Source organism: Micromonospora sp. B11E3, assembly GCF_039871625.1.
Classification (GTDB): Bacteria; Actinomycetota; Actinomycetes; order Mycobacteriales; family Micromonosporaceae; genus Micromonospora.
Genome location: NZ_JBDPMC010000060.1, coordinates 1 through 42,532, shown reverse-complemented (window position 1 = coordinate 42,532; position 42,532 = coordinate 1). Strand labels below are relative to the sequence as shown.

Genomic DNA, 42,532 nt, shown 5'->3' with positions numbered 1-42,532 from the left:
CTCAAACTCCAAGTACCAAGCCCGCGGACCCAACGTAGACCGGCATAGCTACAAAGCCACCATCGCGATCGACATCATCACAAACCATTGCGAAACACCCGCCGGACCTTAACCGAGCGGCGTTGCGGCTAGACGCCCGGCTGACGTTCGTCCCGTTAACCGCTCGCACTGCTGCTGTTCGTGGTGGTGCTTCGGCGACTGCCCGCAGCGGGTGGGGAGGGCGGCGGCGCTCGGAGGCCCGGGTCTTGGTGGACAAAGTGGTGAGCCGGCCCGCGCTGGTGCTGGTGGAGGCGGAGGTGGCGGGAGGGCGGGCGCACTTGTTGGCGAGGGACACCGTGTGCGATCAGGGCGGATCGGGGCTGCGCGACTAGGCTGGGTGGCAGCAGGATGCTCCGCTGAGGGGGTGAGCCAGGATGGCCCAGGCCGCTTTCGCGCCCGAGCCGGCGCCGCAGCCCACCGAGCCGTCGTTCGACGCGCTCCGGTGGCACGACGAGCCGTGGACCGCGCGGCTTGCCCTCGACCTCTTGCCGGAGACCAACGGCCCGAAGGTCGAGGTCCTGAGCGGAAGCGTGATCGTGACACCACATGCCGGAATCGACCACCAGTCGGTCGAGCGGGAGCTGCCCTACCTGTTGCACCGTGCCGCCCGCCGAGCGGGGCTCTGGGTCTATCCGGAGATCAATCTGATCTCTGGGAAAGACCTCTTCATTCCAGATATCGCCGTGTTGCGGGCCTCCGGTGGCGGCCGGTCGGCGGTGGATGTCAGCCAGGTCGTACTGCTCGGGGAGATCGTGTCGCCAGGTAACCGGCGCAAGGACGTGATCGACCGGCCGCGCGAGTACGCCGCCGCCGGCGTGCCCTTCTTCCTCCGCGTCGACCTCCGCAACCGGGTGCCGACGCTGGCGCTGTTCGAGCTGGTCGAGGGGGAGTACCGGCCGCTCGCCGCCGCCGCGGCCGGCACCACCTTCGTCATGACGCGCCCGTTCGAGTTCTCCGTCGACCCGGCCGACCTCCTCGACGAGGAGGCAGACGAGGAGGCCCAGGTCGGGGAACCGGACAGCACGACCTGAGGCTCCCAGCCGGCTCTCAGACACCCTGGGGAAGAATGACCGGGTGAGTTCTCCCCGCAATCTCGTCCTGCTCGGGTCGACCGGCTCGATCGGCACGCAGGCCATCGACATCGTCCGGCGTAATCCCGACCGGTTCCGGGTGGTGGCGCTCGGCGCGGGCGGCGGCAACGTCGAGCTGCTCGCCGCCCAGGCGCTCGAACTCGGCGTCGAGGCGGTCGGCGTGGCGAAGGCGTCGGCCGCGCAGGACCTCCAGCTCGCCTTCTACGCCGAGGCGAGCCGGCGCGGCTGGGCCACCGGCGACTTCCGGCTGCCGAAGATCGTGGCCGGGCCGGACGCGATGACCGAGCTGGCGCAGTGGCCGTGCGACGTGGTGCTCAACGGCGTGGTCGGCTCGCTCGGGCTCGCGCCGACCCTGGCGGCGCTGCGCGCCGGGCGTACCCTCGCGCTGGCCAACAAGGAGTCGCTGGTGGCCGGCGGCCCCCTCGTGAAGGCCGCGGTGACGCGGCCGGGGCAGATCGTTCCTGTCGACTCCGAGCATTCGGCGCTGGCGCAGTGCCTGCGCGGCGGCACCCGGGGGGAGGTGCGCCGGCTGGTCGTCACGGCCAGCGGGGGACCGTTCCGGGGCAGGCGGCGCGACGAGCTGACCGAGGTCACGCCGGAGCAGGCCCTGGCCCACCCGACGTGGAACATGGGCCCGGTCGTCACGATCAACTCCGCGACGATGGTCAACAAGGCGCTGGAGGTGATCGAGGCGCACGAGCTGTTCGACGTGCCGTACGCGGACATCACCGTGATGGTGCACCCGCAGTCGGTGATCCACTCGATGGTCGAGTTCGCCGACGGGTCGACGCTCGCCCAGGCCAGCCCGCCCGACATGCGGCTGCCCATCGCCCTCGGCCTCGGCTGGCCCGACCGGGTGCCCGACGCCGCCGCCGCCGTCGACTGGACGAAGGCCCACACCTGGGAGTTCGCCCCGCTGGACGACGAGGCGTTTCCGGCGGTGGCGCTGGCCAAGGCGGCCGGCGAGGCGGGGCGGTGCCGTCCCGCGATCTACAACGCGGCCAATGAGGAGTGCGTGGCGGCGTTCGTCGCCGGCCGGTTGCCGTTCCTCGGCATCGTGGACACCCTGCGGACAGTGCTGGACGCCGCTCCCGATTTCGACGAACCAGGTACCGTCGAGGACGTGCTTGCCGCCGAGTCGTGGGCGCGGGCGCACGCGCAGGAGATCATCTCGGCGTCGGTGGAAGGAGCTTGATGGCGTACCTGCTCGGGGTGGTGCTGTTCGCCCTGGCCATCCTCGTCTCGGTGAGCCTGCACGAGGCGGGGCACATGCTCACCGCCAAGGCGTTCGGGATGAAGGTCACCCGCTACTTCGTGGGCTTCGGGCCCACCCTCTGGTCGTTCAGGCGGGGCGAGACCGAGTACGGGATCAAGGGCATCCCGCTCGGCGGCTTCTGCAAGATCGTCGGCATGACGCCGCAGGACGACGACGTCGACCCGGCCGACGAGCACCGGGCGATGTGGCGGTACCCGGTCTGGAAGCGGACGATCGTGATGTCCGCGGGCTCCATCACCCACTTCGCGCTCGCGCTGGTCGCCACCTGGTTCATCGCGGTCTCCGCCGGCCTGCCCAACCCCGACTTCCCGAACACGGACGCCGAGGCCCGCCAGGAGCCGGCGGTGATCGGGGTGCACGACTGCATCCTGCCGGGGAGCACCCTGCGGGCGTGCCAGGCCGGCGACCCGGCCAGCCCGGCCGCCCAGGCCAACCTGCGCGACGGCGACCGGATCACCTCGCTCAACGGCACCCCGATCAACAACTACGGCGACCTGCTGGTCGCGCTGCGGGCGACCAAGCCCGGCGACACCGCCACCATCGGGTACGTCCGCGACGGCCAGCCCGCCACCACGCAGGCCGTGCTCGCCGAGACCCAGCGCCCGCCGCTGGACGACCCGAAGGGCCCGGTCGGCCCGGTCTCCGCGCTCGGCATCGGCCTCCGGTTCACGACCCCCACCGTGGTCAGCTACGGACCGCTGGAGGCGTTCGGCGCCACCGGCCGCTTCACCGGCGACATGGCCGTCGGCACGTACGAGGCGATCAAGCGGATCCCGCAGAAGGTCCCCGCCCTCTGGACGGCGATCACCGGCGGCGAGCGGGACGTGGACACCCCGATCAGCGTGGTCGGCGCCAGCCGGCTCGGCGGCGAGTTCGTGGAGAACGACGCCTGGCTGGGGTTCTTCATGCTGTTCGTCTCGCTGAACTTCTTCATCGGCGTGTTCAACCTGCTGCCGCTGCTGCCGCTCGACGGCGGGCACATCGCCATCGCCTGGTTCGAGCGCGCCCGGTCCTGGGTCTACGCGCGCCTGCGCCGCCCCGACCCGGGCCGCGTCGACTACCTCAAGCTCATGCCCATCACGTACGCGGTGATCCTGATCGGCGGCGTGTTCACGCTGCTGACCGTCACCGCGGACGTCGTCAACCCGATCACGCTCTTCTCAAGGTGAGTGCCTGAAGTGACCGCTGTCAGTCTCGGTATGCCCGTCGTGCCGCCCCCCGCGCTCGCCCCGCGTCGGGCCAGCCGCCAGATCATGGTCGGCCCGGTGCCGGTCGGCGGGGGTGCGCCGGTGTCGGTGCAGTCGATGACCACCACCCTCACCGCCGACGTCAACGCCACCCTCCAACAGATCGCCGAGCTGACCGCGTCCGGCTGCCAGATCGTCCGGGTGGCCGTGCCGTCGCAGGACGACGTGGAGGCGCTGCCGGCGATCGCGAAGAAGTCGCAGATCCCGGTCATCGCCGACATCCACTTCCAGCCGAAGTACGTCTTCGCCGCGATCGACGCCGGGTGTGCGGCGGTGCGGGTGAACCCGGGCAACATCCGGCAGTTCGACGACAAGGTCAAGGAGATCGCCAGGGCGGCCGGGGACGCGGGGGTGCCGATCCGCATCGGCGTCAACGCCGGCTCGCTGGACAAGCGGCTGCTCACCAAGTACGGCAAGGCCACCGCCGAGGCGCTGGTCGAGTCGGCGCTGTGGGAGTGCTCGCTGTTCGAGGAGCACGGCTTCCGGGACATCAAGATCTCGGTCAAGCACAACGACCCGGTGGTGATGATCCGGGCGTACCGGCAGTTGGCCGAGCAGTGCGACTACCCGCTGCACCTCGGCGTGACCGAGGCGGGCCCGGCGTTCCAGGGCACGATCAAGTCGGCGGTCGCGTTCGGCGCGCTGCTGGCCGAGGGGATCGGCGACACGATCCGCGTCTCGCTGTCGGCCCCGCCCGTGGAGGAGATCAAGGTCGGCGCCGCGATCCTGGAGTCCCTGGGGCTGCGCGAGCGGGGCCTGGAGATCGTCTCCTGCCCGTCCTGTGGGCGCGCCCAGGTGGACGTCTACAAGCTGGCCGAGGAGGTCACCGCCGGCCTGGAGGGGCTGCCGGTGCCGCTGCGGGTGGCCGTCATGGGCTGCGTCGTCAACGGCCCGGGCGAGGCCCGGGAGGCCGACCTGGGCGTCGCCTCCGGCAACGGCAAGGGGCAGATCTTCGTGAAGGGGCAGGTCGTGAAGACCGTCCCCGAGTCGCAGATCGTGGAGACCCTGATCGAGGAGGCGCTGCGGATCGCCGACGAGATGGGCGCGGAGATCCCCGAGGACCTGCGGGACCTGGTGCCGGGGGCCACCGTCACCGTCCACTGAGCGACCGACGGACCGAAGGGTGGCTGTTCCGCGCCGAACAGCCACCCTTCGGCGTGTGCGGGCCCCGGATCACTCCGACTCGGCGAGGATCGCGTAGAGCTTGCGCCGGGTCTCGTCGAGCACCTGGGCGGCCCGCTCCCGCTGGTCGTCGGTGCCGGTCATCATGACCTGCCGCAGCGCGTGCATCGCCTGCGCGCCGGCGTCGCGGATGTCGTGCCAACTGGCGACCGTGCCCTGGGCCAGCTCGGCCCACGGCGGGGCCTGGGCCGCCTCGCCGGCCTCGGCGCGGCCCTGCTCGGTGAGGGTGAACCGCTTCCGACCGCCGCCCGACTCGTCGGTGGCCGCGATGACGCCCTCGTCCTCGAGCAGTTGGAGCGTCGGGTAGATCGACCCGGGGCTGGGCCGCCCGGCGGTCCGGAGCCGGCGGGCCGCCGGCCCGGCCGGCTGGTCGACCCGCGCGGGGGCCGCTTGATCTGGCAGGCTGGTATCCGTGCTGACGGTGCCGGTACGGCAACTGGGGGAGTCGGAACGCCGCGCGGTGGAGCGGCTGCTCGACCTGGACCCGTTCGCGGGCGCGCAGGTCGCGGAGCGGGTCGCGGCCCGCGGGCTGGCCTGGTGGCGGGCCGAGGGGCGGATCCTCGGGTACGGCACGCGCCGCAACCTGGAGTCGATCTGCTGGCTCGGCGGCAACCTGACCCCGGTGCTCGCCTCGGAGCCCGCAGTCGCCGCCTTCGCCGACCTGCTCGCCGCCGAGGAGCGGCTCTGCTCGTCCATCGTGGGGCGGGCCGACGCGGTGCTCGGGCTCTGGGACCGGCTCGCCGCGCACTGGGGCCCGGCCCGCGACGTCCGTCCCAACCAGCCGCTGCTGGTCACCGACGCGCTGCCCGCCGTGGCCGCCGACGACCAGGTGCGCCGGGTGCGCGGCGGCGAGGTCGACCAGCTGTTCCCGGCGGCCGTGGCCATGTACACCGAGGAGGTCGGCGTGTCGCCGCTGGCCGAGGACGGCGGTCGCGGCTACCGGCGGCGGGTCGCCGACCTGGTCCGGGCCGGCCGGGCGTACGCCCGGTTCGTCGACGGCCAGGTGGTGTTCAAGGCCGAGCTGGCGGTGGTGACCCGGCGCACCGCGCAGGTCCAGGGGGTCTGGGTGGCCCCGCCGTGGCGCGGCCGGGGCATCGCCACGGCGGCGATGGCGGCGGTGGTGCGCGACGCGCTGCTGCGGGTGGCCCCGACCGTCAGCCTGTACGTCAACGACTTCAACCTGCCGGCCCGCCGGGTGTACGAGCGCTGCGGCTTCCGCCCGGTCGGCACCCTGGCCACCGTCCTGTTCTGAAAGGAAGGGTCCCCTGTTAACGCCTCTGGCACAGCAGGGGGCTTCTGTTAACGGCGCGACCCCGGATCGGCCGGCGCGCCCCTTTCGGTAAATGCGTTGTGCGCCCCCGCCCGGATCGCGCAGGGTGGAGGCACCGCCACCCCACGTCCGGAGGGACCGAGCATGCGCCTTTTCCGCGACCTGTGGGCGACCTCGCCGCGCCGCATGACGCTCGTGGCCGTGCTGGTGGTGCTCGGCGCCGCGGGCCAGGCGTCCGCCGCGGCGCTCGCCGGCCCGGTGCTGCTGCACCGCTCGGGCGGGCTGTTCACGCTCCTCGCGGTGGCGCTCTGCGCCGCCGTCTTCACCGACCTCGCGATCAACCTGCTGATGGCCGGGCTGACCGCCGACTGGTCCGCGGCCGTCCGGCGGCGGCTGTGCCGGGTGGCGTTCGGGCAGGACCTGCCCACGCTGGAGGCCACCCCGGTCGGCGAGCTGCTGGACCGGATCGACGGCGACGTCTACCAGGTCGCCTCCGAGCTGCGCGGCCACGGCACGCGGATCGCGCAGATGGCCGCCACGGGCCTGCTCTCGGTGATCGTCGCCCTCGTCGTGTGGTGGCCCGCCGGGCTGAGCATGCTCGCGTTGGCCGCGCTGCTCGCGGCCGTCCTGCGCCGGCCGACCCGGCGGATCGCCCCGGCCCGGATGGCCGAGGAGGAGGCGTGGACGGACCTCGCCGCCGTGATGGAGGAGGCCGTCCACGGCCAGGACGACGTGCGGACCAGCCTCGCCCGGCCGTACGTGCTGCGGCTCTACGCCCGGCGGGCGAGGGAGGTGCTGGTCCGGGGCCAGCGGGTGTGGCGGATGTCGGCCGTCGTCAACGCGGGCGGCACGGCGGTCATCCGCGCCGGGATCGTCGGGGTGGTGCTCGGCGGGGCGTGGGCGCTGGCCACCGACCGCATCGACCCGGCCCGGCTGACCGCCGTCTGGCTGCTCGTGGTCGGCTTCGGCGCGACCGTCGAACACATCAGCCGGATGGTCCCCGAGTTGCAGTACGCGCTCGGCGCGTGGGGCCGGGTGCAGCTGCTGCAGGCGGCGCCGCAGGAGCCGGCCGGCGGGCGGGAACCCGCCGAGGGTGACCTGGTCGTCCGCGGCCTCACCTTCCGCTACCCGACGTCGGGCGCCGACGGCGAGCGCGCCCCCGCGCTGCGCGACGTCTCGCTGACCTTCGCCCGCGGCCGGTCGTACGCCCTGGTCGGGCGGACCGGGTCCGGCAAGTCAACCCTGGCCAAGGTGCTGACGCGGGCGGTCGGGCTGCCCCGCGGCACGGTGTTCCTCGGCGGGACGGACCTGCTCGACCTCGACGTGGAGCGGCTGCGCCGGTGGATCGCCGTGGTGCCGCAGCGCACCGAGATCCTGGCCGGCACCCTCGCCGAGAACGTCGCGCTGTTCGACCCGGACCTGCTCGACGACGCCGCCCGGGCGCTGGACGAGCTGGGGCTGTCCGGCTGGATCGCCGGGCTGCCCGACGGCCTGCGCACCCGGCTCGGCGACGGCGGGCACGTGCTGTCGGCTGGGCAGGAGCAGCTGGTCGCGTTCGCCCGCATCCTGGTCCGCGACCCGCGCGTGGTGATCCTCGACGAGGCCACCGCCCGGCTGGATCCGGTCACCGAGTCGCTGGTGCAGCGGGCCACCGAGCGCCTGCTGGCCGACCGGATCGGCATCGTCATCGCGCACCGGCTCTCCTCGGTCCGCCGCTGCGACGAGGTGGTGATGATGGCCGACGGCCGGGTCGTCGAGGCCGGCCCGCTGCGCGAGTCGGAACGGTTCGCCGAGCTGCTGGCCGTCAGCCACGCGTCCGCGTACGCCGAGGCGGGGGTCGGCGGGCGGGGCGCCGCCGTGCTGACCGGCCCGCCGCCGGAGCGGCCGGCCGCCGCGCTCCCCGTGCCCGCCGTGGCGCCCGCCGCGGCCCTGCCCCGGGTCGCGCCGCCGCAGGTGCCGCCGGCGCCGCCCGCCCGGACGCTGCGGGAGATCCTCCGGCTGACCACCAACGACCCCCGGTACGGCCTGGCCGCGGTCTCGCTGTTCACCGTGGGCGGGCTGCTCGGCCTGGACGGCACGGTGCTGCCCTGGCTCTGGGCCGACCTGGTCGGCGGCACCGGCGGGCCCTGGTGGCCGGCCCTCGGGATCGTCGCCGCGCTGCTGCTGACCGTGCCGATGCCCTACCTCACCAGCATCTGGTTCCCGAACTGGTGGGTGCGGCAGAACCTGCGGATCAGCCTGCGCCTGGTGCACGGGCAGACCGGCCCACGCCGGATCAGCGGCCACACGCCGGCCGAGGTCGTCGCCCAGGGCGGCGACACCGAGCGGGTGGTGATCCTCGCCGACAACGCGCTCGACCAGGTCGTCGCCGCGGTCGCCGTGGTCGCCATGACGGTGGTGACCGGCAGCATCGTGCCGGGGGCGTTCTTCGCCGGCACGATGGTGGTCTCCGGGCTGGCGGCGACGGCGTTCGGGCCCCGGCTGGAGCGCTCGGCGCGGGCCACGGTCGCGGCGCGGGCCGCGTTCGCCACCGCGCTCGTGTCGTCCCTGTCAGCCGCCCGTACGGTGAAACTGGCCGGCTCCACCGGGCCGGTGCTGGCCCACCTGGCCCGCCTCGACCGTACCCGCAGCGAGCGGCAGCGCCAGGAGATCGCGGTGCAGGTGTGGGCGCGGTCGACGCCGTCGGTCATGAGCGGCCTGCTGCCGATCGGCGCGTGGGCGCTCTACCTGGCGGGTGGGCTCTCCGCCGGGGCGACGCTGGTCGCGGTCTCCACCCTCGCGGCGGCCCGCTGGTTCGCCTGGACCACGGCGTCCCTCGTCTCCCAGATGCCGTCGGCGCGGGTGTGGACGCGGCGGACGGTGGCGATGGCCGGGATCGGGGCGTACTCGGCGCCCGTGCCCGGGGTGGACATGGTCGCCGGGACGGCGCCCGCGCCGGAGCCGCCGGCCCGGCGTCCGCTGCGCCGGCTGGAGCTGGACGGCTTCGGCGCGCTGCACTCCGACGGGACGCTCGCCGTCCGCGACGTCGACCTGACCGTCGAGCGCGGGCAACTGGTGCTCGTCGTCGGGCCCGTCGGCTCGGGCAAGTCGTCGCTGCTGCGCGCCCTGGCCGGGATCGTGCACCACACCGGCACGCTGCGCTGGAACACCGAGCCGGTGACCGAGCCCGAGCTGTTCCTGCGCCCCCAGCAGGTCGGGTACGTCGGGCAGCTGCCCCGGGTGCTCTCCGGCACGGTGGCCGACAACATCGCCCTCGGGCACGACGTGGACGCCGCCGCGGCGGTGTCGACGGCCCAGCTGGAGCACGACCTGGCCGCCGCCGGGGCGGGGACGGGGCTGCTCATCGGGCACAAGGGGACCCGGCTGTCGGGCGGGCAGTTGCAGCGGCTGGCGCTGGCCCGGGCGCTGGCCCCGCGTACGGAGCTGCTGGTGGCCGACGACGTGTCGTCGGCGCTGGACGTCACCACCGAGCTCGCGCTGTGGTCGGCGCTGCGCGAGCACGGCGTGACGGTCATCGGCTCGACCTCGAAGCGGGCCGCGCTGGTGCGCGCCGACCAGGTGGTGGTGCTGGTCGACGGCGCGATGGCGGCGTGCGGCCCGTGGCGCGACCTGGAGCCCACCTGGGGCCACCTGGCCGGCTGACCCCAGGCCGGCCGGTCAGAACGCGCGGGCGTACTGCGGCGGCCAGGACGGGGCCGCGCCGAGCCTGGTCGCCGCCCGGCGGGGCCAGTACGGGTCGCGCAGCAGCTCCCGGCCGAGAAGGACCAGGTCCGCCTCGCCGTCGGCCACGATCTGCTCGGCCTGCTCCGGCTCGACGATCAACCCCACCGCGCCGGTGGCCACCCCCGCCTCCCGGCGGATGCGCGCCGCCAGCGGCACCTGGTATCCGGGGCCGACCGGGATCGTCGCGGTCGCCGACGCGCCGCCCGAGGAGGCGTCCACCAGGTCGACGCCGGCCGCCGCCAGCTCCCCGGCGAGCACCACGCTGTCGTCGACCGTCCAGCCGCCCTCGGTCCAGTCGGTGGCGGAGATCCGGGTCAGCACCGGCACCCGCTCGCCGACCGCCGCGCGGACGGCCCGGGCGACCTCCAGGGTCAGCCGCATCCGGTCGGCCCGGTCGCCGCCCCACCCGTCGCCGCGCTGGTTGGTCAGCGGGGAGAGGAACTCGTGCAGCAGGTAGCCGTGCGCGGCGTGGATCTCCACGGCGGCGAAGCCGGCGTCCAGCGCGCGTGCGGCGGCGCCGGCGAACGCCTCGACCACGGCCGCGATCCCGGCCTCGTCCAGCGCGGCCGGCACCCGGTAGTCGGGGACGAACGGCTCCGCGCCGGGGCCGACCGGGGTCCAGCCGCCCTCGGCGTCCGGCACCCCGCCGCGCCGCCCGGCCCACGGCCGGTACGTCGACGCCTTGAACCCGGCGTGCGCGAGCTGGACGGCCGGCACCGCGCCCTGCGCGGCGACGAACGACGTGACGGGCCGCCAGGCGTCGACGTGGGCGCCCGACCAGAGGCCGGTGTCCTGCGGGCTGATCCGTCCCTCCGGCACCACGGCGGTCGCCTCCGTCAGCACCAGGCCGGCGCCGCCGACGGCGCGGGCGCCGAGGTGCACCCGGTGCCAGTCGGTCGGCAGGCCGTCGGGGCCGGCGCTGTACTGGCACATCGGCGCCAGGGCGATCCGGTTGGGCAGGGTCACCGCGCGCAGGGCGAGCGGGGTGAACAGGGCACTCATGTCGTGGTCCTTTCCGAGAGGCCCATGTCGTGATCGTTCTGAGAGGCCGAGGAGGGCCTCCTCGGGAAGAGGCCCTCCTCGGCGTACGGGGGTCAGGCGGGGACGGGATCCAGCCGGCCGGACGCGGGCCGGTCCGCCTCCAGCGGGCCGACCGGGTCGCGGCGGCCGGCCGCGTCGTACGCGGCCCGGTCCAGGGTGCCCTCGCGGGCGGCGACGACGGTCGGGACGAGCGCCTGCCCGGCCACGTTGGTGGCGGTGCGGATCATGTCGAGGATCGGGTCGATCGCCAGCAGCAGGCCGGCGCCGGCCAGCGGCAGGCCCAGCGTGCTCAGGGTCAGCGTGAGCATCACGATCGCGCCGGTCAGGCCGGCGGTGGCGGCCGAGCCGACCACCGAGACGAACGCGATCAGCAGGTAGTCCGTGACGCTCAGGTGCACCCCGAAGACCTGCGCGACGAAGATCGCCGCGAGGGCCGGGTAGATCGCCGCGCAGCCGTCCATCTTCGTGGTGGCGCCGAACGGCACCGCGAACGAGGCGTACTCGCGGGGGACGCCGAGGCGCTCGACGGCGCGCTGGGTCACCGGCATCGTGCCGACCGACGAGCGGGACACGAAGGCCAGCTCGATGGCCGGCCAGGCGCCGGCGAAGAAGCGCAGCGGGTTGAGCCGGCCGGCGGCCAGCAGCACCACCGGGTACACGACGAACAGCACGATCGCGCAGCCGACGTACACGGCGGTGGTGAACTTCGCGAGCGGGGCCAGCAGGTCCCAGCCGTACGAGGCGACGGCGTTGCCGATCAGGCCGAGGGTGCCGATCGGGGCGAGCCGGATGACCCACCAGAGCGCCTTCTGGACGATCTCCAGCAGGGCGCGGTTGAGCGCGACGAACGGCTCGGCCTTCTCGCCGACCAGCAGCGCGGCGGCGCCCACCACCAGGGCCAGGAAGACGATCTGGAGCACGTTGCCCTCGACGAACGCGCCGACCGGGTTGGTCGGGACGATGCCGGTGAGGAAGTCGGTCCAGGAGCCGGTCCGCTTCGGCGCGGCGGCGCCGGACAGGTCGAGCGTGACCCCCTTGCCGGGGTCGGTGAGCAGGCCGAGGCCGATGCCGACGCCCACCGCGATCAGGGCGGTGACGCCGAACCAGAGCAGCGTCTTCAGCGCCAGCCGGGCGGCGTTGGCCACGCCGCGCAGGCTGACCACGCTGACCACGATGGCGGTGAAGACCAGCGGCGGCACGGCCAGCTTGAGCAGCTGGACGAAGAGGCCGCCGACGGTGTGGAGGGTGCTGGTCAGCCAGCTCACGTCGTTGGCGCGGGCGACGAAGCCGAGCGCCACGCCGAGCACGAGGCCGAGCAGGATCTGCAGGGAGAAGGGAAACTTGCGCAGGGCGGAAGCCATGAGGACGAGTCCAAGGGGTCTGGGGTCGGTCGGGGCAGCGTCAGGAAACGGGCTGCGCCGGACAGACGCCGCTGGCCTGCAGTCGGAGGTCGACATACAGGCGCACGGTCAGGTGCCAGACGTTGGTCATCGCCGCACGACGATACGCCCGGCGTCCGGGAGGCTGGAAGGGGCGCCCGGCGTGAGGCTCCTTACATGCGGCGCAGGGCGAGGGCGGCGGCGGTGGCGAGGCCCCAGGCGCCGCACACCGCGAGCAGCACCCGCTCCAGCACCCCGACGAGCGCGCCGCGGCCGACGCCGAGCATCGCCAGGCCCACCGCGCCGGAGGCGAGCAGGCCGGGCCGCGGCCCGCAGCGCCGCGGGCAGCGCCGCCGCGAGCAGCAGCAGCGCCGCGGCCAGGGCGGCCACCCCGATCCGGTACGCCGTCGCGTACGCGCTGTCGACGACGCCCGCCTCGCTGACGTACCCGGTCAGGCCGGGACCCGGCCCGGCGACCACGGCGAGGGTCACCGCGGCGGCGCCCGCCAGGACGCAGCCGGCCGCCGTCCCGGCGGCGACCCGGGCGGGCCAGCCGGTCCGGCCCGGCTCAGCCACGTCCACCGCCCGCGGAGGTCTCTGCGCTGAACTGGGCCCGGGCCATGCCGCCAACCTAGTCGCTCGGCGCGCCGATATCCTGGCCCCGCGTCGCCGTGACCCGGCGGACCCCCGTGTCGGCCTTCCCCACCCCCGAAGGGCAACGTCGATGACCGTCGCATACCTCGTGGCCGGTGTCCGCACCCCGATCGGCCGGTACGCCGGCGCCCTGTCCGGGGTACGCCCCGACGACCTCGCCGCGCACGTCGTCCGCGAGCTGGTCGCCCGGCACCCGGCGGTGGACTGGTCCCGCGTCGACGACGTGATCCTGGGCTGCGCCAACCAGGCCGGCGAGGACAACCGCAACGTGGCCCGGATGGCCGCGCTGCTGGCCGGCCTGCCCGGCGAGGTGCCCGGCAGCACCGTCAACCGGCTCTGCGGCTCCGGCCTGGACGCCCTGGCCACCGCCGCCCGGCAGATCGTCGCCGGGGAGGCGGAGCTGGTGGTCGCCGGCGGGGTGGAGAGCATGAGCCGGGCCCCGTTCGTGATGCCGAAGGCCACCTCGGCGTTCTCCCGCTCCGCCGAGGTGTACGACACCACCATCGGCTGGCGCCTGGTCAACCCGCTGATGGAGAAGGGGTGGGGCATCGACTCGATGCCCGAGACGGCGGAGAACGTGGCCGCCGAGTACGGCGTCGACCGCGCCGCGCAGGACGCCTTCGCGTACCGGTCGCAGCAGCGGGCCGCCAAGGCGCAGGCCGACGGCCGGTTCGCCGAGGAGATCGTGCCGGTGACCGTGCCGGCCGGGCGGCGCGAGACGAAGCTGGTCGAGGTCGACGAGCATCCCCGGGAGACGTCGCTGGAGAAGCTGGCGGCGCTGCCCACCCCGTTCCGGGAGGGCGGGACGGTGACCGCCGGCAACTCCTCCGGCGTCAACGACGGCGCGGTCGCGCTGCTGGTGGCCTCCGAGGCGGCGGTGGCCCGGTACGGCCTGACCCCGCTGGCCCGGGTCACCGGCGCCGCCGCCGCCGGCGTCCCGCCCCGGATCATGGGGATCGGTCCGGTGCCGGCCACCCGCAAGCTGCTCGACCGGCTCGGCGTCGGCCTCGACGCGGTCGACGTGATCGAGCTGAACGAGGCGTTCGCCGCCCAGTCGGTCGCCGTACTGCGCGAACTCGGGCTGCCCGAGGACGCCGAGCACGTCAACCCCAACGGCGGCGCGATCGCGCTGGGCCACCCGCTGGGGGCCAGCGGCGCCCGGCTGGCGCTCACCGCCGCGCTGGAGTTGCGCCGCCGCGGTGGCCGACGGGCGCTGGCCACCATGTGCGTCGGCGTGGGGCAGGGCATCTCGCTGATGCTGGAGTCCGCCGCCTGACCCCGGCCCCCCGCGCCCGGCCGTCGGCTTGGGCGGGCGAACGGCCCTTATGGATCTCGCGAAGCGTGGAGCCGGCGGCTGGATCTCGCGAAGCGTGGAGCCGGCGGCCTAGAGTGCACACAGACCCCTCGGTCGTCCCGGCGGTGTCGGTGTGCCCACGCGCGCCCGGCGGCCGGGGCGGCCCGCGGGGGAGCGGCGACGACTGGGGGGCGACGCGTGCCGGACGGACTTCCCACCGTACCCGACCCCGGCGGCGCGGACCTCAGCCACGCCGGCGCCCAGACGTACGCCGCCGAGTGGGCCCGGACGGCGCGCCGGCTCGGATTCGTGCCGGTGGGCGCGGCCGAGACGGAGCGGCTGCTGCTCCGGCACACCGTGCGGCTGGCCCGGGCGCTGCTCGCCGAGCCGTTCACCGCCCGGCCGGCCGAGGAGATCGGCCGGGCGCTGGTGGAGGCGCACCTGGCCGAGCCCCGGCTCCTCGACTGGTCGGTCACCGCGCTCGCGGAACGCTTCGCGGCCCAGGTGCTGCCCGCCCGGGCGCAGCTGCCCGGGACGGCCGAGCGGGTCGCCGCCCTCTCCGGCGGGCTCGCCGGCGGGTTCGCGCGGGCCCTGCGCGACCGCACGTTCAGCCAGCAGGAGCGCATCGCCCGCAGCGTGGGGCAGGCCCGGGACAGCGTCGAGAAGGCGCTGCGGGACAGCGAGGCCAGGTTCCGCGCGGTCTTCACCGGGGCGGCCATCGGCATCGGCATCGCCGACGTGGACGGGCGGATCGTCGACGTCAACGGGCCCTTCGCCGACATGTTCGGCTACTCCGTGGAGGAACTGCGGCAGATCAGGGTGGCGGCGCTGTGCCACCCCGACGACGCCGCCGCGATGAGGGAGCTCTACCAGCAACTGGCCGAGGGCAGGCGGGACTCTGCGCGGGCGGAGAAGCGCTACCACCGCAGGGACGGCCGCCTCGTCTGGACCGACCTGGCCCTCTCGCTGATCCGGCACGAGGACGGCCGGCCGCGCTTCGTCGTGGCGGTGGTCGAGGACATCACCGAACGGCACGAGCTCCAGCAGCGGCTGCGCTTCCAGGCGCTGCACGACCCGCTGACCGGCCTGCCGAACCGTACGCTGTTCTTCGAGACCCTCGGCCAGGTCCTCGACGACGCCGGCCCGGACGACCGGATCGGGGTGTGCTTCCTCGACCTGGACGGCTTCAAGGCGGTCAACGACAGCCTCGGGCACGACCGGGGCGACCGGCTGCTGACCGTGATCGCCCGCCGGCTGGCCGAGTGCGTGGCCCAGCACGGGCACCTCGTCGCCCGGATGGGCGGCGACGAGTTCGTCATCCTCGTCGACGGTGGGGAGGGCCTCGACGACGCGGTGGCCGTCGCCGAGATGGCCCTGGCTGCCGTCTCCGCCCCGGTGCACGTCGGCGACCAGCAGCTCGCGGTCTCGGCCAGCATCGGGATCGTCGAGTGCCGGGCCGGGGAGACCAGCGCGTCGGAGCTGATGAAGGCCGCCGACACCACCCTGTACTGGGCCAAGGCGGAGGGCCGGGGCCGGTGGGCCGTTTACGACCCGGAGCGCGGCGCCCAGGACATCGCCCGTTCCGCCCTGCTCGCCGGCCTGCCGGCGGCGCTGGACCGGGGCGAGTTCGTGGTCCACTACCAGCCGATCGTGTCGCTGCTCGACTGGTCGATGGTGGCGGTGGAGGCGCTGGTCCGGTGGCAGCACCCGGAGCTGGGCCTGCTTGGGCCGGACCGGTTCATCGGGCTGGCCGAGGAGACCGGCCTGATCGTCCGGCTCGGGGAGTGGGTGCTCGGCCAGGCGTGCCGGGACGCCGAGGCGTGGCGGCGGACGTTCCCCGACGCGCGGCTGGTGGTCAGCGTGAACCTGGCGGCCCGGCAGGCCGACGACCCGGACATCGTGGAGACCGTCGCGGGTGCGCTGGCCCGCACCGGGCTCCCGGCCGGCCTGCTCCAGCTGGAGCTGACCGAGAGCGCCGTGATGGGCACGGCGGGGGAGCCGCTGCGGTCGCTGCACCGGCTCGCCGACCTCGGCGTACGGCTGGCGATCGACGACTTCGGCACGGGATACTCCAACCTGGCGTACCTGCGGCGGCTGCCGATCCACTGTCTGAAGCTCGCCGGCCCGTTCGTGGAGGGCATCCGGTCCGACGACGCCGGGGGCCCGGCCGACCACCGGGACGAGCGGATCGTGGACGCGCTGGTCCGGCTCGCGCACGCGCTGGAGCTGTGGGTCACCGCCGAGGCGGTGGAGACGGAGGCGCAGGCCGAGCGGCTGCGCGCGTTGCGTTGCGACACCGGGCAGGGCTGCTGGTTCGGCCCGCCGGTGCCGGCCGACGAGATCACCGCCCGGCTGCGCGCGGCCCGCTGACCGTCCCCGTGTCGGCGGCATGGCGGTGTCCGGTCCGCGCACGCCGCTAGTTGATCGTCTCCGTGTCGGCGGCATGGCGGTGTCCGGTCCGCGCGAACCCCGCCATGTCGGCGACACGGTGCGGCCGGTCGGCGGGGCGACGACGCGGGACGCCCTTGGGATGCGGCGGGTTGCCGCAGGAGAGAGAGGTGGGTGTCCCGCGCCGTCGCAGGCCGGGCGTTTGCCGAGCGCCCGGCGGGAGGCCCATCGCGATCGGGCCTGGTCACAGGCTCAAGGATGCGGCCAGGGACGCCCGGCCGGCAACGCGATTTCGCGCGCCCGGCCCGGCCGGTCGCCGGCGGGGCGGCTCCCGGAGTGCGGGTCGGCGAAGCTCATCCCGTAGATCCCGGCGATCGCGAGCCCTTCCCCGGTCAGGACCGCCTGGCCAGCCCGAGGAACGCGCGCCAGGCGGCCGGGGCGAACGTGAGGGCGGGGCCGGCCGGGTCCTTGCTGTCGCGTACGGCGACCACGCCGGGCAGGTTGTCGGCCACCTCGACGCAGTTCCCGCCGCTGGCTCCGCTGCGGCTGGACTTGCGCCACCGGGCGTCACTGAGGTCCATGATGACCCTCCACTTCCTTCATCAGCTCGACGGACTGCCGGCGCGGGAGCGCCTCGTTACGGACACCTTCCCACCTCGCCAGCAAACTGGCCACATCGTCCTCGTCGTCGACCACCACGCCGCCGAGCTGGTTCTCCAGGTGCCCCACCCAGCCGCCGTCGGCGGACCGGGCCAGCGCGAACGGCCCGGACGCGCCGATGTGCAGGCCGGCCTCGGCCGGGATGACGTGGATGTGCACGTGCGGCAGCTCGGCCAGGGCGACGAGGTGGGCCACCTGCTCGGCCATGACGCCGCCGAGCCCGTCGCCGCTCTGGCGCAGCACCCGCTCGTCGAGGACGGCCACCACCTGCGGCGGATTGTCGCCGGCGAGGATCTTCTGCCGCTCCAACCGGGCGGTCACCCGCTGGTCGACCGTTTCGTGGGGCAGGGTGTCGTCGGTACGCAGCACGGCGCGGGCATAGTTCTCCGTCTGGAACACGCCCGGGACCAGCAACGGCTCGTACAGCCGGAGCTGCCGGGCGTCGCGCTCGGCCTCCAACCAGGGCCGGAACCAGACCGGCTGCCGGTCCCGCCTGGCCATCTCCAGCAGCGACATGAACAGGCCACCCGTCTCCAGGGCCTCGTCGGCCCGGGTGAGGTAGTGGGCGTCGACCGGGCGCTGCCCCAGCTCGACGGCCGAGATCTGCGACCCCGAGTAGTGCATGCGCCGGCCGAATTCCTCCTGGCTCAGCCCGGCGGCCATCCGGTGCCGGCGGAGCTGGGCGCGGATCAGGTCGGCGATCGGCTCACCTTGCACGGTTCCTCCACGATTCCGGCGGTCGTCATGACGCGAACGCCTCCGCACCGTAGCGGCGCGCTCACCCGACTGTCATCCAGGCGGACCGGCGTGTCAGAGGGTGCCTGTCCGGGCATTGACGGTGATCCGGTCAGGCAGTAGACCTTTGTGATGGAGGCTTGCCCATGAGCCCAGCTCCCTCGTCCAGCACAGCTCCCCTGTCCCTGGAAGAGTTGCGCGTCGCCGTCGCCGACGGCGCGCTCGACACCGTCGTGCTGGCCCTGGTCGACATGCAGGGCCGGTTGCAGGGCAAGCGGTTCCACGCGCCCTACTTCCTCGACCAGGTGGTCGAGCACGGCAGCGAGGGGTGCAACTACCTGCTCGCCGTGGACGTCGACATGAACACCGTCGACGGGTACGCGATGTCGAGCTGGGAGCGCGGCTACGGCGACTTCGCGATGGTGCCCGACCTGGCGACCCTGCGCCGGGTGCCCTGGCAGCCCGGCACGGCCCTGCTGCTGGCCGACCTGGCCTGGCTGGACGGGTCCGGCCCGGTGGCCGCCTCGCCCCGGCAGATCCTGCGCCGCCAGCTCGACCGGCTCGCCGCGCACGGGCTGACCGCGTACGCGGGCACGGAGCTGGAGTTCGTGCTCTACCGCGACTCGTACGAGGACGCCTGGCGGCGCGGCTACCGCGACCTGACCCCGGCCAACCAGTACAACGTGGACTACTCGCTGCTCGGCACCGCCCGGGTCGAGCCGCTGCTGCGGCGCATCCGCACCGAGATGGCCGGCGCGGGCCTGACCCCGGAGAGCGCCAAGGGCGAGTGCAACCTCGGCCAGCACGAGATCGCCTTCCGCTACGACGAGGCGCTCACCTGCGCCGACAACCACGTCGTCTACAAGAACGGGGCGAAGGAGATCGCCGCCCAGGAGGGCATGTCGATCACCTTCATGGCCAAGCCGAACGCCCGGGAGGGCAACTCCTGCCACATCCACTTCTCGCTGCGGGACGCCGAGGGCCGCTCGGCGATGCGCGGCGACGGCCCGGCCGGGCTGAGCGTCACGGGGCAACGGGTGCTGGGCGGCCTGCTGGCCACGATGCGGGAGTTCAGCCTCTTCTTCGCCCCGAACGTCAACTCGTACAAGCGCTACCAGCCCGGCTCGTTCGCGCCGACCGCGCTGCGCTGGGGCACGGACAACCGCACCTGCGCGCTGCGCCTGGTCGGGCACGGCGAGGGCCTGCGGGTGGAGAACCGGGTCCCCGGCGCGGACGTGAACCCGTACCTCGCGATCGCCGCCCTGGTGGCCGGCGCGCTGCACGGCGTCGAGCGGGGGCTGGAGCCGGGCGAGGAGTGCGCGGGCAACGCGTACGCCGACCCGCACGCCGACCGGGTGCCCGCCACCCTGCGCGACGCCCTCTCCCTCTGGGAGTCCTCCACGATCGCGCGGGAGTCCTTCGGCGCCGAGGTGCACGCCCACTACGCCAACCTGGCCCGCGTCGAGCTGACCGCCTTCGACGCGGCGGTCACGGACTGGGAGCTGATCCGTGGCTTCGAACGCCTCTGACCCCGTGACGCGGGTGCTGGACCCGGCCAGCGAAAGCGTGATCGCTGAGATCGCGGACACCCCGGTCGGGGAGGTGGACGCGGCCATCGGGCGGGCGGTGGCCGCGTACGAAACGTGGCGGGCCGTGGCGCCCGGGGACCGGGCGCGCCTGCTGCGGCGGTTCGCCGCCGTCGTCGACGCGCACCTTGAGGAGTTGGCCGCGCTGGAGGTTCGCAACGCCGGCCACACCATCGGCAACGCGCGGTGGGAGGCCGGCAACGTCCGGGACGTGCTCGACTACTACGCGGGCGCGCCGGAGCGGCTCACCGGCCGGCAGATCCCCGTGCCGGGCGGGCTGGACGTCACGTTCCACGAGCCGCTCGGCGTGGTCGGGGTGATCGTCCCGTGGAACTTCCCGATGCCGATCGCGGCGTGGGGGTTCGCCCCGGCGCTCGCCGCCGGCAACACGGTGGTCCTCAAGCCGGCCGAGCTGACCCCGCTGACGGCGCTGCGCCTGGCCGAGCTCGGCCGCGAGGCGGGCCTGCCGGAGGGCGTGTTCACCGTGCTGCCCGGCCGGGGCGCCGTGGTGGGGGAGCGGTTCGTCACCCACCCCGCCGTACGCAAGATCTGCTTCACCGGCTCCACCGAGGTCGGCACCCGGATCATGGCCGGCTGCGCCGCCCAGGTGAAGCGGCTCACCCTGGAGCTGGGCGGCAAGAGCGCCAACATCGTCTTCGCCGACGCCGACCTGGAGCAGGCGGCGGCCACCGCCCCGTACGCGGTGTTCGACAACGCCGGCCAGGACTGCTGCGCCCGCTCCCGGCTGCTGGTCCAGCGCCCGGTGTACGACCGGTTCCTGGAGCTGCTGGAGCCGGCGGTGCGCGCCCTCCGGGTGGAGGATCCGGCGCGGGAGACCGCCGAGATGGGCCCGCTGATCTCCGCCGGCCAACGCGACCGGGTCGCCGGGTACGTCGACGGCGCGAAGACGGCCTTCACCGGCTCCTGCCCCGACGGCCCCGGCTTCTGGTACGCCCCGACGGTGCTGCTCGCCGACTCGCCGGCCGACCGGCACTGGCGGGAGGAGGTGTTCGGGCCGGTGGTGTCCGTGCTCCCGTTCGACGACGAGTCGGACGCGGTCCGGCTGGCCAACGACACCGAGTACGGCCTGTCCGGCTCGATCTGGACCCGGGACGTGGGCCGCGCGCTGCGGGTGGCCCGGGCGGTGGAGTCGGGCAACCTCAGCGTCAACTCGCACTCCTCCGTGCGGTACTGGACGCCGTTCGGCGGCATGAAGCGCTCCGGGCTCGGCCGCGAGCTGGGCCCGGACGCGCTGCACGCCTTCACCGACGTCAAGAACGTGTTCATCTCGACGAAGGAGTGAGCGCCGTGCAGGGACGGCTTCAGGACCGGGTTGCCGTGGTGACCGGGGCGGGCAGCGGCATCGGGCTGGCCACCGTGCGGCGGTTCGCCGCCGAGGGGGCGCGGGTGGTCTGTGTGGACATCGACGCCGAGGCCGGCAAGCGGGCCGCCGACGAGGTGGGCGGGGAGTTCGTGGCCGCCGACGTGGCCGACGAGGCCGCCGTGCGGGACCTCTTCGACGGGGTGGTCGAGCGGCACGGCCGGGTGGACGTGGCGTTCAACAACGCCGGCATCTCCCCGCCCGAGGACGACTCGATCCTGGAGACGGGGCTGGACGCCTGGGAACGGGTGCTGCGGGTCAACACCACCAGCGTCTACCTCTGCTGCAGGCACGTCATCCCGCACATGCGCCGGCAGGGCAGGGGGTCGATCATCAACACGGCGTCCTTCGTCGCGCTGATGGGAGCGGCCACCTCGCAGATCGCGTACACGGCGAGCAAGGGCGGGGTGCTGGCGATGACCCGGGAGCTGGGGGTGCAGTTCGCGCGCGAGGGCATCCGGGTCAACGCGCTCTGCCCCGGCCCGATCGCCACCCCGCTGCTGCTGGAGCTGTTCGCCAAGGATCCGGAGCGGGCCGCCCGCCGGCTGGTGCACGTGCCGATGGGGCGGTTCGGCCGGCCGGAGGAGATCGCCGCGGCGGTGGCGTTCCTGGCCAGTGACGACTCGTCGTTCATGACCGCCGCCCAGTTCGTGGTCGACGGCGGGATCACCGGTGCGTACGTCACCCCACTGTGAGCGGGGTCGCGAGCCGGGCAGTTGACGACGGGGCCCGGGGCGACGTCACGACGAGCCACGCGCAGGGAGCGCCGGATGGGCGGAATGCGTTACGTTGCTGTTCCGTCTGGGTACCAAGGCGGGCACGGCGGCCGGCCAGGCGGGACCGTCGGGGGGGGCACGGTCTGCGCGGGAGGGTGCATGAGCTTGGCCCAGGGGGGCGAGGACGGGGAAAAACCGTCCGGCGGGATGGTCCAGGCGGAACTTCCCGCCCTGCTCAGCGCGGCGTTCGAGGCCGGTGGCGAGATGGGGGGCAGGCTGCGCGGGTTCGACTGGTCCGCCACCCCACTCGGGCCTCCGTCGGAGTGGTCGTCGGCGCTGGTGCACGCGGTCGGGACGATGCTCTCCTCCCGGGCGCAGATCGTCATGTTCTGGGGGCCTGAGCACCGCGCCTTCTACAACGACGTCTACCGGCCGACGATCGGCGCCAAGCATCCCCACGCCCTCGGCCAGCCCGCGCGGGAGCACTGGGTGGAGACCTGGGACGTGCTCGGGCCGCTGCTGGAGTCGGTCCGCGCCACGGGCGAGGCGTACCGGGGCGAGGACCACCCCTTCGTGCTGGACCGCCACGGCTTCCTGGAGGACGTCTACTTCGACGTCTCGTACGACCCGATCCGGGAGGCCGACGGCAGCATCAACGGCGTCTTCTGCATCGTCAACGAGACCACCGGCCGGGTGCTCGGCGAGCGGCGGCTGCGGGCGCTGGCCGAGCTCGGCGCCGACCTGGTCGAGGTGGCCGACGGTGCGGAGTTGGGGCCGGCCGCCGCCCGGGCCCTGGACCGGCACCGCGCGGACGTCCCCTTCGGCCTGGTCTACCTGCCCGACTCCGCCGGCCGGCTCGCGCTCACCGGCCGCAGCGGCCTCGCCGCCGCCGAGGTCACCGCCGCCGCCGAGGTCACCGGCGCCGCCGAGGGCCTCGCCGCTGTCGGCGGTCCCACTGCTGTCGACGGCCCCGCCGGCGGCGGCCCCGGCTCGGTCGGCCCGGTGCCGCTCGGGGCGCCGGCGGCTGCCGTGCTGGCCCGGGTCGCGCGCGGTGGGCCCGCCGCCGCCGTGGACGTCGCCGAGCTGCTGCCCGACGTGCCCGAGGGCGTCGCCCGGCAGGCGCTGGTACTGCCGGTCACGGCGGCCGACGAGCCCGTGGGCGCGCTCGTCGTCGGGATCTCCGCCCGGCTGCCGCTCACCGCCGAGTACCGCACGTTCTGCGACCTGGTGGCCGCGCAGCTCTCCCGGGCCGCCGGCAGGCAGCGGGCGTACGAGCAGGAGCGCCGGCTGCGCGGGCAGACCATCCGGCGGCTGCGCGCGTTGGCCGACGCCGCCGTCGCGGTGAACACCGCCCGGTCCACCGCCGAGGTGCTCCAGGTGGCCGCCCGGCACGCCCTGGGCCTCACCGGGGCCGTCCGGGTGGTGGTCACCGCCGCCGGTGCGCGGTACGAGGCCGACGGCGGCGGGACGGCGGCCGTCGAGCCGTCCGTCGTGCTGCCGCTGACCGGCACCACCGGCGAGCAACTCGGCGAGCTGCGGGTCTGGGCCGACGACGAGGGCGACGTCGAATCCGGTCGGGCCGCGCTGGCCCAGTTCGCCCGGCTGATCGGCGTACGGCTGGAGAACGCGCAGCTGTACGAGGCCGAGCACCGCATCGCCAGCACCCTCCAGCACAGCCTGCTGCCCCGGTCGCTGCCCCAGGTGCCCGGGGCGGTGGTGGCCAGCCGCTACCTGCCCAGCAGCGCCGACGCCGAGGTCGGCGGCGACTGGTACGACGTCATCCGGCCGGACGGCGAGTTGGTGCTGGTCATCGGTGACGTGGTCGGCAAGGGTGTGCGGGCCGCCGCGGCGATGGGTCAGCTCCGCAACGCGCTGCGCGCGTACGTGCTGGAGGGTTACGACCCGGGCGAGGCGCTGACCCGGCTCAACCGGCTCGTCTGCTCCGCCGAGCAGCTGTCCTTCGCGACCGTGGTCTGCCTCAGGTTCGATCCCGGCGCCGGCCGGCTGCGCTACGCCAGCGCGGGACATCCGTCCCCGCTGCTGATCAAGGGGGGCGACGTGACTCTTCTGCACGATCGGGCGCTCGGGCCGCCCGTCGGCGCCATCCCCGCCACGACCTACCGGACCGTGGCGGACACCCTGACCACCGGCACCCGGCTGCTGCTCTACACCGACGGCCTGATCGAGGACCGTCAGCTCGGCATCGACGCCGCCCTCGGCCAGCTCCGCGAGGACGCCACCCAGCCCGGCGAGCACGTCTCCGACCTGATCGACGCGGTCGTCGCACGGGTGGCCGTCCGACCCCGCCGCGACGACGTGGCGGTGCTCGCGCTGGAGGCGACCGAGCCGCACCGCTTCTCGCTGCGGCTGCCGGCCGACCCGACGCGGCTGAGCGTGCTGCGCAAGCGGCTGGAGGACTTCCTCGTCGCCCACCGGGTCGGCGCGACCGACGTGTTCGACCTCACCGTGGCGGTCTCCGAGGCCGCCGCGAACGCCATCGAGCACCCGGTCGAACCGGCCGAACCGACGATCGGCGTCGAGGTGACCGTCGCCGACGGCGAGGTGGTGGCCACCGTGCGGGACAGCGGCCGGTGGCGGGAGCCGACCGGCGCGGGCTTCCGGGGGCGCGGGCTGGCGCTGATCAGGGCGCTCGGCGAGCTGACCGTCAGCCGTAGCGCCGAGGGGACGGAGGTGACGCTGCGCCGACGGTTGCAGGACTGAGGCGCGCCGGCGGCCGGGGCGTGGGGCCGGCGGGGGGCGGGTTCAGTCGGGGGAGAGCCAGTCCAGCCCGGCCAGGCCGGCGATCTCCAGCACCCGGCGCACCTGCCGGGACGGCAGCACGGTCAGCGTCTCCGGGCATCGCTGGGCGAGCCGGACCACGGCGTGGATCGCCGCGGAGTCGAAGAACGTGACCGCCCGCAGGTCGAGGGTGATCCGCCCGGCCGGCTCGCGGAGGGCGGTCTGGAGCATGGTGTCGGCGGTGGCCATGTCGACCTCGCCGGAGACCACCACGCGGACGTGGTCGCCGTCGCTCTCCGTCCGGGCGGAGAAGACGGGAGGTGCGCCCCCTAGATCCACGCATGACACCATGGCACAGCGGCAGTGCCTCGGCAACAACCCGGTGGACGACCGTCGTGGTCGGAGTCACCGCGTTCGCCCGCCCCCGCGCGTCAGCGGCGGGAGCGGGGCCGGCGATAGGCTGGCGGCATGACCGTCCGTGCGCCGCTGACCCCAGGCACGCTCTCTCCGCTGCGACCGGTTCCCGGTCACATCGTCCGACCCGAGTACGTGGGCAAGAAGGCCCCGCAGGAATACCGCGGCTCGCATGTGCAGACGCCGGAGACCATCGAGCGGATGCGGGTCGCCAGCCGGCTCGCCGCCCAGGCCACGCAACTCGCCGGCGAGCACTGCAAGCCCGGGGTGGCCACCGACGAGATCGACAGGGTGGTGCACGAGTTCCTCTGCGACCACGGCGCCTACCCGTCGACGTTGGGCTACAAGGGCTTCCCGAAGTCCTGCTGCACCAGCCTCAACGAGGTGATCTGCCACGGCATCCCGGACTCCACCGTCCTGCAGGACGGCGACATCATCAACGTCGACGTCACCGCGTACATCGGCGGGGTGCACGGCGACACCAACGCCACGTTCTGCGTGGGCGAGGTCAGCGAGGAGGCCCGGCTGCTGGTCGAGCGGACCCACGAGGCGATGATGCGCGGGATCAAGGCCGTCGCCCCGGGCCGGCAGATCAACGTGATCGGCCGGGTCATCCAGTCGTACGCCAAGCGGTTCGGCTACGGCGTCGTCCGCGACTTCACCGGCCACGGCATCGGGGAGTCGTTCCACAGCGGGCTGTACGTGCCGCACTACGACACCACCCGGCCGACCGACGTGATGGAGCCGGGGATGACGTTCACCATCGAGCCGATGATCACCCTCGGCACCTACCAGTACGACATGTGGGACGACGGCTGGACGGTGGTCACCAAGGATCGCAGGTGGACGGCCCAGTTCGAGCACACCATCGTGGTGACCGACGACGGCCGCGAGATCCTGACACTGCCGTGACCGAGACCCCGGCCGCGCTGCGGGAGGCGCACCACGCGGACGTGTCCGGCGGCTGGCTGCGGCCGGCCGTGTTCGGCGCGATGGACGGACTGGTCACCAACATCGCCCTGATCGCGGGCGTCGGCGGCGGCGGGGTGTCGCCGCGCAGCATCGTGCTCACGGGCATCGCCGGCCTGGTCGCGGGCGCCATCTCGATGGGGTTGGGCGAATACACCAGCGTCCGCTCGGCCAACGAGCAGGTCGCCGCCGAGGTGGCCAAGGAGCGGCGGGAGCTGGAACGGCACCCGGAGGCCGAGGCCCGCGAGCTGGCCGACGCCTGGGTGGCCCGCGGCCTGCCCCGCGACCTGGCCACGCAGATGGCCGAGGCGGTGCGGCGCAACCCGGAGGAGGCGCTGCGGGTGCACGTCCGGGAGGAGTTGGGCGTCGACCCGGACGAGCAGCCCAGCCCCTGGGCGGCGGCCGTCTCGTCGTTCCTGTTCTTCTCGGTCGGCGCGCTGATCCCGCTGCTGACGTACCTGTTCGGGGCCACCAGCCTGGGGCTGGCCCTGGCCGTCGGCGGGGTCGGCCTGTTCGCGGCGGGCGCGATCGTGGCCCGGTTCACCCACCGCCGCTGGTGGGTCGGCGGGCTGCGCCAGCTCCTCCTCGGCGCCGCCGCGGCCGCCGCGACGTACGCGGTCGGCGCACTCGTCGGCATCCAGGGCGGCCTGTAGGGATCCCCTGCTCACGGCGCCGGCCCCGGGGGCAGGACCGCGGTTCACGTCCCCGTGAGCAGGTCGTCCACCGTGCCGTCGACGGGGCGGCCCCGGGCGGCCAACTCCTCGGCCTGCCGCTTCAGCACGGCGCCCACCTCGGTCATGTCCGCGCCGGCCAGGCCGGTACGCCGCACGGCGTCCCCCGGATCGCGGAAGTAGGTGCGGCTGAGCAGCCCGCTCACCGTGGCCGCCGCGAGGCGGGCCTCGCCGAGCATCAGCAGCGCCTGGTCCGTCTCGTACCAGGCGGCGAGCCGGGCGGCCCGGGCGTGCGCGGCCCAGCCCCGGTGCCACGACTGCCGGGCGGCGCCGGTGAACTCCGCCGGCCGGGCCCGGGCCAGCGCGCCCAGGTGCTCGTCGCGCAGGGCCCGCAGCCAGCCCGTCGGGTCGTGCAGCGGGCGGGTGGTGACGTACCGGTCGGCCGTCAGCGGCCAGAGCGCGGAGATCGACCGCGCCTGGTCGAGGTAGTCGTCGGCGGCGGCCACGGTCAGCTCGACCAGCACCCCGTCGATCCGGCGGGTCGCCGGGGCCGGCCCCGAGCCGGCCCGGTACGTGGCGACGAGCAGCCCCACCTCGCCGTCCCCGCCGCCGTCGTCGTCGCCGTGGGCCAGCGGGCCGTGCACCGCGACCGCGAGGACGTCGGCGGGAAAGCGTCGCCGGGCGGCGTCGGCGACCCGTTCCGCCACCGACCACCGGGGATCGTCCTGGTACGGGTCCACCGACCACCCCTACCTCGTGTGATCACCTCTACCGCGTGACTTCGCGTTCCACGATAGTCACTCCCGGTCGCTGCTCCCGGCAGCGCCGCGCCCGACCGGCGCCAGCCGGAAGACGCGGCGCCTTCGGCCGCCGAAGAACCGCCAGTCAGTCCAGGCGGCGCTCGACCGCCAGCCGGGAACGGGTGAACAGGGCGGCGCCGAGCATCGCCACCACCGGCACCACCACCAGCACGCCGAGGGTGAGCCAGGGAACCACCAGCGGGTACGGTTCCACCACCGGCCAGGCCGTGGCGTCCCGGCGGTTCAGCGCGGCCAGGATGAGTGCCCCGATGCCCAGCCCGGCCACCACGCCCAGCGCCGAGCCGAGCACGGCGATCACCCCGGCCTGCCAGAGCGAGAGCACCCGGCGCATCCGGGGACTGGCCCCCACGGCGGCCAGGGTGGACACGTCGGCGCGCCCCTCGGCCGCGGCGAGCCCCGTGGCGACGGCCGCGGCGCCGACGGTGATCAGGCCCGAGCCGATCGCGAGCAGCAGCAGGAGCGGACGCTGGCCGCCCGCCCCGGGCCCGCGCTCCACGGCGACGTTCAGCGGGCCGAACGGGCGCAGCGCGGTGGCGAACCGGTTCTGCTGGGCGGGCGTCGGCGCCGCGGCGGTGTCCAGCACGTAGCCGAACTGCTGCGCGGCGAGCCCGAGTCGGGTGGCGGCGGCGGGGGACAGCACGAGCAGGTCGGCGTCCACGGTGCCGCGCAGCGCGTACCCGGGGACGGTCGTGGTGCCGGTCCGGGCCGGCGGCGAGCCGCCCCGCGAGCGTTCGGCGGAGAGGGTGACCCGGCCGTCGAGCACGTACTGCGGGTCGCCGACCACCGCGCCGCCGGCCCGCAGCACGCGCCGCGCGGCGGCCACCTCCTCCGGGCCGGCCCCGGTGAGCCCGGCCAGCGCGTCGCCGCCGTCGACCAGTCGGGGGACCGAGGAGCCGGTGGAGTACCCGCCGGCGGTCAGCCGGGCGCAGCGCGGGTCGGCCCGCGCCCGGTCCCGGGCGGCCGGGTCGCGCGGGACCGCCGTGTGGTACGGGCACACCCGGCCCGGCGGCAGGACCGCGTGGACCTGGCAGTACTCGCCGGGCTCGCGGGGCGCGGCGCAGACCGGGAAGTCGAGCCGGGCGACGCTGTTCGGCGGCAGTTCGGCGGCCGCGAGCGCGGCGACCCGGGGCACGGTCGGCAGCTCCCGCGGCTCGCCCGGGCCGGTCCAGATGACGACGACGTGCCCGTACGGCAGGCCGGGTCGGTAGGTGGCCCGGGTGCGGGCGTCGTCGCTGGCCACGTAGCCGCCGAGGGCCACGCTGCCCGCGACGGCGGCCATCACCGCGGAGATGGCCGGGGCGGCCGACGAGCGGTTGCGGCTGGCGTCGCGCAGCGCGATCCGGGGCGCCAGCGGCAGCCACCGGCCGACCCGGGCGAGCAGCCCGATCAGGGTCGGGGTGGCGAAGACCAGCCCCAGCTCGCCGAGGACCACGCCGGCGAGGAGCACCGGCGGGGTGGTGCTCGCGGCGCCGAGCGCGGCCAGCGCCGCGCCGCCGACGGCCAGCAGGGCCCCGAGCAGTGGCCAGCGCCGCCGGTGCGGGGGCGGGGTCCGCCGCCCGGACAGGCTCGCGACCACGTCCTGCCGCGCGGCGGTCCAGGCCGGCGCGAGCGCCGCGAGCACCCCGGCCAGCACCGCGACCGCGGCGATCGCCGCCAGCGCGGCCGGAAAGACGCGGTACGCCCCGAAGCGCGCCTGGACGACGTACTCCTCGACCAGGGGCCGGGCGGCGAACGCGGCGGCGACGCCCAGCGCGAGCCCGGCGGCGGCCCCGGCGCAGCCCAGCACGACCCCGTCGGCCAGCACGACGCGGCGCAGGTGCGCGGCGTCCCCGCCGGCCACCGCGACCAGCGCGAGGTCCCGGCGTCGGCGGCGGACGCCGACGGCGAACGCCGGACCGACCAGCAGCACCACCTCCAGCAGGCCGAGACCGCCGATCAGCAGGGCGTTGCCGGCTTCCTCCGCGCTCACCGGGACGTCCAGCGCGGGTTCGGCCACCGGGTGCGCCGCCGGGGTGCGGGCGACCACCAGGACCCCGCGCGCGTTGAGCCGGCCGACCAGCCCGGGGTCGGTGTCGTCGGGCAGGTCGACGAGCCAGCTCACCTCGGTCCGCTGGTCGACCGAGGGGGCTGCTGCCGGGGGCAGGGCGACGGCGGCGCGCAGGTCGTCGGCGAACTCCACCTCCCCGACCACCCGCCGCTGGCCGGAGCCGTCGGCGGGGGCGATCCGGTCGCCGACCCGGACGTGCAGCCGGCGCAGCGCGGCCCGGTTCAGCGCCACCTCGTCGGGGCGGGCCGGCACCCGGCCGCGGAGCAGCCGCGCGTGCCCGCGCAGCAGCGGCTCGGCGAGGTCCAGCACGCGGCCGGAGAGCGGCTCGTACCGGTCCCCCACCCGGACCTCGAACGGCACCCACCGGCGCAGCTCGGCGACCCGGCTACCGGCGGGCAGCAGGGCGGTGACCTCCGCGGCGGTGGCCGCGCGGGTACGGCCGGGGAGGCCGTCGCGCGTGGACCAGGTGTCGCCCCAGGCGTCCTGGGTCAGCGGCCCGTCGGCATACCAGCGCAGCTCCGCGTCGGCGGCGCCGAGCAGCCGGTCGACCCGCTCCGCCCGGGTCAGCTCCGACATGTCGTAGCTGACCGCGACGAAGGTCAGCGCCAGCACCGGCAGGGCGATCATCGCCAGCACCAGGGCTGTCCGGCCCCGGGCCCGCCGCGCCTCCCGCCGTGCGATGCGCAGCGCGGCCCGCCACGAGCGCAGCGCCCCCACGATCCGCCGGCCGCGCCCGGGCCGGGCCGCCACGTCCGCCGGCCCTGCTGCGGGCCCGCCGCGCGGGCCGGGCGGGGCGGCGCCCGTCGCCGGCCCCGTGTCGTGGAGCTGCCGGCTCACCGGCCGCTGCCGGCCAGCAACTGCTCGACGCCGGCCAGCGGGGCCGTCGAGTCGACCATGACCCCGTCCCGCAGGAAGACCACCCGGTCGGCCCAGCCGGCGTGCCGCGCCTCGTGGGTGACCAGCACGGCCGCGGCGCCCGCGTCGACGCGGCGGCGCAGCAGGCGCAGCACCGCCTCGCCGGTCTGCGAGTCCAGCGCGCCCGTCGGCTCGTCGGCGAGGACGAGTCGCCGTTCGCCGACCAGCGCGCGGGCGATCGCGACCCGCTGCTGCTGGCCGCCGGACAGCTGGTCGGGGAAGCGCCCGCCCAGCTCGGCCAGGCCCACCTCGCCGAGCGCGGTCCGGGCGGCCCGCCGGGCCTGGCGGAGGCCGACGCCGTCGAGTTCGAGCGGGAGCGCCACGTTCTCGGCGGCGGTGAGGCTGCCCAGCAGGTTGAGGTTCTGGAAAATGTAGCCGATGCGGCGGCGGCGCAGCCGGGCCAGCGCCCGGCGGTCCAGGGCGCCCAGCGGCTGGCCCTCGACGCGGATCTCCCCGCGGGTCGGGGCGTCCAGCCCGCCGGCCAGGGCGAGCAGGGTGGACTTGCCGGAGCCGGAGGGTCCCATCACGGCGACCAGTTCGCCGGGGGCGACGGCGAGGCTGACCCCGCGCAGGGCGTGCACGGCCGCCTCGCCGGTGCCGTGGGTGCGGTGGACGTCGCGTACGTCGAGCACCGCGTCGCCCCGTCCGCTCACCGTCGTGCCCCCTCGCCGTCCCGATCCACCGCCCCCGCCGGGTGCCCCGGGCCGGGCGGCGCCCCGCCCGGCGCCGGCCGGTGCCGGACCAGGCTCGTCTCGCAGTGGTCCAGCCAGCGGATCTCCGCCTCGGCCTGGAACACCATCGCGTCCAGCACCAGCCGCCAGGGCAGGTCCTCGGGGCGGTCGCTGGCGTACTTCAACCGGGTCAACTCCTGCAGCGTTCGCATGGTCGCGGTGCGCTGGGCCTGCACCACAGCGCGCACGTCCACCCCCGGCGTGGTCAGCGCCAGCGCCAGCTTGATCGCGAGCTCGTCGCGCGGCCGGTCGGCGCGGCTCACCGGGGTCGCGAACCACAGCGCCAGGTCCGCCCGGCCGGCGTCGGTGATCTCGTACGGCCGCTGCCCGCCCTCGCTCTCCGGCAGCGGGCGGACCAGCCCGTCCCGCTCCAGGCGGGAGAGGGTGGTGTAGACCTGCCCGATGTTCAGCGGCCAGGTCGAGCCGGTCGACTCCTCGAACGCGGCCCGGAGCTGGTAGCCGTACATCTGGCCGCGTTCGAGCAGCGCGAGCAGGCCGTGGCGGATGGACATGGCTCCGGAGTATGCATACCTGGTATGCCGGCCGCAACCGGAGGCGGGCCGGTGGTCGTGCGGTACGTGGTGTCAGGTGGGGCGGCCCGGGAACGGCACCGTGAGCGGGTTCGTGCCGGCGGTGCGCCGCCACCGGGTGGCCCGGACCGCGCAGTCGGTCAGCGCGGCCAGCGCGCGGTTGCGGTCCGTCCCGGTGGTGTGCGGCAACACCGCGCGCCAGTACGCCGCCGTGCGCGCCTCCACCTCGATCGCGAGCCGCAGCGCGCTCTCCCGGTCGGTGACGGGGAACGGCAGCGCGTACCCGGCCCGGTCGGCGGGGATCTGGCCCCCCGCGGCGCTCAGCTGGAGCACCAACTCGTCGCGGCGGGCCCGGTGCGCGGCCTCGGCCCGGCGGGCTGCCGTCCGGGCGGCGTCGGTGAGCCGTACCCCGATCGGCCCGTACGCGAAGATCGCCGCGTACTCGGCGGAGAGCGCGTCGGCCAGCGCCTGGGCCGGCCCGGACGGTGCCTGTCGCTGCCTCACCGCAACGCCTCCACGTGGGTCGCCCGGGCGGCGGCGATCGAGCCGAGCAGCGCGGCCCGCCCGGCCGGCGCCTCGGCGCAGAGCTTCGCGGCCGTCTCCCGGCCGTGCTGCTCCGCCTCGCGCAGCGCGGCCAGCACCGCCGCCCGGTCGCCGGGGGTGGCGGCGGTGGACGGCGCGGCCGCGGCGGCCGACCGGCGCGTCAGCCTCGCCAGCTCGCCCGCGTGCGCCTCGTGCGCCTCCGCGATCGGCGTCAACAGCTCGGCCAGGTCCGGGTCCGCGGCGAGGGCGGCGCGGTGTCGGGCGGCCAGGTCGCGGGCCTCCGCGGCGAGTGGTTCGAGGGGGTCGGGCCCCGGCGGCGGCCCCTCGTCGCGGTCGAAAAGGTCACACCCGGTCAGCGGCGCGGTGGCGCCGCCGAGGGCCAGCAGCGCGCCGGCCCCCAGCAGCTTTCGCCGGGAATGCCCAGGTACGCGCTCACGTTGCGTCGTTCTGCCGCTCGCCACCCGACAAGTCAACACCATCCGAGCGGAACTGTGGGCGAGAGGCGTCGGTGCGCCGCCCGGTCCCTCGCGCCGCGGCCGCGTTACGCTCTGCGCAGCCACCGGCGTGTCCGCTCCGGTGGCGTGCCGGCATGGCGTCCCGACGGGCGCCGTCGATCACGAAGGGGTGCCCAGATGACGCAGCGTGGCCGTGCCACCAGGCCGACGGGGCCGACCGGGAGACCCCGGCGCGCCGACGGCCCGCGGCGGGGCGACGGCGGCGACCGCATCGGCGGCCCCCGGGGTGACCTCTCCGCCCGCCGCGCCCGGTTGCACGCCGTGATCGAGCCGGTCGTGAACCAGATCGGGTACGACCTGGAGGACCTCTCCGTCTCGCGGGCCGGCCGCCGGCACGTGGTGCGGGTGATCGTGGACGCCGACGGCGGGATCAACCTGGACGCCGTCGCGGACGTCTCCCGGGCGGTCTCCGCCGCCCTCGACGCGGCCGAGGAGTCCGGCGGCGACATCCTGGCCGGCGAGTACCAGTTGGAGGTCAGCTCGCCGGGCGTGGACCGCCCGCTCACCCTGCCCCGGCACTGGCGGCGCAACGTCGGCCGGCTGGTGAAGGTGACCACCCGGGCCGCCCTGCCCGGCCCCCGCGCCGAGCAGGCCACGGGCGACCGGCAGGTCACCGGCCGGGTGGTGGCGGCCGACGGCGAGCGCGTGACACTGGAGACCGAGTCCGGCCGCGCGGAGTGGACGTACGCCGAACTGGGCCCCGGCCGGGTGCAGGTGGAGTTCCACCGCCTCGACGAACTGGGTGACGACGACCTCGGCGACGCCGAGGACCTTGACGACACTGACGACATCGACGACGAAGATGATGTGGAGGACGAGGAGAGGTGAACATCGACCTCGCGGCGCTGCGCGCACTCGAGCGCGAGCGGGAGATCCCGTTCGACACGATCCTCGCGGCGATCGAGACGGCGCTGCTGACCGCGTACCGGCACACCGAGGGTGCGGAGCCGCACGCCCGGGTGGAGATCGACCGTAGGTCCGGCGCGGCCTCCGTCTACGCCCAGGAGTTGGGCGAGGACGGCAGGGTGGCCCGGGAATGGGACGACACCCCGCACGACTTCGGCCGGATCGCGGCCATGACGGCCAAGCAGGTGATCCTCCAGCGGCTGCGGGAGGCCACCGACGAGGTGCACTTCGGCGAGTACGTCGGCCGCGACGGCGACCTGGTCACCGGCGTGGTGCAGGCGCACGAGGCGCGGGCCGAGAAGGGCATCGTGACCGTCGACCTGGGCAAGCTGGAGGGCGTGCTGCCGCAGTCGGAGCAGGTCCCGGGCGAGCGGTACACGCACGGCGAGCGGATCCGCTGCGTCGTGGTGCACGTGGCCAAGGGCATGCGCGGTCCGCAGATCACGTTGTCCCGGTCACACCCCGGGCTGGTGAAGAAGCTCTTCGCCCTGGAGGTTCCGGAGATCGCCGACGGCACCGTCGAGATCGGCGCCATCGCCCGTGAGGCAGGTCACCGGACGAAGATCGCCGTACGCTCCACCGCGCCGGGCGTGAACGCCAAGGGCGCCTGCATCGGCCCGATGGGCCAGCGGGTCCGGGCGGTCATGAGCGAGTTGCACGGCGAGAAGATCGACATCATCGACTGGTCGGACGACCCGGCCACCTTCGTCGGGAACGCGCTGTCGCCGGCCAAGGCCCTGCGGGTCGAGGTCGTCGACCTCGCCACCCGGACGGCCCGGGTGACCGTGCCGGACTTCCAGCTCTCCCTGGCGATCGGCCGGGAGGGCCAGAATGCCCGGCTTGCTGCCCGTCTGACCGGTTGGCGAATCGACATCCGGTCGGATGCGGAGCAGACCGCGACGGCCGCGCGGGGCGGGGCTGATCACGTCCCGGAGCCGGGCGGAGCGATCTCGAGCAGCTAGGGGTAGACTTCTTTCGGTGGTACGACGCGCGCTGCCGGAGCGCATCTGTGTGGGTTGCCGGCGACGTGCGCCGGCCAGGGAACTGCTGCGGATCGTCGCGGTCGGCGACGAGGCTGGTCACAGCCTCAGACCCGATCCGGCCCGCAGGCTGCCGGGTCGGGGAGCGAACATGCACCCGGATCCGGCCTGCTTCGCGCTGGCACTGCGGCGTCGTGCCTTCGGGCGCGCGTTGCGCGTCACCGGGGTCGTCGACCACGGTGAGCTGGCCGAGCATCTCGATGCGCCAACCACTACGTCCGGTCAGCCCGACCGGGCGAGGGTCGCTAGCAAGGTAGGACGACCGACATGAGCACACGATGAAGTCGCAGAAATGACCAGGCTTCAAGTGCACGAGTGAGGTCGCTGCGGGTGCTGCCCGCACGACCTCGGAGTGAGGAGTGCAGTGGCAGGTAAGGCCCGCGTACACGAGCTTGCTAAGGAGCTCGGGGTCGAAAGCAAGACCGTTCTCGCCAAGCTGAAGGAAATGGGCGAGTTCGTGAAGTCCGCGTCCAGCACCGTCGAGGCGCCCGTCGCCCGCCGGCTGCGCAACGCATTCGTCGCCTCCGCCGGTTCCGCGGCGCCGGCCGCCCCGCCGGCGGCCGCCCCGGCTCCGACGCCGACCCCGACGCCGTCTCCGACCCCGGGTGCCCCCCGGATCTCGGCGAAGCCGATGCCGCCACGGCGGCCCGGCCCGCCGACCCCCGGGCCGAAGCCCAAGGGGCCGGTCCCCGGCCCGCCGCAGGTGGCGACCCCGGTCGCCAAGCCGGCGAGCGCACACGACATCGAGGTGGCCGCCGCCGAGGCGCGTGCCGCCGCGCTGAAGGCCGAGCAGGAGGCCGCGGTCAAGGCCGCCCAGGCCGCCCGCCAGCAGCAGCGTGAGACCGTCCGCCGGGAGCCTCCGACCGAGGGGGGTCCCCGCCCCGGGCCGCGTCCGGGCCCGGCTCCGGGCATGATGCCGCCCCGTCCGGGTTCCCCGGCCGCCGGCCGCGGCGGTGGCGCGCCGACCCCGGGCCCCGGCCCGCGTCCGGGCGGTCGTCCGCCGGCGCGCGGCGCCGGTAACAACCCGTTCGGGATCCAGGGTGGCCAGCAGCAGCGGCCCCCGGCCGCGAGTGCCGGCGGCCCCCGGCCCAGCCCGGCGTCGATGCCGCCGCGGCCGAGCCCGGCCTCCATGCCGCCGCGGCCCAGCCCGGCCTCCATGCCGAGCCAGCGCCCCGGTCGCCCCGGTGGCCCCGGCGCGGGTCGCCCCGGTGGCGGCGGCGCCGGTCGTCCCGGTGGTGGCGGCGGCGGTGGTTTCCGCGGCGGTCCCGGTGGCGGCGGTGGCGGCGGCGGTGGTTTCCGCGGCGGTCCCGGTGGCGGCGGTGGCGGCGGCGGTGGCTTCCGCGGCGGTCCCGGTGGCGGCGGCGGTGCCGGCGGTGGCTTCCGTCCGGGCGCCCCGGCCGGTGGCGCCGGTCGTCCGGGTGGCGGCGGTCGTGGCCGTGGCGGCGGTGCCGCGGGCGCCTTCGGGCGTCCGGGTGGCAAGCCGACCCGTGGCCGCAAGTCCAAGAAGCAGCGCAGACAGGAGTTCGACAACCTGTCGGCCCCGACCATGAGCTCGGGCGCGCCCCGGGGTCAGGGTCAGGTCGTCCGGCTGTCCCGTGGCGCCTCGCTGTCGGACTTCGCCGACAAGATCAACGCCAACCCGGGTTCGCTGGTCCAGGAGATGTTCAACCTGGGCGAGATGGTCACGGCGACCCAGTCCTGCTCCGACGACACCCTGCTGCTGCTGGGTGAGCACCTCGGCTTCGACGTGCAGATCGTCAGCCCGGAGGACGAGGACCGCGAGCTGCTCGCGCAGTTCAACATCGACCTCGACGCGGAGGTGTCGGAGGACCGCCTGGTCAGCCGTGCGCCGGTGGTGACCGTCATGGGTCACGTCGACCACGGTAAGACCAAGCTGCTCGACGCGATCCGCAAGGCGAACGTCGTGGCCGGCGAGGCGGGTGGCATCACCCAGCACATCGGCGCCTACCAGGTCCGCGTCCCGCACGAGGGCGAGGACCGGGCGGTGACCTTCATCGACACCCCGGGTCACGAGGCATTCACCGCCATGCGTGCCCGTGGCGCCCAGGTGACGGACATCGTGGTGCTGGTGGTCGCGGCCGACGACGGCGTGATGCCGCAGACGATCGAGGCGTTGAACCACGCCAAGGCGGCCGACGTGCCGATCGTGGTGGCGGTCAACAAGGTCGACAAGCCGGAGGCCAACCCGGACAAGGTCCGCCAGCAGCTGACCGAGTACGGCCTGGTCGCCGAGGAGTACGGCGGCGACACCATGTTCGTCAACGTGGCGGCCAAGCCGGGCATCGGCATCGACGACCTCCTGGAGGCCGTGCTGCTCACCGCCGACGCGTCGCTGGAGCTGACCGCTCCGATCGACGGGCCGGCGCAGGGTGTGGCCATCGAGGCGCACCTGGACAAGGGCCGCGGTGCGGTGGCGACGGTGCTGGTGCAGAAGGGCACCCTGCGGGCGGGCGACTCGATCGTCGCCGGCGGGGCGCACGGCCGGGTCCGGGCGATGCTCGACGAGAACGGCAACCAGGTCGCCGAGGCGGGCCCGTCCCGTCCGGTGCTGGTGCTCGGTCTCACCGCGGTCCCCGGGGCGGGCGACACCTTCCTCGCGGCCGAGGACGACCGCACGGTGCGCCAGATCGCCGAGCAGCGGCAGGCGCGGCGGCGGGCGGCGGCGTTCGCCAACTCCCGTGGCCGGGCCACCCTCGAGACGCTCATGGAGCAGCTCAAGGAGGGCGAGAAGACCTCGCTCAACCTGGTGCTCAAGGGCGACGTCTCCGGTTCCGTGGAGGCCCTCGAGGACGCCCTGTTCAACCTCGACATCCCGGAGGAGGTCCAGCTCAGGATCATCCACCGGGGCGTGGGCGCGATCACCGAGAGCGACGTCATGCTCGCGAGCGCCTCGTCCGAGGCGGTCACGATCATCGGCTTCAACGTGCGGGCCGCCAACAAGGTCCGCGAGGTGGCCGACCGCGAGGGCGTGGAGATCCGGTACTACACCGTCATCTACCAGGCCATCGAGGAGATCGACGCCGCGCTCAAGGGCCTGCTCAAGCCGGAGTACGAGGAGGTCGAGCTCGGCACCGCGGAGATCCGCGACGTCTTCCGCTCGTCCAAGATCGGCAACATCTCCGGCTGCATCGTCCGGTCCGGCATCATCCGCCGCAACGCCAAGGCGCGGCTGCTGCGGGACGGGGCGGTCGTGGCGGACAACCTCACGATCAGCTCCCTCAAGCGGTTCAAGGACGACGCGACGGAGGTCCGCGAGGGCTTCGAGTGCGGTCTGACCCTGGGCGGGTTCAACAACGTCCAGGTCGGCGACGTGATCGAGACCTTCGAGATGCGGGAGAAGCCGCGCGCCTGACGCGTCCGACACCCTGATCGAGGGGTTTACGCCCGAAAGGCGTAAACCCCTTGATCATGCGGGGGGAGCTGCGGGTATCGTCCGGGGCGATGTTCACCGGAACCGCGGTCTTCGACCTGCTGCTGCCGGGCGACTCCCGGTCGCTCAAGGCCAAGAGATCATACGTACGGCCGATCGTGGCGGCGCTGCGCCGCTTCGAGGTGTCGGCCGCCGAAGTGGGAGCGCTCGACCTGCACGGTCGGGCGCAGATAGCCGTGGCCGTGGTGGCCGCGGAGGGCGCGCACGTGCGCGAGGTGCTCGACTCCTGCGAGCGCCTGGTGGCGGGCCGCCCCGAGATCGAGCTGCTGTCGGTCCGCCAGCGCCTCTACGGCGAGGAGGACTGACGGCGGCCGCACCCTGGACGCGTCGAAGCTCGTGGCGGCGCGTCGCACCGGCGGTGCCGGGCGGACCCGCGGCCGGTCCGGCCACGCGGGTAGTGTCAGAAGTTGTTGGCCGGTCGGATCGCCGGTGGCTTCCCGCGCCGCCGATCCGGTCGGGAACGGGACGCCGTGGAGGTGGGCGAGATGACGGATCCGGCCAGGGTACGCCGGCACGCGGAGCGGATTCGCGAACTGGTCGCGTCGGTGGTGCGGAGCCAGATCAAGGACCCCCGGCTCGGCATGATCACCATCACCGATGCGCGGATCACCGCCGACCTGCGGGACGCGACGGTCTTCTACACGGTGCTCGGCGACGCGGCGGCCCAGTCCAGCACCGCGGCGGCGCTGGAGAGCGCCAAGGGCATGCTGCGCAGCACGGTCGGCAAGGCCCTCGGGCTGCGGCACTCGCCGACCCTGACGTTCGTGCTCGACGACGTCCAGGACCAGGTCAAGCACATCGACGACCTGCTGGCGGCGGCCCGCACCGCCGACGCCGAGGTGCAGCGCCTGGCCGCCGGCGCCCAGTACGCCGGCGAGGCCCAGCCGTACCGGCTGGACGAGGAGGCCGACGAGGACTCCGAGGACTCCGACGACGAGGACTCCGACGACGAGGACGCCCCGCGCGGCGCGGGCCGGCCGTGACCGGCGCCCCGGTCGAGGCCGACTGGGCGGCGGCCGTCGCGGCGGTCCGCGACCTGCCGGCCGACGCCCGGGTCCAGCTGATCTGCCACGTCAACCCGGACGGGGACGCGCTGGGCAGCATGCTCGGCTTCGGGCTGGGCCTGCGCCAACTCGGCGTACGCCGGCTGCGGGCGACGTTCCCCGGCCCGTCCGAGGTGCCCGAGCCGTTCCGCGCCCTGCCCGGGCTCGACCTGCTGGTGCCCGAGGAGGAGGCGTACCCGGCGCCGGAGCTGGTCGTCTGCTTCGACGCGGCAAGTGAGTCGCGGCTCGGCGCGCTGGTCGACCGGCTGGACACCGCCGGCTGCGCCCTGGTGCTGGACCACCACGCCTCGAACACCCGGTTCGGCGGGATCAACCTCGTCGACCCACACGCCGCGGCGACGTCGGTGGTCGCCGAGGAGCTGCTGACCCGCCTCGGGGTGAGCCTGGACGCGGCGATCGCGGAGTGCCTCTACGTCGCTCTGACCACCGACACCGGGTCGTTCCGGTTCGAGGCGACCACCCCGGCGGTGCACGAGCTGGCGGCCCGGCTGCTGGCCACCGGCATCCGGCCCGGCGACATCTCCCGGCGGGTCTTCGACACCCGCCCCTTCGGCGCGGTGCGGCTCTTCGGCGAGGCGCTCGGGCGAGCCCGGCTGGAGCCGGAGGCGGCCGGCGGCCGCGGGCTGGTGTGGACGTACGCGACGCTCGACGACCTGGCGCGGCACGGCCAGCGGCCGTACGTGTTGGAGGCCCTGATCGACTCGGTGCGCTGCACCGCCGAGGCGGACGTGAGCTGCGTGGTGAAGCAGGTCCGCCCGGGGGAGTGGGCGGTCTCGATGCGCAGCAAGGGCGCGGTGGACGTCAGCCGGGTGGCGGTCGCACTCGGCGGCGGAGGTCACCGGTTCGCGGCCGGATTCACCGGCCACGGCAGCGTCGACGAGGTGGTGGCGGGCATCCGGGCCGAGCTGGACAAGGCGCTGATCGGGGCGTAGATCAGGGCAGACTCCGGGCCGTACCGGTCTTTCCGCGCTCGGTGACGGCGAGGAGAATCGGGGGATGGAGCACCCCCACGAGCTCGCCGCGACGGAGTCCCGGGCGTGGGACCGCCCCGTGGTCTCCGTGCCGGTGCTGGTCTGTCTCTCCCTGGTCGGCGGGCAGCTGCCCTCGTTCTCCACCTCCGCCAACCTCTACACCCTCGGCACCGGGGGCGCGCTGATCTGGCTCGGCCTGGGCAACCGGGTGCCGCGCCGGCCCGCGCCGCGCCGGCTGGGGCCGGGGGCCGTCTGGTGGGTCCTCCCGGTCGCCGTCTTCGGCATCCTCGAGGGCGCCACCTTCGTCCTGGCGACCGGTGACGACTTCCCGACCTTCTCCCGGCTGGCCGATCCGCTGCTGGAGGACGAGCTGGTCCGCTCCGCCGCCTGGTTCGCCTGGCTCGCCGCGTTCTGGGGACTGGTCCGGCGATGATGCGCGCGCTCGCCATAACCGGCTTCCTCACCGCGCTGGCCCTCTTCGCCGCCGTCGAGTGGGCGTCCCGCCGAGAGGGTTCCCGCGTGCCGTCGCTGGCCGACGTCTGCGCCTACGTCATGCGGTACGAGGTCGGCCCGGTCCCGGTCGGCCGGATCGGCCTGTTCGGGTTCTGGTGGTGGCTGGGGTGGCACTTCCTGGCCCGCTGACCGCCGCACGCGAAGCCCACGACGGCCGGAAGCCGTCCACGGATGGGTCCAGATTCCGGGAACAGTGGGCGGTACGTGAACCTGAACGATAGCTTGGGTATCGATCGTCGCCGCGGTGTAGTGGCGCGGTCGCGGGTGGTCACGCCACACCCGGCGATACCCCCCTCCAGGGTCGGACCGACCCGGGCTCACGCTGCCCAAACCGGCCGCTCCGGCGATCCCGGACCGCCCCGGGGCAGTCAGCACGAATGCCCGCCGGGTCACCGTTTGGTGGCCCGCGCCCCTGGAAGGAACGTCCATGCCGAGCAAGCCCAAGCCCGAGACCACCGACGAGGCGCGCGAGCAGGCCCGCCGTGCGCTGCAGACGTCGATGGACACCCGTCAGTGACCCAGGCCGACCGGCGGTGATGTCGCCGACGCCCGACGCCGACCTCCGACGCCCGGTTCGGAAACTGGCGCTCGACGCCGCTGGCGTCACCGCCCGACCGGTCCCCGCTGCCCCGCAGCCCCTGATCCGCCGGCTCCCCTGATCCGCCCGGTCCGAGCATCCGCCCGGTCCGAGCATCCGCCCGGTCCGAGCATCCGCCCGGTCCGAGCATCCGCCCGGTCCGAGCATCCGCCGGCAGTTGACCCGCCCGGTTGGCTGAACCGCTGAATCGCCGGTCCGAGAATCCGCCGACTCGCCGGCTCCGCCGGCCGCTGACCCGATCGTCCCGCGAAACGTGCTTTCCGTCCCGGGGTGGCCCGGGTTAGCGTCCATCCGTGCAACGCGTCCTGATCGTCGGCAGCGCGGGCGCTGGCAAGAGCACCCTGGCCCGTGAGGTCGCCCGCCGGCTCGGCCTCCCGGTGGTGCACCTGGACCGACACTACTGGCGGCCCGGCTGGACCGTACCCGACGAGACGCGCTGGCGGGAGACCGTGGCGGCGCTCGCCGCCGCTCCCGCCTGGGTGCTGGATGGCAACTACGGCACCACCCTCGACCTGCGGCTGCCCCGCGCCGACCTGCTCGTCCTGGTGGACCTGCCCTGGCCCCTCTGTCTCGCCCGGGTCGTCCGCCGCCGCTGGGATCCGCGCGCGGCGGGCCGGGCGGACCTGCCCGCCGGCTGCCCCGAGCGCCTCGACCTCGACTTCCTCGGCTATGTCCGGCGCTATCCCCGGGTGTCCCGGCCCCGGGTGTTCGCCGCGCGCGCCGCCCACGCGCCGGAACTGCCGCTGGTCCGGCTGCGCAGCCGCGCCGAGGTCCGCCGGTGGCTGGCCCGCCTGCCCACCTTCTGAGCGCCCCGCACCCCGCGCCCCGCGCCGTCCCTTCCCGCCCTGTTCGCTACGTATCCCAGCCGTTCCCGGGCCCTGTGTCGGTGGGGGACGAACGCCGCGGGTACCGGGGCCGGTTGAATTTTTTGCCCGAAGTGAACCCGTCGCTGCGGCCCGGCCGTGAGATAGCAGGGGGGTGAGGGGATGAGTATGTTGTGCGACGAGGAACTGCGGGCCGAGATGCGGGCGGCGTCATGAGTGAAATGACGCCCTTGAACGAGGGTGCCCTGGCGCAGCGGGTGGAGTTGCTGGGTGTCCCACCGGTACAAGATCCATGCCTGACGGATGAGGCTGCGGATGGTGACGATGGCGTCGGCGAGGTCGACGTGAGCGTTGGCCACGTCTTCTTTGCGTTCGTAGCAGTGTTGTAGCCGGTTGAAGGCGTTGTGCCAGGCGTTCGTGCGCTCGGTGTGCCACCGCCGGGTGGCCTGGACCGGGGCTTCGACGCCCTTGCGGGCGATCCCGCCGGTCGGCCTGCGGGCGGTGAGCAGGGCCTCCATCACCGTATCGGGGTCAACCCGGAGGAGACCGGCCTTCATTTGGTTCCGGGCATGAGCGGCGGTCAGCGCGGCTGATCCGGGGCGGGGAAG

Annotated in this window: 36 protein-coding genes and 3 pseudogenes; 25 read left to right on the top strand and 14 right to left on the bottom strand. The window is 74.7% G+C overall.

The window, feature by feature from the left end:
- Positions 1-413 precede the first annotated feature (413 nt).
- From ABGB16_RS24910 to ispG, 4 genes are read left to right on the top strand one after another with little or no spacing between them, the layout of a single operon-like run.
- Entirely contained in the window at positions 414-1,070 is a 657-nt protein-coding gene (locus ABGB16_RS24910) for a Uma2 family endonuclease (RefSeq protein ID WP_347670512.1), read from the top strand.
- Positions 1,071-1,113: 43 nt separating this feature from the next.
- Entirely contained in the window at positions 1,114-2,325 is a 1,212-nt protein-coding gene (dxr, locus tag ABGB16_RS24905; RefSeq protein WP_347670511.1) for a 1-deoxy-D-xylulose-5-phosphate reductoisomerase, read from the top strand.
- Entirely contained in the window at positions 2,325-3,575 is a 1,251-nt protein-coding gene (locus tag ABGB16_RS24900; protein WP_347670510.1) for a site-2 protease family protein, read from the top strand. Before dxr ends, ABGB16_RS24900 begins: the two co-directional genes overlap by 1 nt.
- Positions 3,576-3,584: 9 nt before the next feature.
- Positions 3,585-4,757, top strand: a complete 1,173-nt coding sequence (gene ispG / locus ABGB16_RS24895; RefSeq protein ID WP_347670509.1) for a flavodoxin-dependent (E)-4-hydroxy-3-methylbut-2-enyl-diphosphate synthase — start codon at positions 3,585-3,587, stop codon at positions 4,755-4,757.
- A gap of 69 nt (positions 4,758-4,826) precedes the next feature.
- Here ispG and ABGB16_RS24890 read toward each other — a convergent pair whose 3' ends face one another.
- Entirely contained in the window at positions 4,827-5,408 is a 582-nt protein-coding gene (locus ABGB16_RS24890) for a PadR family transcriptional regulator (RefSeq protein ID WP_347670508.1), read from the bottom strand.
- On the opposite strand from ABGB16_RS24890, the gene ABGB16_RS24885 reads away from it, so the two are divergent.
- Positions 5,296-6,087 (top strand): GNAT family N-acetyltransferase, encoded by a 792-nt coding sequence (locus tag ABGB16_RS24885; RefSeq protein ID WP_347670507.1) that lies wholly within the window; start codon positions 5,296-5,298, stop codon positions 6,085-6,087. The two genes, ABGB16_RS24890 and ABGB16_RS24885, sit on opposite strands and share 113 nt — an antisense overlap.
- A 162-nt stretch (positions 6,088-6,249) precedes the next feature.
- Positions 6,250-9,747, top strand: a complete 3,498-nt coding sequence (locus ABGB16_RS24880; RefSeq protein ID WP_347670506.1) for an ATP-binding cassette domain-containing protein — start codon at positions 6,250-6,252, stop codon at positions 9,745-9,747.
- 15 nt (positions 9,748-9,762) lie between these two features.
- On the opposite strand, the gene ABGB16_RS24875 is transcribed toward ABGB16_RS24880, so the two are convergent.
- The 3 genes from ABGB16_RS24875 to ABGB16_RS24865 form a co-directional block, all read right to left on the bottom strand.
- A complete protein-coding gene (locus tag ABGB16_RS24875; RefSeq protein WP_347670505.1) occupies positions 9,763-10,830 on the bottom strand; it encodes an NADH:flavin oxidoreductase/NADH oxidase in 1,068 nt (355 codons plus the stop codon).
- Positions 10,831-10,922: 92 nt separating this feature from the next.
- Complete coding sequence (locus tag ABGB16_RS24870; RefSeq protein WP_347670516.1) at positions 10,923-12,218, bottom strand: dicarboxylate/amino acid:cation symporter; 1,296 nt, start codon at positions 12,216-12,218, stop codon at positions 10,923-10,925.
- A 203-nt stretch (positions 12,219-12,421) separates the two neighbouring features.
- Positions 12,422-12,547 carry a hypothetical protein gene (locus ABGB16_RS24865; protein ID WP_347670504.1) on the bottom strand — a complete coding sequence of 42 codons (126 nt, stop codon included), beginning with the start codon at positions 12,545-12,547 and terminating at the stop codon, positions 12,422-12,424.
- 425 nt (positions 12,548-12,972) lie between these two features.
- On the opposite strand from ABGB16_RS24865, the gene pcaF reads away from it, so the two are divergent.
- Positions 12,973-14,178 carry a 3-oxoadipyl-CoA thiolase gene (gene pcaF / locus ABGB16_RS24860; protein WP_347670503.1) on the top strand — a complete coding sequence of 402 codons (1,206 nt, stop codon included), beginning with the start codon at positions 12,973-12,975 and terminating at the stop codon, positions 14,176-14,178.
- 216 nt (positions 14,179-14,394) lie between these two features.
- On the top strand, positions 14,395-16,566 hold the full coding sequence (locus ABGB16_RS24855) for an EAL domain-containing protein (protein ID WP_347670502.1): 2,172 nt from the start codon (positions 14,395-14,397) through the stop codon (positions 16,564-16,566).
- 410 nt (positions 16,567-16,976) lie between these two features.
- Here ABGB16_RS24855 and ABGB16_RS24850 read toward each other — a convergent pair whose 3' ends face one another.
- Both ABGB16_RS24850 and ABGB16_RS24845 read right to left on the bottom strand, forming a co-directional pair.
- Positions 16,977-17,165: a DUF397 domain-containing protein gene (locus tag ABGB16_RS24850; protein WP_347670501.1), complete on the bottom strand. Its 189-nt coding sequence runs from the start codon at positions 17,163-17,165 to the stop codon at positions 16,977-16,979.
- Positions 17,152-17,961 carry a helix-turn-helix transcriptional regulator gene (locus ABGB16_RS24845; protein WP_347670500.1) on the bottom strand — a complete coding sequence of 270 codons (810 nt, stop codon included), beginning with the start codon at positions 17,959-17,961 and terminating at the stop codon, positions 17,152-17,154. Before ABGB16_RS24845 ends, ABGB16_RS24850 begins: the two co-directional genes overlap by 14 nt.
- Positions 17,962-18,125: 164 nt before the next feature.
- Between ABGB16_RS24845 and ABGB16_RS24840 the strand changes: the two genes are divergently transcribed.
- The 4 genes from ABGB16_RS24840 to ABGB16_RS24825 all read left to right on the top strand — a co-directional run bounded on the left by ABGB16_RS24840 (position 18,126) and on the right by ABGB16_RS24825 (position 24,383).
- Positions 18,126-19,508 (top strand): glutamine synthetase family protein, encoded by a 1,383-nt coding sequence (locus ABGB16_RS24840; RefSeq protein WP_347670499.1) that lies wholly within the window; start codon positions 18,126-18,128, stop codon positions 19,506-19,508.
- 4 nt (positions 19,509-19,512) lie between these two features.
- On the top strand, positions 19,513-20,868 hold the full coding sequence (locus ABGB16_RS24835) for an aldehyde dehydrogenase family protein (protein WP_347670515.1): 1,356 nt from the start codon (positions 19,513-19,515) through the stop codon (positions 20,866-20,868).
- Between the two features lie 5 nt (positions 20,869-20,873).
- Complete coding sequence (locus ABGB16_RS24830; protein ID WP_347670498.1) at positions 20,874-21,641, top strand: 3-oxoacyl-ACP reductase; 768 nt, start codon at positions 20,874-20,876, stop codon at positions 21,639-21,641.
- A 180-nt stretch (positions 21,642-21,821) separates the two neighbouring features.
- Entirely contained in the window at positions 21,822-24,383 is a 2,562-nt protein-coding gene (locus ABGB16_RS24825; RefSeq protein WP_347670497.1) for a SpoIIE family protein phosphatase, read from the top strand.
- 42 nt (positions 24,384-24,425) lie between these two features.
- On the opposite strand, the gene ABGB16_RS24820 is transcribed toward ABGB16_RS24825, so the two are convergent.
- Complete coding sequence (locus ABGB16_RS24820; RefSeq protein ID WP_347670496.1) at positions 24,426-24,740, bottom strand: STAS domain-containing protein; 315 nt, start codon at positions 24,738-24,740, stop codon at positions 24,426-24,428.
- A 129-nt stretch (positions 24,741-24,869) separates the two neighbouring features.
- On the opposite strand from ABGB16_RS24820, the gene map reads away from it, so the two are divergent.
- Both map and ABGB16_RS24810 read left to right on the top strand, forming a co-directional pair.
- The gene (gene map, locus ABGB16_RS24815; RefSeq protein ID WP_347670495.1) at positions 24,870-25,727 is read left to right on the top strand and encodes a type I methionyl aminopeptidase; all 858 of its coding nucleotides are present in this window, start codon (positions 24,870-24,872) and stop codon (positions 25,725-25,727) included.
- Positions 25,724-26,437: a VIT1/CCC1 transporter family protein gene (locus ABGB16_RS24810; RefSeq protein ID WP_347670494.1), complete on the top strand. Its 714-nt coding sequence runs from the start codon at positions 25,724-25,726 to the stop codon at positions 26,435-26,437. Before map ends, ABGB16_RS24810 begins: the two co-directional genes overlap by 4 nt.
- 44 nt (positions 26,438-26,481) lie before the next feature.
- Here the strand turns inward: ABGB16_RS24810 and ABGB16_RS24805 are convergent, their stop codons facing one another.
- The 6 genes from ABGB16_RS24805 to ABGB16_RS24780 form a co-directional block, all read right to left on the bottom strand.
- Positions 26,482-27,195, bottom strand: a complete 714-nt coding sequence (locus ABGB16_RS24805; protein ID WP_347670493.1) for a nucleotidyltransferase domain-containing protein — start codon at positions 27,193-27,195, stop codon at positions 26,482-26,484.
- A gap of 145 nt (positions 27,196-27,340) precedes the next feature.
- The gene (locus ABGB16_RS24800) at positions 27,341-30,160 is read right to left on the bottom strand and encodes an ABC transporter permease (protein WP_347670492.1); all 2,820 of its coding nucleotides are present in this window, start codon (positions 30,158-30,160) and stop codon (positions 27,341-27,343) included.
- Positions 30,157-30,891: an ABC transporter ATP-binding protein gene (locus ABGB16_RS24795; RefSeq protein ID WP_347670491.1), complete on the bottom strand. Its 735-nt coding sequence runs from the start codon at positions 30,889-30,891 to the stop codon at positions 30,157-30,159. The genes ABGB16_RS24800 and ABGB16_RS24795 overlap by 4 nt, the downstream gene beginning before the upstream one ends.
- Positions 30,888-31,481, bottom strand: a complete 594-nt coding sequence (locus ABGB16_RS24790) for a PadR family transcriptional regulator (protein WP_347670490.1) — start codon at positions 31,479-31,481, stop codon at positions 30,888-30,890. The genes ABGB16_RS24795 and ABGB16_RS24790 overlap by 4 nt, the downstream gene beginning before the upstream one ends.
- A gap of 72 nt (positions 31,482-31,553) precedes the next feature.
- Complete coding sequence (locus tag ABGB16_RS24785; RefSeq protein WP_347670489.1) at positions 31,554-32,003, bottom strand: ferritin-like domain-containing protein; 450 nt, start codon at positions 32,001-32,003, stop codon at positions 31,554-31,556.
- A complete protein-coding gene (locus tag ABGB16_RS24780; protein WP_347670514.1) occupies positions 32,000-32,446 on the bottom strand; it encodes a hypothetical protein in 447 nt (148 codons plus the stop codon). The genes ABGB16_RS24785 and ABGB16_RS24780 overlap by 4 nt, the downstream gene beginning before the upstream one ends.
- 228 nt (positions 32,447-32,674) lie before the next feature.
- On the opposite strand from ABGB16_RS24780, the gene rimP reads away from it, so the two are divergent.
- The 11 genes and pseudogenes from rimP (at position 32,675) to ABGB16_RS24725 (ending at position 41,906) form a co-directional block, all read left to right on the top strand.
- Entirely contained in the window at positions 32,675-33,385 is a 711-nt protein-coding gene (gene rimP / locus ABGB16_RS24775; protein ID WP_347670488.1) for a ribosome maturation factor RimP, read from the top strand.
- Positions 33,382-34,425 carry a transcription termination factor NusA gene (gene nusA, locus ABGB16_RS24770; protein WP_347670487.1) on the top strand — a complete coding sequence of 348 codons (1,044 nt, stop codon included), beginning with the start codon at positions 33,382-33,384 and terminating at the stop codon, positions 34,423-34,425. Before rimP ends, nusA begins: the two co-directional genes overlap by 4 nt.
- A 16-nt stretch (positions 34,426-34,441) precedes the next feature.
- Positions 34,442-34,774 (top strand): YlxR family protein, encoded by a 333-nt coding sequence (locus ABGB16_RS24765; RefSeq protein WP_347670486.1) that lies wholly within the window; start codon positions 34,442-34,444, stop codon positions 34,772-34,774.
- 81 nt (positions 34,775-34,855) lie between these two features.
- A pseudogene (locus tag ABGB16_RS24760) lies at positions 34,856-35,008 on the top strand (translation initiation factor IF-2 N-terminal domain-containing protein); the annotation flags it as partial.
- Between the two features lie 804 nt (positions 35,009-35,812).
- Positions 35,813-37,876 (top strand): annotated as a pseudogene (gene infB / locus ABGB16_RS24755) (translation initiation factor IF-2); the annotation flags it as partial.
- An 89-nt stretch (positions 37,877-37,965) separates the two neighbouring features.
- The gene (locus ABGB16_RS24750) at positions 37,966-38,259 is read left to right on the top strand and encodes a DUF503 domain-containing protein (RefSeq protein ID WP_347670485.1); all 294 of its coding nucleotides are present in this window, start codon (positions 37,966-37,968) and stop codon (positions 38,257-38,259) included.
- Between the two features lie 180 nt (positions 38,260-38,439).
- Positions 38,440-38,937: a 30S ribosome-binding factor RbfA gene (rbfA, locus tag ABGB16_RS24745; RefSeq protein ID WP_347670484.1), complete on the top strand. Its 498-nt coding sequence runs from the start codon at positions 38,440-38,442 to the stop codon at positions 38,935-38,937.
- The gene (locus tag ABGB16_RS24740) at positions 38,934-39,950 is read left to right on the top strand and encodes a bifunctional oligoribonuclease/PAP phosphatase NrnA (RefSeq protein WP_347670483.1); all 1,017 of its coding nucleotides are present in this window, start codon (positions 38,934-38,936) and stop codon (positions 39,948-39,950) included. Before rbfA ends, ABGB16_RS24740 begins: the two co-directional genes overlap by 4 nt.
- 64 nt (positions 39,951-40,014) lie before the next feature.
- Complete coding sequence (locus ABGB16_RS24735; protein ID WP_347670482.1) at positions 40,015-40,422, top strand: hypothetical protein; 408 nt, start codon at positions 40,015-40,017, stop codon at positions 40,420-40,422.
- The gene (locus ABGB16_RS24730; protein ID WP_347670513.1) at positions 40,422-40,631 is read left to right on the top strand and encodes a DUF6186 family protein; all 210 of its coding nucleotides are present in this window, start codon (positions 40,422-40,424) and stop codon (positions 40,629-40,631) included. The genes ABGB16_RS24735 and ABGB16_RS24730 overlap by 1 nt, the downstream gene beginning before the upstream one ends.
- A gap of 762 nt (positions 40,632-41,393) precedes the next feature.
- Positions 41,394-41,906, top strand: a complete 513-nt coding sequence (locus ABGB16_RS24725; protein WP_347670481.1) for an AAA family ATPase — start codon at positions 41,394-41,396, stop codon at positions 41,904-41,906.
- Positions 41,907-42,190: 284 nt separating this feature from the next.
- Here ABGB16_RS24725 and ABGB16_RS24720 read toward each other — a convergent pair.
- A pseudogene (locus ABGB16_RS24720) lies at positions 42,191-42,409 on the bottom strand (IS5/IS1182 family transposase); the annotation flags it as partial.
- Positions 42,410-42,532 lie beyond the last annotated feature (123 nt).

Coding starts and splice junctions, on each gene's coding strand:
- ABGB16_RS24730 (WP_347670513.1), top strand. CDS start 40,422: ATGCGCGCGCTCGCCATAACCGGCTTCCTCACCGCGCTGGCCCTCTTC.
- map (WP_347670495.1), top strand. CDS start 24,870: ATGACCGTCCGTGCGCCGCTGACCCCAGGCACGCTCTCTCCGCTGCGA.
- ABGB16_RS24875 (WP_347670505.1), bottom strand. CDS start 10,830: ATGAGTGCCCTGTTCACCCCGCTCGCCCTGCGCGCGGTGACCCTGCCC.
- ABGB16_RS24735 (WP_347670482.1), top strand. CDS start 40,015: ATGGAGCACCCCCACGAGCTCGCCGCGACGGAGTCCCGGGCGTGGGAC.
- ABGB16_RS24750 (WP_347670485.1), top strand. CDS start 37,966: ATGTTCACCGGAACCGCGGTCTTCGACCTGCTGCTGCCGGGCGACTCC.
- ABGB16_RS24850 (WP_347670501.1), bottom strand. CDS start 17,165: ATGGACCTCAGTGACGCCCGGTGGCGCAAGTCCAGCCGCAGCGGAGCC.
- pcaF (WP_347670503.1), top strand. CDS start 12,973: ATGACCGTCGCATACCTCGTGGCCGGTGTCCGCACCCCGATCGGCCGG.
- rimP (WP_347670488.1), top strand. CDS start 32,675: ATGACGCAGCGTGGCCGTGCCACCAGGCCGACGGGGCCGACCGGGAGA.
- ABGB16_RS24880 (WP_347670506.1), top strand. CDS start 6,250: ATGCGCCTTTTCCGCGACCTGTGGGCGACCTCGCCGCGCCGCATGACG.
- rbfA (WP_347670484.1), top strand. CDS start 38,440: ATGACGGATCCGGCCAGGGTACGCCGGCACGCGGAGCGGATTCGCGAA.
- ABGB16_RS24900 (WP_347670510.1), top strand. CDS start 2,325: ATGGCGTACCTGCTCGGGGTGGTGCTGTTCGCCCTGGCCATCCTCGTC.
- ABGB16_RS24825 (WP_347670497.1), top strand. CDS start 21,822: ATGAGCTTGGCCCAGGGGGGCGAGGACGGGGAAAAACCGTCCGGCGGG.
- ABGB16_RS24910 (WP_347670512.1), top strand. CDS start 414: ATGGCCCAGGCCGCTTTCGCGCCCGAGCCGGCGCCGCAGCCCACCGAG.
- ABGB16_RS24840 (WP_347670499.1), top strand. CDS start 18,126: ATGAGCCCAGCTCCCTCGTCCAGCACAGCTCCCCTGTCCCTGGAAGAG.
- ABGB16_RS24790 (WP_347670490.1), bottom strand. CDS start 31,481: ATGTCCATCCGCCACGGCCTGCTCGCGCTGCTCGAACGCGGCCAGATG.